The sequence below is a fragment of the Undibacterium sp. TJN25 genome (genome assembly GCF_049339885.1).
GTDB lineage: Bacteria > Pseudomonadota > Gammaproteobacteria > Burkholderiales > Burkholderiaceae_D > Undibacterium.
Genome location: NZ_JBMPPM010000012.1, coordinates 115,344 through 172,793, shown reverse-complemented (window position 1 = coordinate 172,793; position 57,450 = coordinate 115,344). Strand labels below are relative to the sequence as shown.

Sequence of the window (57,450 nt, the reverse complement as noted above, 5' to 3'; positions counted from 1 at the left end):
GCCTGCCGGCACGTAGGCAAGCATTTCTTGCCCGTCATTGGTCGTTTTGGCGTAGCTGCCCGAGCTATCGTAGGCTCCAGCCCTGAAGCCATGCAGCATGCCGTCATTGGAGCCGACATACACGATATGAGTACGTGTCAGTTTTCCGTTTGCAAAAGTGGAATAACTGGAACCATATTCGGGAATGGAAGTAGTAGCCAGTAAGTCGGTGCCGACGGCTCCATAGTTGGAAGAAGGCGGTCCCACCCAGACCGGGCTGGAATTAACAATATCACCCAGTACACCATCGCGCCCTCGGAAAGGCCCGGGAGTAGCGGCAGTAATTTCCTTGCTACGATCGCCGCGAAGAAAATCGGTTCGTGTTGATCCATCAGTAACACCACCGATGGCCAGCTGTTGCGTCGTCGCTAAACTCGCATAGCGGAAAGGCGTGCCTACGCTACCGCTCCAGCTGAGCATGCTGCGGGACGTGGGGCTTTGTGCTGTCGTGGAGGTATTACCTGTAGCCGAGCATGTACCACCGGTTAGCGCACAGTTAGCATCCCAGTTTGCAGTGCTGTTGATCGATATATTGCCTGAAGCGTCCGCAACCAAATCCGAGGCAGTAAGCTGGCCCCACGAATTTTTTGGATGGTAATACGCAAGATACACTTGCGAGCCGGCTTGCACACGTGCGGCCTGCTGCACGTTGGTGCCTGCGGAATCGGACGCTGCATTGATTTGCGCCGCCTTGAAGCAGGTAATTTCATGCACATTACTGCCACCGCCGGTACCAGACGTAAATCCGAACAGAAAACTGGAAGGCAGGGGACCATTATTCGCAGTGATGGACTGCTTGCTGATAACGTTATTGGCAGATCCACCGTTCACGCTGTAAGAAAGGCTAAGCAGCCCATCTTGCGTAATACTTAACCCATAAGTAAAAACATTCGCTTTGCTCCGCAACGGCGAAGCCACCGCTTCCTGATTATAGATCGTCACCGTTGGACTAGTGGCTGAAACGGCAGTGGGCTGAACGATGAGGTTATAGTCCGGAATTTTTGTCAGCGTAGGGACGCCGATCACGCCGCTACTCCAGTCTTGTATGAATCCGGTACTGCAAGTCGCCTTCACTGCTGCCAGCAAATTGGTTGCTGAGAGTGTTTTAGGATAATACTTGGAATAGTCCCTCTGCAATGCCGTCCCAGCAATACTGCCTGCACCGCGTACAACGATAGAGCCTGGCTTCTGGCCGGGGCCATCGGAGGTCGAATCGCCAGGATTGGAGAAATTGCCGAACTCGTCCATCGCGACGGCCAGATAACCGCCATCCACACCGTCCGAAGGAGATTTTGAATTCGCGCAGCTGTAGCCAAGGCTTCCCCCAAACGCACCCGGCTTGGGAGCCTTGCTGCCATCCATCAAAAAGAAAGCGATACCGTCGGCTCCGGATTTTTTTCCATCGCTATTCTGATATGCATTACCGCCGTAGGTCACTGTCGAAAAAGTAACCTGCACACCTTGGCTGGTTGGGAAGGGCGTGGTGGAAATAACAGAACCTGTCTGGTTATTCCCGTTCGACCCATTGGCAGTCGTATCGCCGTTCGTCAGACGCAGCGCGCCCTGGCCGGAAGGGTCCGGCAAGACGCCGCTGACACCGCCCACTTGCGTCTTTCCAGAATAATAGGCCAGCCCCTTGCATGCGGGTATGGTGCTGGTAGAACCATCTCCAGCGGTGAGGCAGGCTCCATTGGTCGTGGTCCAGCCATAACTTGAGGAAGGTCCCGTCAATGTATCGCTGACCACAAGCTGTGCGCAGGCAGGGAAGGCGGTCAGCAGTGCAAGCGGCAGCGCGCTGAGAGGTCCGATGCAAATTTTTGAAGAATTTTTCATATCCAGACCCTGTCAAGGATTATCCAGTGGCGTAACATTTGCTGTAACCGCAACGACGCTTTGAACCACAGCGACGGTGCCGCTGCTACCTCCGTACCCGGCTCCTGTTACCGAGTAGAGTGCTTGTTGGCCACTTGGAGAAAGGCCAAGATAAGATATATTGAGTTTGGGAGAACCAAAATACTTAATATCGGCATTGGAGTTGCCATCGGTTGCCGTACCTCCGGGAGTGCCGGAAGCCGCAATTTGCATAGCCGGGGGCGTATATACCAACGCACCAATCCAGTTGGCCGGGTCTGTCGGATTGCCTAGCACGGCTGCGCAAGTGCGCATATTGGCAACAGAGATTATGGTCACGTTGCCGGAGCATGCCCCGCCGATTCCAGGGGAGCCTTGTCCTAGCCACCATTCCCCATACTGCAGTGCACTTTGTGCCGCCTCGAATGCACGCGCCTTTTCCCTGACATTTCCTGCAATTTTTTGTTGAACCCCGTAGCCACGAAACATACTGATTGCCAACAGCGTCAGCATGACCAGAATTAACATGGCAGTTATCAATGCCACGCCCTCATTCCGGCGGTGCCCGCAACGATGCGTCGGCAAGAGAGGTATCGTGTCCGTTGTTAGCATGCGGCTGGGGTCATGGTTTATTCATCAGGTTAATGGTGTGCAAAAGCGGAGGCAGGCTGACCGTCTTGCCGGTTGTAGAATTAATCAAGTCAATGAAGCTAATCTTGATTTGTACGGAAATCACTGCAGGCCAATAATTTTTGGCAGTTATATCGCTAGAGCTAAGGTAAGTGTCGGAGCTACCGTCAGCATCGGTGTCGACTCCATACAAGACTTTGATAGCGGAAACGTTGTCCACCAGCACCGTCGCTGTGCCGGGAGCACCGCCATCTGTTGCGACCGTACAGGTAAGCTGCTTTGACGCATTGACGGCAAAGCTGTTGCTCCATACCGTTGTAGGTAAAGAAGTATTCGTATCGCCCAGGCAATTCATCAGTCCGTCACCATTTGCACTCTGAAAGCGCACATTGACTGTGTCGCTTTGCGCGCCGGTGGTAGCGCTGATGCCTTGCGCTGCTGCATAGGTTGTCCCATCCGGATTGGCATTGGAAGTTAGCGGTAATGCGCCTGCCGCCGTGACTGCTGTCGGATTTGCGTAGTAGCCGGTCACGCGTATCGTATTGTCAAGCACCGATAACGTAAATCTTTCGCTTTCCTGCATGCGGGTGAGACTATCTTGAGTACTAAAGCTGCCCTTCATGCTGACGACTATTCCCACCATTCCTAAAACGATAAACAGGGAAATCACGATAGCGATCATCAACTCAATCAGGCCAAAGCCTGCGGAGTTGGCTATCTTTCCCAGTGGCGGGTGAAATTGAAAACGTCTCATGGTTTGACAAATACGCTGAATGACTGAGTCTCGGTGGTTACGGCAGATGCTGTCTTGTTCATTGCCACATTGTTTTCTTTCCAGGTCACGTAAATTTCGCAACTAACAGGCTGATTGGTGTTGTCCGTACAGTCTATTTTTGCGGTATAAGTGGGGAACTGGTTATACATATCGTTCGCCCATGCCTGGACATCATTTGCAGCCATGGCGGCGGGTGTGCAAAGGGTGGCACACCCCCCTGAAATACTGGCATTCAGAATACCGCTGGAATCGGTGACCTTTGTTGTGGCTGCTGAAAATGTGGATGGCACGCTGTTTGAAGCCCAGAATTTTTTATTAGCATGCATTGCTGACGCAAGGCTTCCGACTTGTAAGGCGATCAGCGACCGGCTACCAGAAGTTTTAGTGCTGGCAATCGCCAAGGCCTGCATTTTTGCCAGACCCAGCAAACCTACAGCCGTCACAACCAGAGCGATCAGCACCTCTATCAAGGTAAAACCGCATCTTTTTTTCAGCGCAAAAAAAATTGAATTCATGCGCAGGCTCCAATTCCTGCCGATTGGACTTCCACGCGGCCTGTTTTTATAATCGCAACGCACTGCGTTGCCTTCGTATTTAAGGGGCTGGTATGAAGCGTGAAAGTAACTGTGCCGGCAGGCAGCCCAATGGTGAAACCCTCACGTCCGAACGTGATTGAGTTGGCCGAATTATCTGCTGTAAAAGTGTCGGTTCCAGACCAGTTTTTTCCAACACGGACAATAGCGCTGACAGTTTTATCGGCATTGGGATCTACAAAAACGATCCAGCCTTTATGCCATGCATTGGAGGCTGAAGAGCATGCTGTACCGTTTACCGATGCGCATATCGTCACAGGCAAACCTTGCTTGATTGCTTCAGTGCGCGCAAATTGCATATCCCGTACCATTTCGTTGGCTTCGCCTAAAATACGGAATTTTTGTGTTGTTGCGGTGAAAGATGGCGCGGCCAGCGCAACCAGAATGCCGCCAATCACCATCACGATCAGCACTTCAAGGAGTGTGACGCCTCTCTGCTGGCAATAGGTTACATGACGGAGCGCATGCTGCCCAATCGCCGGTCGCTGCGAGCCCACAAAAAATTGGTAGATAAGCTTATCCGATACCGTTTTCATCGCATCCTTGTTTCAGCCCTTCAGAACGCTAAAGTGCAACCGGTGCAAATAGGTGCGTGGAACCTCCATAAACGCAATTTTCTCCATTTAATCCAGCTGTGCTGACTTTACCGCTCTACAACACACGGCCAAAGCACGCATCCGATGATTGAATGCTGCATCTATCATCAGGGTGCTTAAGAAAATTGGTATCAGCTTTGCAAGCTTTTATCAATGTAGGGCTTGTAACAAAGCTTGTAAACCTGTCATTTACTGAAGGTAGCAATAATTTCCGAAAAAATTTTGGGCGTTGTATGAAGAAAAGAGGATCGATTTTGAGATACAAATCTCATATTATGGTGCTTCAAATAATTTAAATCTGCCACTAGCTCGTCTGTTTATTAGAGACGCATGGACATTTTTCTCGTTGCGAGTTACTCCGAAGAAATGACAATGTAAACATTGTCGGATTCGTATACTGATATCAGCAAAGTCACGCCCTGCTTGTTGTTTGATAACAATGCACAAGAAGTTGCCAGGTTTTACAGAGTAATTTGCCCGAATTCGGCAATAGGAAGATTTTCAGTTACAGTGAAGTAGTGCATGAGTTGCATGGTAGACCCACATTATGGTTGTAGCATTTCAACTGGATAAGAAATTGACCATCATTGGCACAAACTATCTGAAGCCTGGATGAAAGAGCCAAACAGTGCGGCAGGCTCAAGGATAAATACGGCGTTTCCTGGCAAATTGTCTTTATCCTCCTTGCAAAATGTTGAGCAATGAAGATTTGGATAAAGCGAACGATCCATGCAGGGACGTTGCGGGTGAGAAAGCTGAATATCCAGGAATTGAAGGGTGCCTGTACAGGTCAATTTTAGAGAAACGCGGAGAAGCCGGCAAAAGGCGTCTAGGCTTTGCCGATACCACAAGGTTTTTCTAAAACCCGCTGTCTATTGGTACAATATGCGGTTCAGATAACAACATCGCATATTGCTAACTCGCCATGATCGACATTCAACTCCTCCGCAAAGACATAGACACGGTCGCAGCACGTCTGGCCTCGCGCAAGTTTCAACTTGATGTCGCCGCTTTCAATGCATTGGAAGCAGAGCGCAAACAGATACAGACCCGTACTGAAGAACTGCAAGGCAAACGCAATAGCCTGTCCAAGCAGATCGGCATGCTCAAGGGCAAGGGTGAGGACGCATCCGCAGTGATGGCGGAAGTCGGCGGCATAGGCGATGAATTGAAAGCGTCCGAAATACGCCTGGGTGAACTACAGACGGAAATCAGCAACTTCATGCTGGCAATCCCCAATCTGCCGGATGAATCGGTTCCGGTAGGCGCAGATGAAGCTGGCAATGTAGAAGTGCGTAAAATCGGCACGCCGGCAGTATTTGATTTTGAAGTAAAAGACCATGTGGACGTCGGCGCCGCCCTGGGCCTGGAGTTTGATGTTGCCGTCAAGCTGACCGGGTCGCGTTTTGCCGTGCTGAAAGGCGGTATGGCGCGCCTGCACCGCGCATTGGCGCAATTCATGCTCGATACGCAGACACTGGAGCATGGCTATACCGAATGCTATACACCTTATATGGTCAACGCAGACTCCATGCGCGGCACCGGCCAGTTGCCTAAATTTGAGGCTGATCTGTTCGCTGTTAAAAAAGGCGGCCAGGAAGGCGAGGGCGAAACCCTGTACCTGATCCCCACGGCTGAAGTAACGCTAACGAATACCGTGCGCGACGAAATTCTGGCCGCGGAAGACCTGCCGCTGAAAATGACTGCACATACGCCTTGCTTCCGTTCTGAAGCCGGCAGCTATGGCCGCGATACGCGCGGCATGATACGCCAGCATCAGTTTGATAAAGTGGAACTGGTGCAGATCGTTCATCCGGAAAAATCTTTTGAAGCGCTGGAAGAAATGGTCGGCCATGCGGAAGCGATCCTGAAGAAACTAGGCTTGCCTTACCGCGTCGTCAGCCTGTGCACCGGGGACATGGGCTTTGGCGCCACTAAAACTTTTGACCTGGAAGTGTGGCTGCCGGCGCAAAACACCTATCGTGAAATTTCCTCGGTGTCGAATATGGGAGCCTTCCAGGCGCGCCGCATGCAAGCCCGCTTCCGCAATGCGCAAGGAAAACCTGAACTGGTGCACACGCTGAACGGCTCTGCCCTGGCGGTAGGCCGTACACTGGTCGCCGTGCTGGAAAACTACCAGCAGGCAGACGGTAGTGTGCTGATTCCTGAAGCCTTGCGTCCTTACATGGGCGGCATAGAAAAATTGCTGCCCGCTGCAAAATAGACACGGCCTCATAAAGCACAGCCTCAATAAATAAAAAGCCCCGGATGAATCTCTCGTCCGGGGCTTTTTACCTTTTACACTTTACCTACTAGGACCACCTCATCACGCCACGCGCGGCTCGTCGTCCATGCGCCTGTCCACGAACAGGCTGTTGCCATGTATTTTTTTTGCCTGCTTCTTGGCCTCGGATGCTGCAATCGATATCTGGTGATGCGAATAGTGCTGGCTCAGCCGTGAGCGCACCACGCCCAGCGACAGGCTGATCAACGGATAAAACACCTTCTTGCCTTGCCGGTCTTCGCTGATGTAGCCGCCGCGTTCACGGTCTTCGTTGCTGTAAAATTCCTGGATTGCGTTTGCAAAACCGTTCAGGATGCCGTGGCAGCGGGCTTCCCAGTCAGCGCTCTGAAACAGGATGATGAAATCATCCCCACCTATATGGCCGATGAAATCAAGCTGGGTGTCGCAGTGCTTTTTCAATACTTCACTGGTCATCTGGATGATGTCGTCCCCGCGGCGGTAGCCGTATACATCGTTGAAGGGCTTGAAATGGTCGAGGTCGCAATAGCACGCACAGAAGGTTTGTCTCTTTTGCAGCAACTGGTCTATGTGCTCGTTGATCGGCACATTGCCCGGCAGCTGTGTCAGCGGGTTGGCATAGCGGGCGGCATTGATCTGCATCTGCGTAATTTCACGCATCAGGTCTGGCCCCGTACCCAGGCCCAGATAACGCCCCTGGTCAGTAATGATGATGCCATTGATCAGGTGGTCCGGATTGGCTTCCACGATAATATGGCTGACATCCTGCATGCTGGTGTTCTTGTCCACGATGATGGGATAGGGATCCATGAATACCTTGCATGGCTTCCTGCCATACAACTCGCGCTGATAAGGGCGCGCAAAGCGGTCTATCATGTGGTAGCGGTGAATCAGGCCCACAGGTATGCCGTCATCCACCACCGGAATGATCTGCAGGCGGGGATCGCGCAGGAACAGGTCGTCCACCTGGTTGTTCAGCATGCTGGAATTGATCGTCGGCGGTGTTTTCAGAATCTTTTCTATCGTGGCCAGCTGCTCGAAGCTGCCAGCAGGACGCCGCTGGTAAATGCTGTTGGCGCTTAATATCTTGGCGACCTCCGCCGATACCGCGCGCGCGGGATTGGGATGGGGCTTGGCGATGTGGTAGCCCTGGCCGCACGCAACGCCCAGGTCTCTGATTGCGATCAGCTCGGCCTGTGTCTCTATGCCTTCCGCCACGACCTTGGTGCCGGATTTTTCTGCAATGCCCTGGATCGAACGCACAAACTGCATCTTGACCGGATCATTATCTATGCCCTGGATAAAATGCATGTCTATCTTGACGTATTCAGGCTTCAGCTCCGACCATAGCCGCAGGCTAGAGAATCCTTCGCCAAGATCGTCGATCGCAATTTCAAAACCCATCCGGCGATAATGGACCACCGCTTCGCACAGCAGCGCATAGTCATGCGTAGGCTGGTATTCCGTCAGCTCGATAATCACCCGCGCCGGATTGATGCCGATATCGTGGATGTAATCCAACGTCTCCCCATGCTTGACGTCCCGCTGCAGCAGGCTTTCGGGACTGACATTCAAGAACAGTTTGCCGGGCAGTTCCAGTGCAGCAAACTGCTCCAGCACGATACGACGGCATAAATGCTCCACCGTGACCGTCAGGTTATGCTCGGAAGCCGCCTTGAACAGGTTAACGGGGGAATGCAGCGGGCTATCGGAGGGCCCGCGTATCAGGCCCTCATAACCGAGTATCTCGCCGGTATGCATCTGGATGATAGGCTGAAAACGTGCCGTCAGCAGGCGATGACCGATGATCTTGTGCAGCTGCGCCAGCGTTTTGCTATCGTCTTCAGGCAATAAAGCAGAAACGACGGCTGCGGATGAAGGAAGGGCCGCTTCATAAGAAGTAAAATCTTCAGGAAAACCCGGCAAAGCAGCGCCCATACAATGTGAACCTTTTAAAAAACGCCCAGGCAAAGACGAAACTCGTCATTTGCAGCGTCATATTCGATGAGAATCCTGCGCCGCTCAGCTGCAATGGAGTCGGCGCGGCCTATGCAGACGGGATTCGTGCATATTGCCGAATAGTAATGTGACTTTATGACAGCCGTATGTCACCCTGAAGGGCAGGTAATTTATTATTGGCGATTATTTGTACTGAAAATTCCCTCGGGGCTATGAAAGGAAATATTTTTTTGCTATACTCTTTGGCTTCGCCGGGCATTGCAAAATGAAGGTCCGCGAAGCAGACCAGCAACAGGAGAGGTGGCAGAGTGGTCGAATGCACCGGACTCGAAATCCGGCATACGTGAATAACGTATCGTGGGTTCAAATCCCACCCTCTCCGCCATAAAAACAAGTAGTTGGCAATAAAATGAAGCCCCTTGATAAAAAGGGGCTTTTTTGTTTTTGTGTGCCTTGATACGGAGATGATCTCGACATTTCGCTTATTTGACGAACCCTAGGCACTCAGGGCATGCTCGCCCCTTATAGGATGAAGAGGGGTTCAGCGGGACGTGCCGGCATCTTCCGATTTCGACTGATGTCCCGCCAGGCGGCGGCCACCGATCCAGTGGATTACGGAAGCGACAAGCCCCAGCACTACGCCAAAGATCACAATGCCCGTCCAGCCGAAACGGGTCATCAGCCAGCCGCTGATCATCACGCCGACGGCGCCGCCGAAGAACGTGGCGGTCATGTAAAGGCTATTAATACGGCCCTGTGCTTTGGGATCAACCGCAAACGCACGGGTCTGGTTGGACACCAGGCCCGACTGCACGCCGATGTCGAGCACGATGACGCCGATGATCAGGCAAATAAGCGAAAACTCCGCACCGGCCAGGATCAGGTAAGCCAGCGTGGTGATGCCGATGCTGGCTCCGATGACACGCCGGGATCCCTGGCGGTCGGTGGCGCGTCCGCCGAGCGAGGCGGCAAGCGCACCGGCCGCGCCGATGATGCCGAAGCCTCCTGCCCACGCACTGCCAAGGTGCCATGGTCCGTGCGCCAGGAGCTCCGCCAGATTCACCCAAAAAGCGTTGAAGCAGGCCCACAGCAAGGCCTGCACCATCATCGATTCGCGAATTGGGCGATGGTCGCGCGCGAGTGGCCATAATGATGCGAGCAAGCGCCCGTAGGACAGGTTTGTGCTGGGCACACCGCTCGGGAGAAGCTGCGCAGCCGCGATCCAGACCGGGACCATGAACGCCGCTTCCAGACCGTAGACCGCGCGCCAGCCGTAGGCCGCACCAACCGCACCGCTGATCGTGCGGCCAAGCAGGATGCCGACCATGATGCCGCTGACAACCGTGCCGACGGAGCGTCCACGTTCGCTCGGCAGCGACATGACGGCCGCGAAAGGCACAAGTTGCTGCGGTACGCAGCTGACGATGCCAAGACCGAAAGAAGCCGCAATCAATGACCAGATGCCAGGGGCCAGCGCCGCCGCCGTGGCGAAGCCGAAGGCACACGCAATCTGGCCGAGTACCAGCTTGCGCCGGTCAAAACGGTCGCCGAGCGGCAGCAACAAGGCAAGCCCTGTTGCGAAGCCCAGCAGCGCAGCGCCGGCAACGAGATCGACCGTCGTCAAGTCAACCTGCAGGCCCGATGCTATCAAGGGCAGGATAGGCTGGGTACAATAAATGTTGGTGATCACCGCGCCGGCAATAATCGCCATCATGACGATCTTGCCTCGGGATGCTACCGCGGGCGCATTGGGATTATCGGGTGTAACGGGTATGCTGTTCACGGCAGCTCCTTTGTTTGAATGTCTCCTGATACCTGCAGCGGAATGCCACGGTGGAGAGCTTATTGTTCAAGTGTAGGCGCTTGCATTTATAAAGATAATCCCATAAGATCAGGAATCATTCTTCCATTACTTGATAGAATTCAATGGATCGACTTGAATCAATGTCCGTTCTCGTGGCTGTTGTTGAAGCGGGCAGCCTGTCGGGTGCCGCGCGTCGCCTCAACATGCCGTTGGCAACGGTCAGCCGCAAGCTTGGGGAACTGGAGTCGCACCTGAAGACGCGTTTGCTTCACCGCACGACGCGTCAGCTTTCGTTGACGGAAGCCGGGAGCTCATACGTTGCTGCTTGCAGGAAAATACTGGAAGAAATTGGGGAAGCCGAGCGCGCTGCGACAGGTGAATATGCCGCACCTAAAGGCGAGCTGGTGGTTACGGCCCCTGTTGTTTTCGGACGCCTGCATGTCGTGCCCGTAGTTGCAGAATTTCTTGCGCATTATCCTGAGATCAACATTAGCCTGGTGCTGACGGATCGCGTCGTGCATTTGATGGAAGAGCAGGCCGACATCGCGGTCCGGATAGGCGAATTGCCCGATAGCACACTCATGGCGACGGGAGTCGGCACGGTGCGCCGCGTCGTCTGCGGCAGTCCGGCATATCTGGCAGCGCATGGCGTGCCTGCCAGGCCCGGTGATCTCGACAGACTTGAGTGCATCAGCTTCGAAGTCCTTGAGTCAAAGCGCGCCTGGGTTTTCGGATCTGCCAGGGCTGAACTATCTGTGCCCGTACATTCAAGGCTTGCAGTCAATACGGCGGAAGCGGCTATCGCAGCCGCAATTCTTGGAGTAGGCCTGATACGCGTGCTGTCCTACCAGGTCGCGGACGCCATCCGTGACAATGCGCTTTGCGTCGTGCTGGACGCCTTTGAATCGGCGCCATTGCCCATCAGCCTTGTGCACAAAGGGCAGGCTCCTTTACCATTGAAGCTGCGTGCTTTCCTTGACTTCGTGACGCCACGCCTGCGCGCCCGTACATCGTGAGAATATTTTTATAGCAAGAGGGCATTTGAGTTTCTTATAGGCCTCACGCATTTTTTCTCCGTAAAGCCTCATCCAGCTCTCCAAACTTCGTCAAATTCCGCCTCTCGCGCCGCCAAAGCTTTCCTCCCGCTCACTCCAATTCACGTCCCGCGTTCCCTTTGTGCCGTACAGCAGCTGTCCCAAGAAGGCAATGAGCTCACGTATACAAACCCCCGCTTTTAACAATCCAGGCCGGCCTGCACCCCATGCATCAAAGGCTTTGCGATGATTTCCTGCCATGTTGGACTGCTTTACTGCCATTGTCGCATCCTTCATTTTTTGCCCGTTTTTAATGTCCCGAAATTGATACTGATTGGCCGCTCGGCAATGCAGGTAGGAATTTCTTTTAAACAGGTATTAAACGACACTCGGTCTACCAGAAATCAGGAGGAATGCATCATGAGTACGACCATCTTTCGCCTTGCCATGCTAGCTGGCGCCGTTGCACTGGTGGCCGGCTGCGCCAGCGACGGCGGGCTGAGACCACAAGCCCGGCTGCACGACGCAAATCAACTGCGAGCCGGCGTCACGCTGGCGCATGCAGAAGTTTCGCCCGTAGCCTGGCCTGCCCGCGACTGGTGGCATCGCTACGGCGACACGCAACTGAATCAGCTGGTCGACGAGGCACTGGCCACCAGCCCAAGCTTGCGCATGGCAGATGCGCGGGTACGCCAGGCGGCAGCTGTCGTTGGTTCGGCCGGTGCCGCGTTGTCGCCGCAAGTAACCGGTAATACCCACAGCGACCGCTTGGGATTTCCCAAGACCGGCGATACCCCGGATCCGCTGGCGGGCACCTGGCAATGGCACAACGAGGCGACGTTGAATTTTTCGTACGAACTGGATTTTTGGGGTAAAAACCAGTCCGCCGTCGATGCCGCAATGGGGCATCAAAGGGCTGCCGAAGTAGAAACCGAGGCTGTGCGTCTGATGCTGACCGTGGGCATGACGCAGACCTATCTGAAATTGTCGCAACTGTATGTACAGCGAGACCTGGGCGAGCAAGTCCTGGAACAGCGTCAGCAGGTGCTGAAACTAACGGAGCAGCGCGTGGCGGCGAAGATTGATTCACAATCCGACCTGAAACAGGCGCAGCTGACGGTACCGCTCGCGAAAGCGGATATTGCGTCCCTTGATGAATCCATTGCCCTGGTGCGCACACAGTTGGCGGCGCTGATGGGCGCCGGTCCGGACCGAGGCGGCAGCATCGCACGGCCACGACTGCAGTCTGTGCGCCCGGCTGCCGTGCCAAGTATCCTGCCCAGCGAGTTGCTGGCGCGGCGCCCGGACGTGGTCGCGCAACGCTGGCGCGTCGAGTCGCTACGCAAGGACATCGACGTGGCGAAAGCAGAATTTTATCCGAGCATTAATCTGAATGGCCTGATTGGCCTGCAGGCCTTCGGCTTGAGTAACTTCTTGCAGGGCAGTAGCCGGCTTGTCGATGGCGGCGCAGGGCTGAGCCTGCCGATTTTCGATGGTGGCAGGCTGCGTAGCAACCTGGCCCTGCGCGATGCAGATTATGACCTGGCCGTGGAAGCATACAACCAGACCCTGGTCGAGGCTTTGCACGATGTGGCGAGCCAGCTGGTGTCGATGGCATGGCTGGCCAGGCGCAATACGCTGCAGGCCGAAGCGCTGGACGCCGCACAGCAGGCATATGGCCTGGCGATGCAGCGCTACCGGTCCGGGGTAGGCAATTACCTGCAGGTGCTGGCCGCGCAAATCTCGGTGCTGGCGCAGCAGCGTACACAGATTGACCTCGATACACGGACTTTCGACCTCGACATGCAGCTGGCGCGCGCCCTTGGCGGTGGCTACCAGAATATCTCCAATCCAGGCCAGCAGGCCATTTCTTTACAGTGAAGATCATGACTCAGACGAATAGCAATGCCGTTGCTCCGCAAGCGAAAACGGCCGAAAAAAACCTCCTCAATGCGCAGAACGTCGTTATCGCCGCGCTGCTGATCGGTGCCGCCGGCGCGGCGTGGGCGATGCTCGCACCCACCGGCAAGCAGGTCACGGAAGACGCTTATGTCGAGGGCAACGTGGTGCAAGTGACGCCACAGCTATCCGGCAGTGTGACCCAGATCGGCGCCGACAACACGGACTATGTGAACGCTGGCCAGGTACTTGTGCAGTTGAATGAGGTGGATGCGCAGCTGGCGTTGTCGCGCGCCTCTGCGCAGTTGTCCAAAGCGGTGCGCCAGGTGCGCGTGGAATTTGCCAACGTCGGCCAGTACCGCGCCAATGTCACATTACGCGCAACCGACCTGTCGCGCGCCGAGGCCGATCTGGCCCGCCGCCACGACCTGGCCGGCAACGGCGCCATTTCGGGTGAAGATATGCACCACGCCGAAGATGCCGTGAAAACGGCGCGTGCGTCGCTCAGCGTGGCCGAACAACAACTGGCCAGCGCCAGCGCACTGGTGGACCAGACGGATATCAGTAGTCACCCCGAAGTGCAGGCCGCGATATCGCAGCTGCGAGATGCCTACATCGCGTCAGTGCGCACCACCTTGCGCGCGCCGGTGTCAGGGCTGGTCACCAAGCGCAATGTGCAACTGGGACAGCGTGTAAGCGCCGGGGCCGCGCTGATGTCCATCGTGCCGCCCGAACAGATGTGGGTGAACGCGAACTTCAAGGAGTCGCAACTGGGAGAAATCCGTATCGGCCAGCCGGTTACACTGTCCGCTGACGTGTATGGGAAAGCGGTGCGCTATAGCGGCCGCGTGATCGGGCAGGACGCAGGCACCGGCAATGCTTTCTCACTGCTGCCTGCGCAGAATGCCACCGGCAACTGGATCAAGGTGGTGCAGCGCGTACCTATCCGTATTGCGCTCGATCCGAAGGAGCTGGCAGCACATCCGCTGAAGCTCGGCCTTTCCATGCATGTGGCAGTCGACACGAACAATCGCAGCGGCCCGGTGGCGATGAATACCGTGGCCGGTCGCGCCGCCTATACCACCGACGTGTTCCAGCATGAACTGGAACAAGCCGATCAGCTGGTCGAGCGTATCGTTGCAGCCAACGGCGGCGGCTCCGCAAAGGCCCTGGCCAAGGCGAATTGACATGAGCCAGTCCAAACATCCACGCGAGGCGGCGCTGCTGGCCACCATCTTCCTGCTGAACGGAATTGAGTTTCTGCAAGGGGGGATGATTACGTTCGGTGCCGGACCTATCAGCGGAGAAATCGGAGCCTCACCCGAGGAATTTACCATCGTCACGGCGGTATATGCGGTAGTGGCGATTGCGGCAATTTCGAAGCAGCGTTGGTTGATCGAGCGGATAGGCTGGAGGCGGTTTGTACAGGCCTCGGCAGCGATATTCATTATTGGAGCAGCGATTTGCGGCACTAGTAGTTCCTTCCCGCAATTCCTGGCGGGGAGGGTAGTGATGGCGATGGCCGGCGGACCATTTTTGACCACCTCGCGCGTCATGGTCAACCTCATGCCGGCCAGTCCGCGGCGCTTTCGCGGCATCATGGCCTATGCCGGCGGGCTTGCCTTCTGCAATGGCATCGCACCCTGGCTGGCATCGATCGCCATCTCGCACGATAGATGGCCGGTCATCTTCGTGCTGCTTGCCGTAGTGGCCGCCATTGCTGCGGTATTGGGCACGATTGCCTTGCCCAACGAACTGACTCCGGTGGAACAGCGTAGCCAGTCGCATCCGCTCGCCGTGCTGGTGATGGCGGCCGGGGCTTTTCTCAGCCTGTACACCTTACAACGTGCGTCGTACGATTTTTACTCGGACGCGATGCCGCTATTGTTGGCCATCATTACGGGCATCGGCGCGCTGTGGTACTTCGGGCGCCACCAGTATCACCACGAGCGCCCACTGCTGGTGCTGAAACGTTTGATGACGCCACGTTATGTCGCTGGAATGGCCACATTTACCTTGGGCTACATGGTGCTGGGAGCAAACAATTACATGCTGCCGGTGCTGATGCAAGGCGGTCTGGGCTTTCCGTGGGGAGTGATAGGCCAGGTGCAGTCCGCCGGCCTGATCGTGGCGGTGCCGACCTTTGGCATCATGGCCATGATCCTGAAGAAAAATCAATCGGCAAAGAAATTCTACGTGACTGGGTTCGCCTTCCTGGCGCTGTCCGGCCTGCTGCTGGTGCGCCTGAACGGCGAGGCCGATTTATGGGCTGACGTGTGGCCGGGGATCGCACTCTTTGGAGCTTTCATTACTCCCGTGATGGTCACGACCGCTTTACACTCGTTCATGGATCTGCAAGGTGATGAAATAGCGTTTGCAAACGGGCAGCAGATCAAGAACATGCTGTCGCAATTCGGCGTTGCGCTGGGCGTGGCGGCAGCGGCGCTGGGCTTGCAGTGGCGCAATAGCGAACACCTGGCAGTCCTGCTCCAGCGCTTCAACGCCGAAGATATGACATTCAGTCGCCTGGCCGGGCAGCTTGGCGAGCAGTTCACGGCCAGCCATGGCGCCCAGGCGGCGCAAGTGGCGGTCGCCACACTGGCACAGCAGGTGAACCAGCAGGCGACACTGTTGTCCAGCCTCGATTATTTCGGTTTCCTGATTGTCCTTGGGGTGGCCGGCGCGCTGATGATGTCGGTGCAGCGGGTATTGAAATGAGTTGTGCTAATCCGCATGGCTGAGAGAAGCAAGGAGTGCGCGTCTTTCATCTTTGCAAGCCAGGATATCCGGTGGGCAAATACGCTGTTCGCAGGATTGCGGGCAGCCATGTTCAACTTCATGCTAGGATATTTCCATTCCCTTACAGACAAGCAGAGGTAGATCATGTCCGGACTGACAAGATTCGAGGATGAATATACGCGCAAAGTGAGCGGCGAGACTTTTCGCTATACGGCCGAGTTTACGTCTGGTGCTGATGTTACATGGAAGGCGCGGGTTTTTCACAACGGTGCGTTGAAGGGCGAGCCCGGCGGCACACTGGTTGACAACGCGGCAAGCGGCGATGCGCTTAAAATGTATGTGATGTCTTATATTGAGGCCATTATCGAAAAAGGCCTGGGTATTGACGAATAAGCCGGTGTTGCGCTGCAACGCCAATCGCGGCATCATCTGTTCAACAGCCCGTCCATACTGACCCAACCGAACTCCGGAGCGCGCATGAAAACAAGCAATGTCATCAGCCTGACCGATTACAGGAATCGGCAAACTGCCAATACGCTGGAACGGCAGCTGGAACAAATCAAGGCGCGCAAGCATACCGAACTCGCCTATTCAGCGGAACTGAAGAGTCTCTCCCTGCACAAGTTAATTTCCACCAGTGAAGAGCCTGCATCCGGCCTTGCCGCAGTAGGGAAATTACCGGGCAATCCGCAAGACGGCATCATCTGATTACCTCACGTTACTCTGCGATTTAAAACTTTTACAGATCCTTTCAATTTCCGCAAGAACTGTACATCTGCCTGCAGGTCATATCAGGAGAGCACACCAGGTGCTCATCCGTTTGTTTAACAGGAGGTTTTGATGAGTGCACAATTCGATGGCGGCAAATACCTGCCGGGCGCAGATTCGACAGGAAAAGAAAACCTGACGAAGCAAGAGCCTGAAATACGCAAGCATACTGACGACCCAAAATCCACAGATGCCATAGCCGAGCCGCCTTTCCAGTTTGGTGAGTGGATAGAAGGAAACGTCGGCTGAATTAATCCTGTCAGGCAGCTGGAGCACAAGCCTATGCCACTGGAGCCGCCTCCAGCGTCGCTGTTTTTGGCGCCACCTGGTAAGACAGGAAGGCAGGCCTGGAACGCAGTGTCAGTTCCTCGCCGTCCGCAAACCGGATCACGAACATTTCCTTCAGCGGCATGACTGCATTTACGTGGACCGGATTCACGTAGACGATACTGCCCTCGTAGTCAGGCTCGCTGGAGGTATTCGGCAGATTTTCCCGTGTCAGGCTGGGCAGCAGGCCCGGTATCTCCTGGAAGGGAGTATCTACGGCAATCAAGTCGGAAGTGCCTATCATATGGATCAGGCTCTTGCCTATTTGCCGCTTATGCGAGACCTCAACGTATTTGATGTTCTTTGTATTGATAAAGATGTCGTGCGTGGATTCCAGCGTCGTGACAGCCTTGAAATTGATGTAAGACATTGTTACCTCCAATGCGGATTGATCGCTGGTTACACTATGCTGTATCAGCTGGATGCAGCGGTTCGTGACGGCATCCCTGTACGCAGGTGCTAAGTTAAAAGCGGTTGCAAAATTAGGTCAGCCAGGCGCAACGACGAAGCAGGGAACGCCCAGTCTATGAGCAATACCGCGAAGAGGAGCCACAACATCAACATAATTTTTCAACAGCTTCTTAGTTATAACTGATGTTCATGCGTTCTTATGTGCGGTAATTCACATACTCCTTTTGCGCCGCAATATACATTCCGTCAGCATGAATAAAACCATCTCACCGCATCACAATGGCATGCGCTCCGGTCGTTACCGGACAGCACTGGAAAGCTCCATGAAAAAATACCATATGGCCTATCTCTTTGGCGGTCTGGCGTTCTGCTGCCTGGATTATCTGTGGCTGGCGCATATCGCAACAGATTTTTATAAAACCGAGATGGGTGAGCTGATGGGCACGCCTGACATGGCTGCCGTGGCTTTGTTTTATCTGGTCTACATTTTTGGCATCGTAGTCTTCTGCATACGGCCTGCGATGAAAACCGGCAATATGATGAAGGCACTGGTACTGGGAGCCTTGCTGGGAGTAGTTGCCTACGGCACTTATGATCTGAGCAACCTGGCCACTATCAAAGGCTGGTCGCGGCAATTGACGATTGTCGACATGCTGTGGGGAAGCTTTGCCACCTCCATCGCTGCAGTGGCCGGTTTCTTTGGCGCAAGCTGGTTTAAATAGATTGAACCATCGCCGCTAGCAAAAGTCGCGGCTGTTTGTTGCCAGATCGCCCAGCAGGTGCGACATATCGACCAGGCGCTTGGCAACCAGGTGCCGCACTTCCTTTTGGCATTGCCAGATGCCGTAGACGCCCAGCAGCGGTGCGTTCAATACTTCCCGGCGCTGTTTTTCCAGCAAAGACGGCCAGATGATCACGTTCACGGGGCCGGTTTCGTCTTCTATCGTAATGAAGATGACTCCCTTGGCAGTGCCCGGCCGCTGGCGCACCGTGACGATGCCGCAGCCGCGCGCAAACTGGCCATCCTGAAAAGTATTCAGCATATCCGCCGGCAGAAAACGCTTTGTCAATAGCGTGGGGCGCAATAGAGCTACAGGATGGCGGTTGAGCGTCAGCCCCATCGTACGGTAATCGCTGACAATTTCCTGTGCTTCCGAAGGTGCATTCAGATGCGGCATCTGTTCAGTTATTGTCGTGGGGCGCAGCAAATCCTTGTCAGGCACGGCGCCGACCGCATTCCACAAGGCTTCGCGCCGGTTGCCGGCCAATGAAACCAGGGCGTTGCCGGCCGCCAGCGCTTCCAGTTCCAGCCGGCTCAGTTGCGCCCGGCGAGCAAGGTCGGTGACGTCTGCAAACGGCTGTATTGTCCTGGTGTCCTCTATATTTTTCGCAGAGGCCGACGACATGCCGCGTAACAGTGACATTCCCAGGCGCACCGCCGGCTGCGCCGTTCCGGTAGCGGGGTTGATGGTGTCGTCAGGCTCCAGCGAAGAATCCCAGTTGCTGCACATGACATCCACCGGCAATACCTTGACATGATGCCTCCTGGCGTCCTGCACCAGCTGCGAGGGCGAATAAAAACCCATGGGCTGGGAATTGAGCAAGGAGCATAGAAAAATCGCCGGCTCATGACATTTGATCCAGCTGCTGATGTAGGCCAGCTTGGCAAAGCTGGCGGAATGGCTCTCGGGGAAACCGTAGTCACCGAAACCCAGCATTTGTTTGAAAATGTTTTCCGCAAATACCCTTTCGTACCCATTTTTTACCATTGGCAAGATGATTTTATCTTTATAGTGTTCCAGCCCACCCTTTTTCTTCCAGGCAGCCATAGACCGGCGTAACTCGTCCGCTTGGCCTGCTGTAAAATCTGCTGCCAGTATAGCTATCTGCATTACCTGCTCCTGGAAAATGGGAACGCCCAAGGTGCGGGCGAGAGCCGTTGCAATTTCTGGCTTTGGATAACTGATGGGCTCCAATCCCTGGCGCCGCCTCAGGTAAGGATGCACCATGCCGCCTTGTATGGGCCCCGGCCTGACAATGGCGACCTGAATCACAAGATCGTAAAATACCCTGGGCCGCAGGCGGGGCAGCATGCTCATCTGCGCCCTTGACTCAATCTGGAATACGCCTATCGTGTCGGCCTTGCAGATCATGTCGTAGGTAACAGAATCTTCGCGCGGAACGTCCTCCAGCCTGGTGGGCTTGCCGGGAAACTGCGCCATCAGATCCAGCGCGCGCCTCAGCGCTGACAGCATGCCCAGCGCCAGTACATCCACCTTCAGCAATCCCAGCGACTCCAGGTCGTCCTTATCCCACTCGATGACGTAGCGATTGATCATTGCTGCATTTTCTATCGGCACCAGCCGCGATAATCTATCGCGTGAGATGACGAAGCCGCCGCTATGCTGGGACAGATGGCGCGGGAAGCGCACCAGCTGCACCACGAGGCTGGCCCACAGGTGGGCAACGGGAGAATCCGCTTCCAGCCCGCTTTCGGCAAAGCGTTCCAGCAGATCGTTCTTGCTGTCGAACCAGCGCTGCGATTTGGCGACTGCATCGACAATTGCCAGGTCAACACCCAATGCCTTGCCGACTTCCCGTAAGGCGCCACGCGGCCGGTAGGTATGTACGGCAGCCGCCAGTGCAGCGCGGTCGCGGCCGTACTTTTTATAGATATAGGCAATGACTTCGTCCCGCCGCTGATGCTCAAAATCGACATCGATATCGGGCGGCTCACCGCGCTCTTTGGACAGGAAGCGTGCAAACAGCAAGGTGCTGCTGTTGGGATCCACCTCGGTGACGCCAAGACAGTAGCAGACGACGGAGTTGGCGGCGGAGCCGCGCCCCTGGCAGAGTATTCCCTCGGAGCGGGCAAACTTGACCAGATCATAAACCGTCAGGAAGAAGGCTTCATAAGCCAGATCGTTGATCAGCGTCAGTTCTTCTTCGATGCGCTTGGTAATCTTGTCGCCGGGCTTGTCTCCGAAGCGCCAGAGTATCCCTTTTTCCACTTCCTGCCGCAAATACCTGGCAGGGGTATACCCGGGCGGTATTACTTCATGCGGATACTCATACTTCAACGCATCCAGTGAAAACTTGCACTCCCCGGCAATTTTTATCGTCTCCGCCAAAGCTTGCGCCGGATAGATATTGGCCAGGCGCACGCGCGAACGCAAATGCTGTTCTGCATTCGGCGCCAGTTCATAGCCGCATTCACCTACCGGCTTGCCCAGCCTGATCGCTGTCAGCGTGTCCTGCAAGGGCTTGCGCGAGCGCTTGTGCATGCAGACGTGACCGGTTGCAACGACCGGCAGGTGGTAATGGCCGGCGACTGCCTGGATGCGCTCGCGGTGCAAGCCGTCCATGGCCTGGTACAGCAGGGTAAGGCTTATCCATGCGCGCGTGCCGAATGTGGCCTTGGTCCATGCTGCCTGGGCTGCCAGGGTATCCAGCGATACCGCGTAATCCGGCGCCAGGATCAGCAGGCAATCAGGCAAGCCGCGCAAATGTTCATAGCCTGCAAGAGGAGCGGCCAAATCGTCCAGGAACAGGGAATACTTGCCTTTGGCGACACGCGAGCGCGCCAGGGTAATCAGCTCCGACAGATTGCCGTAGCCTTCGCGGTTCTGTGCAATTGCAATCAGCGTCAGTGTAGGGCTGCCAGCTGCAGCATCGGGATCGGTAAGTTTGAAGTAGCTGCCTATCAGCAGTTTAAACGCCTTGTTATCCTTATCTTGGCCTGCGTCTGCTTCCTCCTCAACTGCTCCTGCCTTCATTGCATCGCCTGGCTTCGCAGCTTCCACCGCCAGCCGCTTTTTTTCCGCTATACATTTTTTTACCGCCATGTGTGCGCGCACCACACCGGCCAGTGAGCATTCGTCCGTCACAGCCAGCGCGGAATAGCCCAGCTCTATCGCGCGCTCCGCCAGCTCCTCTGCATGCGATGCACCATGCAGGAAGGTAAAATTCGATAGGCAGAATAATTCCGCGTAATCGGGCAGGGCAACCAACGGCAGGGAAGCAACGGCGCTCATCCGAACACTCCCTGTGCATACCAAACGGTGTGTGCATCTTCCTTGCCTATGCGCTCCTTGTAGATCCAGTAATGCACATGGTCTTCACCCTCGGCAATGTAGTAGTCGCGCGTAACCAGTTGCCCGTTCCACCAGCCTGCTTCTATTCTTTCGGCGGGTGATACCAGTTTGAGCTGGGAATTGTAATAGGGGCGGTGGTTACGCAGGATCAGGGCGACGGGCCTGGCAAACAGCCAGGCGGGGCGCACCAGCTTGTCCGGCAAGGCGGCGGGCTTGTTTTTTTGCAGCACGGGTACCCAGGCATTGGCCACTTCCGGCCTGTGGTCGGCCTGCGGCGACGCCTGCAGCACATTGTCCGCGCCCAGCCTGGCCACCAGCAATTCCACCAGCCGGTGGTGGTCTTCCGGAGAGCCTCCCGGTTCCGGAAACAACGAGTCGCTGGGTGCCTGCATCGCTTCCACCTGGCTGGCTTCCAGGCTGATCGCAATAACGGGGGCCGCCATATCGAGATGCGCCAGCCTCTCCTTCAGCAGGCGCAGCAGATGTTCTTCGCGCCATGTCGCTTCCGCCAGTGCGATCAGCAATACCGTGTGCGGGATGGCCTGGCGTCCACGTTCATGTTCCAGCTGCAGTGTAATTTTGGTGACCGCCAGTTGCCTGGCTGTCAGCCAGCCCGTCAGTTGCACCAGCAGGCTATGAGCAAACAGCAGGATGGCTTCCGCATGCTCCATGCGGTCCGGTAACTCTACCCGGGCGCGAAAACCCGGCGGCGCCACGATCCAGCTGAATAATTCTTGCGCCTCGCCGTAAGCGCTATCCATCGCTTCCAGCAGTTCCTTGCCGCAGCGGCGTTGCAGGCCTGGACGCGGCAAGCGGCGCAATTCACCCAGCCGGCGGCAGGCAACGCCATGCAGCCAGCCCAGCCATGGCGTAGCTGCCGGCAGTAAGGCCAGTGGCAAGCGGTCCAGCATCGGCGTCAGGCTTTTCATTGTCAGGCTGCGTCTGCGGCCCGGCTTGCCCAGCGCAGCACTGTGTGCCAGCAGCCATGCGCCACCGGCTGTGGTGGCGCAGCCCATGCAGGCAGACAGCCCCAGCGCCTGCATGGTCTGGCGGATACGCCGGCATAGTGCGCGGATGCCGCCGAACAGACGCAGGCTGGCACCGACATCCATCAGCATGCTGGCATCTTCCGCCCCGGTCACCTGAGGTGAATATTGCAGCAGGGCCATCGCTACCCGGTGCAGGGCTTCCTGCTCGCGCAGCGGCTCGCGCTGGTGGAAAACGGCATCCGGCAGCAGCATCTGCACGCCGCCGCGGCGCATATCCAGCTGCACACCTGCGCCGCGCGCGAGGGTAGACATCGCCGACACGCGATTCTGGTCCAGTACGACAGTGCCTGCATCACCCAGCCAATACGGGCGAAATACTTCCAGCTGAAGCAAAGGCAGGTATAAGGCTATCCACAAACGCATGATCGGAAAAACGGAGTAGGGGAGACAGGGAAAGGAGTAGCGGCACATCACGCGATGCGCCACGCCGTTTGGTAAAATCAATTTGCAGGCCCTGGTGTACTGGCTGCAGGCTGAGGCGCAGCGCCGCCGGTGAAGGCTGCCCTGCGCAAGCCAGCGGCCTGACCATGAAAAACAGCGCATCATTGCTTTGCGCTGCCAGATGCAGCCGGCGCAGCGATTCATTGCGGATATGCTTTTGCCATAGCAGCAATGCGCCGCAACTGCCGGTGCGCAATATCTGTTCGCTGGCCCATAAAGCATCGCCCGGCTTCTGGCTGCGTACCCACAGGAATTGCGAGGGCGAAAGACCAAAGCCGGATAAGGCCAGGCTTTGCGGCTGGTGTGGCGGTTGCACCAGCGCAATACGCCGTCCGGCCAGCTTGGTCAATGCAGGTCGTAGCAGGCTAAGTTCAGCCGCTCCACTTTGCTGTATCAGCAACTCTATCAGCACACCCGTAGGCCAGCCGTTGCCCGGCAATTCCCGGTCCAGCGATGCATGGCCGCTGCCCACGCACACCGTGGAACTGCGTGCAAGCTGCGACGCGCGCCATAGAGATGGGTGAATAGCCTCTGCAGAGGGGATGGAGTGTGCTTGCATGTCTGATGAAAATATACTGTATATATATTCAGTATATTCTCATATTCGCTTAATTTCCATACTTGTCATATTTGAATGCAGCAATGCCCTTCTAGCAGCTGCCAGCTGCTTTACAAAACTTTACCTGGCATACATGCTGCAGAAAACCGCGGCATCTACAGTGACACCATGCAAGCGAATTCTTCGCTGCACTCATCAAGGAGTATCGTATGAACGGGCAAAATACAGACAAACCATCGGCTGCACAATCACCGCGCACAGGCAGGCGCTGGATTGCCGCCGCGGCCGTTGCCAGCGTGGTGGCAGCACTGTCCATTACCGGCATCAGCTTTGCCGGCGACGCCATGGAAGGGCACTGGCACGGCCGGGGCGGGCATCATGAAATGACGCCGGAAGCGATGTCCAGACATGTGGATGCCATGGTCAACCGCATCCTGGCTGACGGCACACCGGAACAGAAAGCCAAGGTAAGCAGCATTGCCAACGCAGCTTTCAAGGATTTGTCCTCGCTGCGTCAGCAGCATCGCGCCGACCGTCAGCAAGCCATCACGCTGCTGACCCAGCCCACGGTGGACCGCGCCGCGCTGGAGCGGGTTCGTGCAAACGAAATGCGTCTGGCCGACCAGGTGTCGCGGCGCATCACGCAGGCCCTGGCCGATGCCGCCGAAGTGCTGACACCGGATCAGCGCCTGAAGCTGGCGGAGCACATGAAGAAAAGGATGGGCTGATTTGGCATTGCAGATGGGCAGTCTATTGTAGACTAGCCCATCTCTAATTCAGCCAATTCAGTAAAACTCAGAATGACTCAACACGTATTAATGATAGAAGACGACCAACGCCTGGCAGGCATGGTCGCCACTTACCTGGGGCAAAACGGCTTCGCTGTGCAGCATGCAGCAAGCGCCCGCGAAGGCCTGGACAAGCTGAAGGAGCATGCAAGCGGCGCTGCGTTTTCGCTGATCGTGCTGGACCTGATGCTGCCGGATGCCGACGGCCTGGACGTGTGCAAGCAGATCCGCGCGCAGCCTGGTGCGGTGGCCAATACGCCCATCATCATGTTGACTGCCAGGGGAGAGCCGATGGACAAGGTTGTGGGGCTGGAACTGGGGGCCGACGATTATCTCGCCAAGCCGTTTGAGCCACGGGAATTGCTGGCCCGGCTGCGCGCCTTGCTGCGCCGCCAGCAGGCAACGGCCATCGCCTCCAGCGCCGCCGCGCGCGTGCTGCATTTCGGCCGGCTGGAGCTGAACCTGGATGCCCGCACCGTAAAACTGGACGGACAGGAACGCATCCTCACCGCCTACCAGTTCAACCTGCTGGCAGCAATGGCCGAACGGGCAGGGCATGTGCTGTCGCGCGAGCAGTTGATGGATGCGCTCAAGGGCGAGGCGCTGGATGCCTTCGACCGTTCCATCGATGTGCATATAGGCCGCCTGCGTACAGTCATCGAGGATGATCCCAAGCAGCCTAAGCGTATTATTACCGTGCGCGGCGCAGGCTATGTATTTGCCAAGGCGCAGGATCTATGAAAAAACCATGGTCGCAGCGGCTGTATGTGCGCATCTACCTGGCCATGCTGGCCAGCCTTGCCATCACGGCCCTGCTGTTCGGCGTCGTGACGCACATACGTTCCGACCCCGAGCAATTCGCCTCCGGGCTGGAGACCTTCGGCGAGATCGCATCGGATGTGCTGCCGCCGGCAAATGCACCGCAAGAAATGCAGCAGGCCGCGCTGAATCGCTGGCGCGCCAAAGTGCGCGCCGACCTGGCCCTGTATTCGGCAGAAGGCGAAAAGATTGCATCAGTAGGGCGCCCGCTGCCGCCGTGGCAGGCAGGGCAAAGCGGCAGTGGCTGGCTGCCGGGCTATCCCACGGTTTTTGCGCTGAAGCTGCCCGACGAGCGCTGGCTGCTGGCCCGCCGTATCAAGCCGCCGCACCGTCCGCCTTTGAGCTTGATCGGCGTGCTGGCGCTGATCGCGCTGATCATGGCCATAGGCTCATATCCTATTGTTCGCCGCCTGACCCGCCGCCTGGAGAGGCTGCAAGGCAGTGTCGATGCCTGGGGCAACGGCCAGCTATCCACGCGTGTTGCCGTGGAAGGCAATGATGAAGTGGCCAGCCTGGCAGTCAGTTTCAACCAGTCTGCAGCCCGTATCGAGGCGCTGCTGCATGCGCAAAAATCCCTGCTGGCGAATGCTTCGCATGAACTGCGTTCGCCGCTGGCCCGCATCAAGCTGGCAGTGGAATTGATGCAAAGCCAGCCCAAAGAAGAAATGCAGCAGGAACTGGGTCGCAACATCGCCGAACTTGACCAGTTGATCGATGAGATCCTGTTGACCAGCCGGCTGGATGCAGTGAAAGGCGATCAGGACAGCCGTGAACAGGTGGACCTGACGGCAATGCTGGCCGAAGAATGTGCCAGGGTTAATGCCCATCTGGAAACTGAACTCGCTACTATCCACGCCGATGCCAGGTTGATCCGGCGCATGCTGCGCAACCTGCTGGAAAATGCCCGGCGCTACGGCAGCGATGCCGGAATAGATGTCGCTCTGCAAAAAATGCAGGATGGCATGCTGCAACTGGATGTGTGCGATCGCGGTCCCGGCGTGCCCGAAGCGGAAAGAGAGCACATCTTCGACCCTTTTTACCGGCTTCCCGGCGCTCGCGAGAGCGATGGCGGAGTAGGGCTGGGCTTGAGCCTGGTGCGGCAGATCGCCACCAGGCACGGGGGCAGCGTGCAATGCCTGCCAAGGGCGGGCGGGGGCAGCTGCTTCAGGCTGAGGCTGCCTGGATAATGCCAGTCCGATAAAGGAAAAAGAGCAGGCCCGATATCGGAATAAACGGGCAATACCTCAGCGCTTCGACTTCCGCCCTTTGTGGAATGCGTGAAGGACGGTAACAGTGGGGGAATCCAGCTCGACTCTGCTCGCCTTACTGATCATATTGGCCAGAAAATTCATACCTACGTGGAGAAAAATTTCCACGATGTCCGATTCGGTATAACCCGAGCTGCGTACTTCGACCAGTTCAAGAGCGCCAACATCGCCTTTCTTTTCCATCAAGCTAAGTGCGAATTTTACCGCTACAGCAGCATGTGCATTGTCGCTGCTGCCCATTCGGGCAGTTATTATCTCGCTGTCGGAAAGTCCTGCCTTTTTGCCGCTCTCTGTATGCGCCGAGATACAGTATTCGCTTTCATTTTTCTGCGCGAGCGCTAGCGCAATACGCTCTCGCGTCTCTGCATCTAACGACCCCTCTTTCCCGATGATACCTATCCCCAGGAAGGCACGCAAAGCGACGGGGGAGTTGGCAACAATTTTGAAGATGTTGGGCACGCCGCCAAATTCAGCAAGCATGTCATTGAACAGCACCTGCTGTTCGTCACCGGCGCTGGGTTGATCAATCATCGCAATACGGCTCACGACTTACTCCTGAATGAAAAAAGCTTACCGCCTCTGAAGGGTTTTCGAGGCAGCAAATATAGTTTCACTGATCTAATGCATAATTGGAATACTCTCTCAGGGCAATAAACTATTACGGGATCAGAAACAATATGGATAGACTTGATGCTATGGCGATTTTTGTCGCGGTCGCAGAAGAGGGCGGATTTGCCTCGGCAGCAAGAAAAATGAAAATCTCGCCGCCAGTAGTGACGCGTGCTGTCAGTGATTTAGAGACGCTGATGGGAGTACGGCTTTTAACACGGACCACCCGGACCGTGCGGATGACGGAAGTAGGAGCCCGCTATGCCGATGATTGTCGGCGCATCCTGGCGGATGTTGCCGAAACCGAAGAAGCCGCGGCAGGCTCGCATGGATCTGTGCGCGGCCATCTGGTCATTACGGCGCCGGCTTCGTTTGGACGAGTCCATGTGACCCCGATTGTCATGGATTACCTGCGGCGCTATCCAGAAACAGAGGTCGAATGCCGTTTTGTAGACCGCATCGTCAACTTGATGGAAGAAGGGGTAGATGCCGCCATCCGTATCGGACCTCTGCAAGATTCCAGCTACCAGGCAATCCCGGTAGGCAATATTCGGCGCGTGGTTTGTGCATCACCGGCATATCTTGAACAGTGGGGCACGCCATTGGCGCCCGCTGATCTTGATCGGCATGTCATGATTTCTGCCGCCGGCATTACGCCGTCTTCAGACTGGCGGTTTGTGTGCCCGGAACAGCAAATTACTGTTCGTGTCCGTCCGAGACTGACTGTTGCGACAAACGATGAAGCAATCGTCGCTGCGCTTGACGGCTTCGGTGTGACGCGCGTTGCATCCTATATGGTGGCGCAGCATCTCTCTACAGGGCGGCTGGTAGAGGTATTACGCGAGTACGATGCCACGGTGCTGCCCGTCCATGTCATGCAGCACGAGGGACGGCTTGCCTCGCGCAAAGTGCGTGCGTTTCTCGATATGGCGATCAAGGAGTTGCGCGGAGCCGATGCAGATTGATTTTTTTCCCGAGTGCTGCGCGCTGCAGTCCATATTCAGGAAACCAAAAAAACTATACCTGCTCTCTAATAGCTCAGCCAGCGTGTTTTGAATGCTCGTGTTGCTAATGCCGGCGGAAGTGAGAAGAAGCTTCGTCATTTCTTTCTTTGGGCATGATCACCCTGCTGCAAGCAGCTGATTCAGCTGTTAATCGTCATTAAGAATAATGTTCAGGCTGCGTCAATGAATGAGCACTATCTCACTCATTTATTCATTCTTCTGCGCACTTCACAGATCGATCATTGATTGCGGCTTAGGTCTGCAGCAATGCAGCGGAAATTTTTATCATAAGCATAGCTGTTTATTTTATTTTTAAAGGGCACTGCACCGGCATACACTTAATCGTGACCGATTTTACGTGGAAGCTACCATGGATACCCTGGATTGCATTACCGCTGCGCTGGCGGTTGTTGCGGCGATTGCCGCTTTGATTTACCCGATTAAGAAAGGGCGTGACGACAACGAATAACCCCGCACACACTCTAGCCCGAGAAATACTCCTTTAAAAACAATAACTTGGAAATAATGCCATCACCCTGAATGGTGCAAAAAGCGACACTACACAAAATACTGATTGCTTATACAGTATTTTATGATAAAGTACGATTCATGGACTGCTGAAGCAAAAACGATGCTTCAAATTAACTGGTCCGAACTACCGTACTTATCCGCTTTTAGTGTAATTCCACAACAGGGAGATTTACCATGGCACAACTCAACAGTTCTTTCGACTCAGGTTTCAGCCTGCAATGCGCACCGACTTCGTTCCTGATGCGTCTGGGCCGCCGCGAATTGTTCGTCTGCCGTGACTTCCGCCAACGCTATTATCAGGTCAATCCCCTGGTCGATTGCTCTACCGGCATACAGGCAGGGCATCTGGAGGTATTACTGTTCCGCAAATGGCTGGTTATCCTCTCCAAAGCGCGCTAAGCTTTACATCCAGTCTGTATTTGTTACTTGGTAGGGCGCCTGCAAGCAATATGCAGTATTTACAGTATCCGCAAACTTGTCATACACCTTGCTGAAGCAGAACAATGAATCTGCACTTTGCCAATTTTCCTGTATTGAAGACAGCGCGCCTGGTGTTAAGGCAGCTTGTAGCTGACGATGCCGCCGACATACACAGGCTGCGCGCTGATCCTGCAGTCAATGCCTTTATAGGCAGGCCCAATTCGGCAAGCATGGAAGACGCACGTAAACACATCCGCAGCGTCAACACTTCCGTTGACAACAGAGAATCCCTGTACTGGGCGATAGACTTGCAAGGTAACTCCGGCCTGGTTGGCACAATCTGCTACTGGAATTTTGACCTCGCCCACGAAACGGTAGAAATCGGCTATGAAATGCTACCGGAATTCCAGGGCAGGGGCCTGATGCAGGAGGCCGCGCAAAGAGTCATTGCATACGGTTTTGGCGACATGGACGTCAAAACGATTACCGCCTTCCCTTCCACCGACAATGTCCGCTCGGTAGCCTTGCTGGAAAAACTTCACTTCAAGGCAGATACCGGGTCATTTGCCCACACGCACGGCAATGTGGACAATCTGGCGACCTATGTCTTAACGCCTGCCTCTTGGTAAATACGGTCCGGGCCGTTTAGCCGTATGGCGTTTTACCTGTGACCGCGGTGGCCACGCCCGCCGGGATCCCTCATGGGATCGGGCCCATTTTCGAGTTTCTGCACGATGCCGGCCTTATCGAAATATACCGTCATGAAGGAATCCCAGACGCCGCTTTCCTTAAAGCCGTAGGACCAGGCTTCGAGCTGGACGCGTTCATAGTAGTCTTTTTCATGCGGCTTGCCGACGATACGCAATACCGCGTTCTTGTCTGCCACGCCGACCTGGATCTCTGCAAACTTTTGCAGCGTCAGCACCTGCTCGTAAGAAATCAGCTTTCCATCAGCACCTATGCGCGCCATGTGGGTAGCCTGCGACATGCGGCCTCGCATATACTCCAGCAGGTGCTGGTCGCCGTCCGGATAAACGCCGGTAGGTTCACCGAGTTCGGCGCGCACTTCGGATTCGGTCTCCCCGGGATGCACGCTTCCTATGCCCCAGTTCAACCCGGCGCAGGACGACAGGCAGGCGGCAAGTGCAATGCAGGATAGCGCCGATGCCGCAGTTTTAAAATAGGGTTTCATTGTCCCCTCCTGAAAGAAGGTAGTGAGGTAGCCGTCATTATCGTCCTTTTATCATTCACCTGCAGACGGGGAATCCTGGATAGCGAGCGATCCGGCATAAGTTGCAGGCAGATCCAGTGGAATGGCCCGGCACTGCGCCAGTTCACGGGCAAGTCCCGCACTCCATTCGGAGATGGCGAGGCTGCGGCATTTCAAGCGGGCTTCCTGTTCCGCCCACTTAAGAGCAAAGCAGCGGGCTTGGTCATGCACGGGGCGTCTGCCTATGGCGCCGGCAACTTCACTACCCAGATACAGTTCTGCAACCGCCTTCCAGTCTAGTGTTTCATCCACGCGCACAATGTCGATACCGGCCACTCCGCCGTCGCAGATTACTGCCACTGACAGGCCGGACTCATGGCTGATCGACAAACTGATTTGCCAGCCGGGAATCAGCACCTGCACAGGCTGTGCAGGTGTTGACAACAACCGTATTTGTGAAGGAGGGCAATGGCAGGCAACGGCCAGGGTTTCAACGAGTGCAGCACGTATCTGCCGCCGCGCGAGCTCGCGCGCGCTGCTGGTATCGTAAGTAATGCCTATGACGGCCAGTCCATTTTCGGCCAGGTCCGTAACAGCGGCCTGCTGCGCCGCAGGCCACGGGCGGACAAGCGGAATTACGGCGACCATGGTTAGCGTGTCGCAGCGGCGGGGCAACCCCTCCAGCTGGATCCTGCAGGGATGTATTCGCCCTTCATCACCAGCGTCAGCGGCCCCAGCCGCGCCCTGTCCGCCACTACGGCGCTATACAGCACTGAACTGCGCGGCCCCATGTACACCTGCTTGCCTATGCTGACATGGTCAATCTTCATCACACGGTCTTCAAACAAGTGCGTCTGCGGACAGGCCAGCGCATTGATTTCGCTATAGGCGCCGATGCTGACGCAGTCGAACTCGGTAATGTCCGTGGTATCCATGTACACGCCGCGTCCTATTTTGGCCCCAAGCAGATTGAAGGCGAGAGGCAGCCATGGCGTGCCGCGCAGGTAGCGCATGAAATTCGGCACGGCAATCCCTTCATACAGATTGGTGATGCCTTCTGATAGCCACACAAAGCGCGTCCACATCGGCACGCTGCTTTTTTTGTATCTGCCGATGAACAGCCATTTGAGCGCCATCACAAAACCGAAACTGCCTATGCCGTACAGCAGGCCCGCCACCACCAGATAATAAATTACCTCGCCCCAGCGATCCTCGCCGGCCAGCGGCATCAGGTTCAGCACGATGGTGTAGCCTACGGTGATCACCATCGCATGCGGCGCAACGATACGGAAAGCCTCAATCAGGCCACGTCCCAGTCGGCGAAATGGCGATGGGGAAAAAGTCAGGTGATCGGGGAAGCCGGTGACTTCCTCGCGTGCCGGCAGATGGATAGGGGGCGAGCCCAGCCAGGTATCTCCTTCGCGCATCTGCTGGTTGTCGGGCGCGCTGGAATGCACACCTATCAGCACGTTCTCAGGCACGATGGTGCCATCGGGAATATAGGCGCCGTTGCCGATGAAACTGCGCCTGGAAATAACGGTGGGCTGCATCGTCATCCAGCCGCCGTCTATCTGTTCATCGCCCAGCAAGACCGCATCGGCGATAAAAGTATCCTCGCCTAGGGTCAGCATGTCCGGCACCACGCCCAGCGCAGTCGAAATCTCAGCGCCGCGGCCCACCTTGGCGCCCAGCAACCGGTACCAGAAAGGCGCGTACACCGTCGCATATACGCCATGCAGTACGTTCAGGCTGGATTCCTGGATCTGGTTGACCAGCCATTTGCCGCAGTAAGTATTGCTATGCACCTTATAACTGCCGGCTTTCAGCTTGGGCAGGATGCTCCAGCGTATGCCGGCCGACAGCAGCGCAGTGCAGACAATCAATATCGCCGTTGCGGGGAAGGCCAGGATAAAATACTTGAACAGCTGAAAGGAAATATTATTCCCCTGCATCCACGGGAAACGGTCCACGTTGTCGAACCAGTCGATCAGGATAAAGCTGGGGAACACCGGCATGAAAAACAGGGCGGTAATCAGGAAAGCGCCGAACACAAAAAATGCCGCCTCCGTTGCATAGCGCAACCGGCTGACAGCAGGGCGCGGCGGATTGGAAGCAGGGTCAAAAGCGCCGACGTCGCGCGCGGGCGATCCGCGCCACATACGGCCCGCAGGCACGCTTTGCCCCTGGCTCAAGGCAGACTGGCCATCCAGATGGCCAGCATCGCCAATGGCAACATCTCCTTCCAGCACGGAGTAGGAGCCCACATAAGCGTCATTGCCCAGTGTGATTCTCCCCACGATCAATTCACCACGTTCCACGCGGGCATTTTCAAAATTGCTGGCATTGCCTATGCTGACGCCGTTGCCTATGGTCAGCAGGTCGGCGGCACGCAAGGTCATCGACCCCACGATGACATCGTTGCCGATTTTGGCGCCCAGCGCGCGCAGCCACCACGCATATAGCGAAGAGCCGCTCAGCATATACGTCGGCGCTGCCTCGATCAGCCTGTCCACAAACCACCAGCGGAAATAGGTCAATCCCCACAATGGATAACGTCCCGGTTTCAGCCTGCCCACGATCAGCCATTTGCAGGCCACCGCAATGCCGAACTCCAGCAGCGTCAGCACAATGAACACACCCACCGACAGGAAAGACGCGCGGACGATGGAATCGTCAGGATCACCGGTAAAAAAATGGTAGGCAAAGAAGGGCGCCAGCCATTGCACCATGCGCATCGCCACCAGCCAGGGAATGGCAAAGGCCTGCGCTGCGCCGCATAACCAGCGTTTCAGGCCGGGCGGCGGCGCCCAGTCCACGCTGACATCGGCAGACAGTACCTGGGTTTCCATCAGCACTTCGGCAATCCGGCCTATGCTGCGGTTCTGGTAGATATCGCTGATCTTGAAATAGGCAAAACGGGCATCCGTCCGCAACAAAGAGACCAGCCGCGCGGCGAACAGCGAATGTCCGCCCAGATCGGCAAAGAAATCGGCATCCCTGCGAATGGGCTGGCCGGGAAACAGCGTGGCGAGCGCGGCAAACAGCACTTCTTCCGCCGGCGTCTCCGGCAAGTCCGATTCAGCGGACCCGGCAGTTGGAGTAAGGATTTTTTCTTTCAGCTGCTTGCGGTCTATCTTGCCGGAAGTCAGCCGCGGCATTTCATCCAGGCTTTCATAACGGGCAGGCACCATGTAGGGCGGCAAGGCCGCGGCCAGCGCGGCGCGCAAGGCCGTACTGGAAATGCCTTCGGCGCTGTCCGGGACAATAAAGGCGATCAACTGGTCTATGCCTTGTTCCTGCCGCAAGATCACGGCCACGGTACCGACGCCAGGCTGTTTGGCCAGCACTGCCTCGATCTCTCCCAGTTCCACACGAAAGCCACGGATTTTCACCTGGTCATCGGCGCGCCCCAGGCACAGCACCTGTCCATCTTCGTCTATACGCGCCAGATCACCGGTGCGATACAGCCGCCTGTCTATTTCCTGAGTGCTCCATGGGTTGGAAAGGAATTTTTCCGCCGTCAGTTCTGGCCGCCCCAGATAGCCGGCCGCGATGCCGGGGCCGGTGATACACAGTTCGCCTATCTCGCCGCGCGGCAAAAGGCCCAGGCCGTTTTCCACTGCTGCGTCAATCACCAGCAAGCCGTAATTGGGCAAGGGCTTGCCTATCGTAACAGGTTCGTTCGCATGCAATTCCGCCAGGCTGGCCGATACCGTCGCCTCGGTGGGGCCGTAAGTATTGAATACCTGACGCCCGGGCCGGGCCCAGCGCGCTACCAATGCCTCGGGGCACATTTCGCCGCCCAGGTTGATGATGCGCAAGCTGGCAACGTCCTGATTGAACAAGGCCAGCAGCGTGGGTACTGCGTGCAATACACTGATACGCTGATCGGCTAGCGCGCGGGGCAGGGCGTCCGGGTCCACGGCAACTTCCTTCGGCGCTATCCACAAAGCGGCGCCGACCAGGTAGCTGATCCAGATTTCTTCGAAAGACATATCGAAGGCTACGGAAAAGCCCTGGTAAACCCGGTCGGTATTGCGCACGCCCAGCACCGCATTCTCGCTACGCAAAAAATGGCAGATGCTGCCCTGCGTGATCGCAATGCCCTTGGGCTTGCCGGTAGAACCGGAAGTGTAGATGACGTACGCAGGATGGCCGGGCAGGACATTTTCTCGCCGCCGCAGTATGTGCGCAGCCTCTTGCGGTTCAGCCATTGCTTCCGCGGTCCACACGCGCGTCGCCAGCACCGCCAGAGAAGGCGCAAACAGGGAGCAACTGAGTATGCCGTAAGCTTGCGCATCCTCCAGGCAGACTGCCACCCGGTCCACAGGCGTATCAGCATCGAAGGGCAGCCATGCTGCGCCGGTCTTGGCGATGCCGGCCTGCATGACCAGCAAGTCTATACCGCGCGGCAGCCACAGACCGACAATATGCCCGGGCCGGACACCCGCCTCGATAAGGCGGGAAGCAACCAGCGTCGCACGCTCGTCAAGCTGGCGGTAGCTGAGTTGTTCGCCGCCGAACATGAGCGCAGTCGCCTCAGGCAACCTGCTCGCGGTAGCTTCCAACAGATCCGCCAGGACTTCCTGGTGAATCAGGTCGGGCCGCTGAGGGCCATACAATATATCGGGATGAAAAGCGGGATGTATGCCAGCTTTGCCAGCGTCGTTATGGGTAGTGCTCTGATCTTCGGTGGACCAAGTATGGGGCATAAAACAGGGGGCTGCGAGAAATCACCAATGTTAGCACCCGTAGCTGGCGGCGGGCATGAATTCTTTGTTATTTTGTGTAATCACACAAATAACAAGGAACACAGGCGCCGCGGGCCTTCCTGTCCATGCTGCCCTATATAGGCAGCATATAAGCAGAAAATTTTAGAACACGCTTTCGGCAATATTTTGCTGCTCTATCACTGCGCGTAACGTATTGTGCACCGGGCGCTGCTCCGGCTTGCCTGCAAACATGCATTCGCTGCGGCCGCTCAGCATTTCGGCATCGCGTCCGCTGAACAACGGGCAACGTGGGAACAGCTCTGCAACCCAGTCAACAAAGGCGCGGACCTTGGGCGACAAATGACGGTTCGCCAGGTACACCACGGAGATAGGCATGGGGGCAGGGGTCCACTGCGGCAACACTTCGCGCAGCGCGCCCGACTCCAGATGCGGCATCAGCATGAAGCGCGGCGCCTGGATCAGGCCGAAACCCTTTACGGCGCAGGCGATATACGCCTCGGAGTCATTGACGGAGATCTTGCCGTTGACCTTCACATCGACAGTCTCGCCATCCACAATGAAGTCCCAGTCCAAGTTGCGGCCTGTACGGCTGGAAAAATAATGCACGGCCTGATGATGCTGCAAATCATCAATCGTCTGTGGCTCGCCGTGCTGGTCCAGATATTCCGGTGCCGCGCAGGTGATGCTCTGGAAGGTACCGATACGGCGCGCAACCATGCTCGAATCCTGCAGTTCTCCGACGCGGATTACGCAGTCCACGGCTTCCTGCACCATGTCCACCATGCGGTCACCCATGCCCATGACCAGTTCTATGTCAGGGAAACGCTCATAAAATTCGCAAATCTGCGGCAGTAATATCAGCCTGCCTATCGAGGCCGGCACGTCGATGCGCAAGCGGCCTTTGGGGCCGCGCGCAACGTTCTGAAAAGAGGATTCAGTCTCATCGATGTCCGCCAGGATGCGCACACAGCGTTCGTAATAGGCGGCGCCATCCGGCGTCAGGCTCAGGCGACGCGTAGTGCGGTTCAGCAGGCGCACCTGCAGCAGGCTTTCCAGGCTCTGGATGGTCGTCGTCACAGTCGTGCGCGGCAAGCCCAGGCTGTCCGCGGCACGGGTAAAGCTATTGGAATCCACTACACGGGTGAACACCTGCATTGCTTGAAAGCGATCCATCGCTGACTCCCTGAGGGCAAATATCGGAAACGAAAAACAAGGCTGTACGCACGCAGCGTATTTTTACTTGACCGAAGTATAAATGGAATTAGGCGCCGGATTAGTCGTCCTGGCCGAATAGTCTTGTTCAATTATAGATGTTTATCCGAAAACGTGTCGGACCTACTATTCGTCCCACTCTCAAATCAATGGAGCGGTTATCCGCGACGACATGATGGACGCATCAACAGTAATTGCAAAAAAAACAAAGAAAAAGACGGTAAGCGAGGCTGAACCGCCTTTGCAGATCGACAACTTCATCATTCCGGGGCCTGTAGGGTCGATTCCGGTGCGGCTCTATCGGCCGCAAGGCACTGCCGTTTTGCCGGTAGTGCTGTACTTCCATGGCGGCGGCTTCATCAGCGGTTCGCTGGACGATGCCGACATGCCTGCGCAGTTTATTGCAAGAAACAGCAACGTGCTGGTGCTGTCAGTCGGCTACGCACTGGCGCCTGCCAAGCCCTTTCCCGCCGCTCCTGAAGACGCTTATGCAGCGATGGCATGGGTAGGCAAAAACGCCGGCGCCATCAACGCCAATGCCAGCCGCCTCGCAGTTGCCGGCGACGATGCAGGTGGCAACCTGGCAACCTGCCTGACGCTGATTGCCCGCGACCGCAATGCCACGCCCATCCTTGCCCAGGCCCTGATCGGCCCGATGCTCGATCCCAGCATGACTCGTCTGGGCGATGCCAAACGCCTCGAATCCGACCTGACTCCGCAGGAATGCGCAGAATGCTACCGTCAGTACCTGCCCAGGTCGCTGCAGCGCCTGCATCCTTATGCGGCGCCGCTGGAATCACGCCGCCTTAGCGGCTTGCCACCCGCCTTCATCGCCACGGCGGAACACGACGTACTGCATATAGAGGCAGAAAAATATGCCGCGGCGCTGATCACTGTCGGCGTACCCACGCAGGTAGCCCGCTTTGCCGGCGTCAAGCACGCCTCTTTGCGTGAACACGCGCCAGCGCTGACTGAAGTAGCCGAGTTCCTGCGCCGCCGCCTCAATGCCAAGCCCCATTCGAGAAAAAAAGCTGCTGCTTCCGCAATCAAGGATGAAGACAGCGGCGAGGACAGCGATAAATAAGCTGCCTAAATAAGCACATTGCCAAATTCAAAAGCAAAAACCGAAGTTTATCGAAATTGGAGAGTAACTAGTATGCCCCTAACACAAAATCCGGAACAAATCGCTTTGAAATTTTTTGAAACTTTTTGAACACCCTTAAAACATTTACAAGGACCATCATGTCTAACTCTCCACTCACCCGCAGCCGCCTGTCCATCGCCGTCAGCGCCGCCATCGTTGTTGCCATCGCCGCCGCAGGCACGGTTGGGGCCATCCGCGTGCATGCCAGCAATACTGAAACCAAAGCCGCTCCGCCGGCGACCACAGTCGACGTGGCAGAAGTCGTCAGCCGCAAGATTGTCGACTGGCAAAGCTATTCGGGAAAACTGGAAGCAGTCGACCGCGTAGAAATCCGCCCCCTGGTAGGCGGCACGCTGACAGCTGTTCATTTCAAGGATGGCGCACTGGTTAAAAAAGGCGATCCGCTGTTTACCATCGATCCACGGCCTTACGCTGCTGAAGTAGCCAGGGTGCAAGCGCAGCTGGCTGCTGCCGAAGCGCGAGCAGCGTATACAGCATCCGACGTCGCCCGCGGCGAACGCCTGCTGACGGAAAACGCGATTGCGCGCCGCGACTATGAAGAGAAGCAAAACGCGTCGCGCGAAGCCGCTGCCAATGTGCTGGCTGCGCAAGCCGCGTTGAAAGCCGCCAAACTGAACCTGGAATATACGCAGATCACGGCTCCCGTAGCAGGGCGCATCTCGCGTGCGGAAATCACCGTAGGCAACGTCATCGCTGTAGGTACGAGCTCGCCTCCTTTGAGCACGCTGGTGTCGGTATCCCAGGTATATGCGTCGTTCGATGTCGATGAACAAAGTTTCCTCAAATACGTGAATCCGGCCCAAGCCAAAAACACGCAGGTGCCGGTATTCCTGGGCCTGGCTAACGAAGACGGCTATTCCCGCCAGGGCAAGGTGACATCGATCGATAACCGTATCGATACCTCCTCCGGCACCATCCGCGTGCGCGCCGTGTTCGACAATCAGGACGGCCTGTTGCTGCCCGGCCTGTATGCCCGTATCCGCCTCGGCGGCGGCGCTCCGCATGATGCGCTGCTGATCGATGAAAAGGCGATAGGCACAGACCAGAGCAAACGCTTCGTGCTGACCGTGGACAAGGAAAACCACACTGCCTATCGCGAAGTGCACATCGGCGCCAAACAGGATGACCTGCTGATCGTGGAAAACGGACTGAAAGCCGGTGAGCGCATCGTCGTCAACGGTTTGCAACGCACCCGTCCGGGCGACACGATCACTCCCAACGTCGTTCCCATGGCCAAACTTGCCGCCATCCCCAGTGCCGGACCCAGCACAAGCAAGACCGTTGCTGCCAATAAGTCTTAAGACACCTAGACAACGAGAATTAATATGAATATTTCAAAGTTCTTCATCGATCGCCCCATTTTTGCAGGGGTGCTATCGGTGCTTATTTTGCTGGCAGGTGGCTTGTCCATGTTCCAGTTGCCCATTTCGGAATATCCCGAAGTGGTTCCCCCTTCCGTCGTGGTGCGCGCACAGTATCCGGGCGCCAACCCCAAGGTGATTGCCGAAACGGTAGCATCCCCGCTGGAAGAATCTATCAACGGCGTGGAAAACATGCTGTACATGCAGTCGCAGGCCAATAGCGACGGCAACCTGACGGTGACTGTCAACTTCAAACTGGGCGTAGACCCCGATAAGGCACAGCAACTGGTGCAGAACCGCGTTTCGCAAGCGCTCCCGCGCCTGCCGCCCGACGTGCAGCGCCTGGGTGTGACGACGCTGAAGAGTTCTCCTGCGCTGACGATGGTGGTCCATCTGATCTCGCCGGACAACCGCTATGACATGACCTATCTGCGCAACTATGCGGTACTGAACGTGAAAGATCGCTTGGCCCGTATCAAGGGCGTGGGCGAGGTTGGTCTGTTCGGTTCCGGCGACTATGCGATGCGCGTATGGCTAGATCCGCAAAAGGTATCGCAGCGCGGCCTGACGGCGTCCGACGTGGTCGCCGCTATCCGCGAGCAGAACGTGCAGGTTGCTGCCGGTGTCATTGGCGCTTCGCCAAGCCTGCCCGATACGCCTTTGCAGTTCAACGTCAATGCGCAAGGCCGGCTTAAAAGCGAAGCCGAGTTCGGCGGCATCATCCTGAAGACCTCCACGGACGGCGCTGTCACCCATTTGTCCGATGTTGCCCGCATTGAGCTGGCTGCGTCTGAATACGGCCTGCGCTCGCTGCTGGACAACAAACCTGCTGTCGCCATCCCCATCTTCCAGGCTCCCGGCGCCAATGCGCTGGATGTTTCAGACCAGGTGCGCGCTGCGATGAAAGAACTGTCGGCGGATTTCCCCAGTTCGGTCGAATACCGGATTGTCTATGATCCTACGCAATTCGTCCGTTCCAGTATCCACGCAGTAGTGGAAACCCTGCTTGAAGCGATTGCACTGGTGGTACTGGTCGTGATCGTGTTCCTGCAAACCTGGCGTGCTTCGCTGATTCCTTTGCTGGCGGTGCCGGTTTCCATCGTGGGCACGTTCTCTCTGATGCTGGGCTTCGGTTATTCCATCAATGCCCTGTCCCTGTTCGGTATGGTGCTGGCGATCGGTATCGTCGTCGATGATGCGATCGTGGTGGTGGAAAACGTCGAGCGGAATATCGCCGCGGGGCTGACGCCGAAAGAAGCAACCTACCGCGCCATGCGAGAGGTCAGCGGTCCTATCGTCGCGATTGCACTGACACTGGTAGCCGTTTTCGTGCCATTGGCTTTCATGACCGGCCTGACTGGCCAGTTCTACAAGCAGTTTGCGATGACGATTGCGATTTCCACCGTGATTTCCGCGTTCAACTCGCTGACGCTGTCGCCAGCCCTGGCGGCGATCCTGCTGAAAAGCCATGATGCCAAGCCAGACTGGCTGACCAAGATCATGAACCGCCTGTTCGGCCGCTTCTTCAATGCCTTCAACCGCATGTTCAACCGCGGTTCGGAAAACTATTCCAGGGGCGTGACCGGCGTCATCTCACGCAAGGGCGCGATGATGGGCGTGTATGCGGTGTTGCTGCTGCTGGCTGTTGGTGTTTCCTATATTGTTCCAGGCGGCTTCGTTCCGGGGCAAGACAAGCAATACCTGATCAGTTTCACGCAACTGCCTAACGGTGCAACGCTGGACCGTACTGAATCGGTGATTCGCAGCATGTCCGACATTGCTCTGAAAGAACCTGGCGTCGAAAGCGCGGTTGCGTTCCCTGGCCTGTCGATTAACGGCTTCACCAACAGCTCCAGCGCCGGTATTGTATTTGTGACGCTGAAGCCTTTCGAAGAACGTCGCAGCAAGGAGTTGTCGGCCGATGCCATTGCCGGCAAACTGAACCAGAAATACTCCGGTATCAAGGATGCTTTCATCGCCGTATTTCCTCCGCCGCCAGTCATGGGCCTGGGCACGGTAGGGGGCTTCAAGATGCAGATCGAGGATAAGAGCGCGCTGGGTTACGCCGAACTGGATGCCGCAGCGCAGGCCTTCATTGCTGCCGCCAAGACAGCACCTGAACTGGGCCCGATGTTCTCCAGCTACCAGATCAATGTGCCGCAATTGGACGTGGATCTGGACCGTGTCAAAGCCAAGCAGCTGGGCGTGCCCGTGACCGATGTATTCGACACGATGCAGATCTATCTCGGCTCCCTGTATGTGAACGACTTTAACCGTTTCGGCCGCGTGTACCAGGTGCGTGCCCAGGCGGATGCACCGTTCCGTTCCAAGCCGGAAGACATCCTGCAGCTGAAAACCCGCAATACTGCCGGTGAAATGGTGCCGCTGTCCTCACTGGTCAAGGTAACGCCGAGCTTCGGCCCAGAAATGGTAGTGCGCTATAACGGCTATACCGCTGCCGATATCAACGGCGGCCCAGCTCCCGGCTACTCGTCGAACCAGGCCCAGGCTGCGGCAGAACGTATTGCTGCCAAGACCCTGCCTTCCGGCATCAAGTTTGAATGGACTGACCTGACGTATCAGCAGATCCTGGCGGGCAATGCCGGTATGTGGGTTTTCCCTATCAGCGTGCTGCTGGTGTTCCTCGTGCTGGCCGCACAGTATGAAAGCCTGACCTTGCCGTTGGCCGTCATCCTGATCGTACCGATGAGCCTGCTGGCTGCGTTGACCGGCGTATGGCTGACCGGCGGCGACAACAATATCTTTACCCAGATCGGCCTGATGGTGCTGGTGGGCTTGTCGGCAAAGAATGCGATCCTGATCGTGGAGTTTGCGCGGGAACTGGAATTGCAGGGCAGCACGCCCCTGCAGGCTGCGATCGATGCCAGCCGCCTGCGTCTGCGTCCTATCCTGATGACGTCTATCGCGTTCATCATGGGCGTGGTGCCGCTGGTGACTTCCAGTGGTCCAGGTTCGGAAATGCGCCATGCAATGGGTGTTGCGGTGTTCTTCGGCATGCTGGGCGTGACACTGTTCGGCCTGTTCCTGACGCCGGTGTTCTATGTGTTGCTGCGTTCCGCCAGCGGCGGCCGCAAGCTGCATTCGGCTGTAGTGCATGAAGCTCCTGCCGTCGCACATGGGCACGACGCCGACCATGCAGCACCGCTGCAATCCTGAGAAAGTGTGGAGCATAAAATGATGAATACAATTAAACCCTTTAGATCCGCTTCGTCGCTGCTGATGCTGTTGCTGGTGCTGGCGGGCTGTTCGGTGGCGCCGACGTATGAGCGTCCCGAAGTCAGCACGCCGGCCGCATTCAAGGAAACCGGGCCAGTTCAGGAGAATCAGGCAAACACTGCATGGAAAGAAGCCCAGCCTTCTGAAAACATGGCGCGCGGCAAATGGTGGAAGATTTTTGGCGATGCCAGCCTGAACGACCTGGAAACGCAGGCGCAAACAGCCAATCAGAGCCTGAAGGCGGCAGCCGCCAGGCTGAAGCAATCACGCGCACTGCGGCAGGATGCGCGCTCTGAGCTGTTCCCGCAGGTGAATGCGGGCCTCGGCGCCAGCCGGGGAAGGCCGTCCCCGGTGTCGCAAGGTGTGCCTGATAACACGCCCATGCCGACCGGCAATACCTTCAGCGGCACGCTGGGAGCGTCTTACGAGCTCGATCTGTTCGGTCGTGTTGCCTCTACTGTCAATGCCGCCAACGCGGATACGCAGCAAAGCGAAGCACTGTTCCAATCGGTGCAGCTGGCTTTGCAGGCGGACGTGGCGCAAGCCTACTTCCTGCTACGGGAGCTGGATGCCGAACAGGCTCTGTTCTCCGGCACGGTGGAATTGCGCCAGCAAACCTTGAAACTGGTGCAAACGCGTTTTGACGAAGGCGACATCAGTGAGCTGGACCTGGCGCGCGCCAAGGCAGAACTGGCTTCGGCGCAGGCTGATTCACTGGGTGTGGCACGCACCCGCGCCACGGCAGAACATGCGCTGGCTATCCTGCTGGGCAAGGCGCCGGCAGAATTCAACTTTGCGGCACGCCCGCTGTCGCGGATTGCCGTCAACGTGCCGCCTGGCCTGCCTTCGTCGCTGCTGGAGCGCCGTCCCGACATCGCTGCTGCAGAGCGCGGCATGGCAGCTGCCAATGCCCGTATCGGCGTGGCGCGCTCAGCATTTTTCCCTCGCCTGGACATTACCGGAGCCTTCGGCTTTGAGTCTGCCGGCCTGGGCGAACTGTTCAACTGGAGCAGCCGTACCTTCCTGCTGGGGCCTCTGCTGTCGATGCCGCTGTTTGACGGTGGTCGCCGCCAGGCAGGCGTCGACAAGGCACGCGCCGTGTATGAGGAAGACGTGGCCAACTACCGCCAGACCGTGCTGAATGCCTTCAAGGAAGTGGAAGACAACCTGGCCGACCTGCGTATCCTGGGCGACCAGACCCGTGCGCAGGACGACGCGGTACAAGCCGCGGAGCGGGCTGCCAAACTGTCACACATCCAGTACCGCGAAGGCTCAGTCAGCTACCTGAACGTGATTGACGCCGACCGCACCGTGCTGCAGCAGCAGCGCTCGGCCGCACAACTGGATGGCGCCAGGGCGAAATCCGCCGTCAACCTGATCCGTGCTATCGGCGGCGGCTGGAGTGCAACTCAGGCGCCAATCGCTGTTACCGCAAAGCCGGGCAGCGCGGCGAATGCCGTGGCAAAAGCGGACTAGTTACCGACGGCCCCTTGTTTCCCTTGTCCAGAGTATCTCTGGCTTTCATAACGCATTCCCTCGGGAATGCGTTTTTTTTCGTCACGGCCATGCGATTGGATACAGCCTGCCGCTGTTGCATCCACGCCCCAAAAAAACGCTAGTCAAACTTTGAAACGGAAAACGATGTATTGTTACATCTAACGAAGTTGCTTCTTTGATTTTCCAAAAAATTCTTTCGTTCCTTCAAGCAGCATTCTGGAAACGTCATACCGAAACCGCTTCCATTATCCAGTGCCTGATATCACGTCGGGCAAATGTCATCAGCAAGCCCGGATGTCGCCCGACTTGCTTTTTTCTGGAGGGTAAAAGTGTTTTTAGAGCATAAACTAGAACAATGGGTCAGCAGCGTCACCCAGAAAATGGTGCTGCCTTTACGGGTTGAATTGTGGAATGGAAAGCATTTCGATCTGAGCCAGGCCCCGCCTAAAGTAATCATCCGCATCCCGCAAGCCTCGGCATTGAGCTACCTGCTGACGCCATCGCTGTCCAATCTCGGCTCTGCCTATGTCGACGGCAAGATCGATATTGTCGGCAAACCCAGTGAAATTATTTCCATCGGCGGCGAGCTTGCGTCCAGCACGCTGAAGCAGGAAGGGAAATTTGCCAGGATCAGGCGTTCTTTCGGTCGCAGCAAAGCCAAGGATGCGGAAGCGATACGCTATCACTACGACGTATCGAATGATTTTTACCAGCTGTGGCTGGACGAAAACATGCTGTATTCCTGTGCCTATTTTGAAAACGGCGACGAGGATCTGGCAACTGCGCAATTGAAAAAAGTCGACCACATCCTGACCAAGATACGCGTGCGCCCAGGCGACAAACTGCTGGACATCGGCTGCGGCTGGGGAGGGCTGGTAATACGCGCTGCACAAAAATACGGGGCGCACTGTGTTGGCGTTACGCTGTCGGAAAACCAGGCCGAGCTGGCAAGGCAGCGGGTGGCGGAACTCGGCTTGAGCGACAAAATAGAAATCCGGCTGCAGGATTATCGCGACGTGACCGGCAGCTTTGACCGTATCACCAGCGTCGGCATGTTCGAGCATGTCGGCCTGCTGAATCTGCAATCCTACTTCAGCAAAATCCATAGCCTGCTGGCCGACGGCGGCATCGCGATGAACCACGGCATCACGTCCACCGATTCGGAAAGCGGCGAAACCCCGTACGGCGGCGGAGAATTCATTGAGCGTTATGTATTCCCTCACGGAGAGCTGCCGCACATAGGGCTGGTGCTGAAGACGATGCAGGAAGGGGGACTGGAGGCGCTGGACGTGGAAAACCTGAGGCGCCACTATGCAAAAACCTGTGCGATATGGGCTGAGAATTTTGAGCAGCATGCGGAGCAGATCCAGGACATTGCCGGCGACAGACGTTACCGTATCTGGCGGGTTTACCTGGCGGGCTGCGCTTATGCGTTTGAATCAGACTGGATTTCGCTGTACCAGGTAGTCTGTACCAAGGCTGGCCGCAACCAAGAGGAGTTGCCGTGGTCAAGAAAGTACATGTACGACAAAAAGGCATGAACCGGGATGAAAAAAGGCTGCATTTGCAGCCTTTTTTACGGTTACAGCAAGTTGGGATCGAAATCGGGCAAGCTCTGTTCCAGCTGGACGCTGGAGCCTGGCCCCTTAGCCCTCGCCTGAACCAGTGCCTCAGAAGCACGTTGCAACATGTCTTCGCCGGTGTCCCCATGGGCATTGGTCGTGAGGCCACTGCAAAAGCTGATCTCCAGTCCCGCCACCACGCCGGCCCAGTCTACCGCAGCTACCGCAGAGGTGAGGCGCGCAATTGCTTTCCCGCTCTGGTCTAGCCAGGTAGTAGGCAGGACAATTGCGAACTCGCTTTCCCCGACACGACCGAAAGAGTCCAGCGAGCGCAGCAATTGCAGGGCGGCTTGCGTCAGGTTCCGGAGTATCTGGTCGCCAGCGGCTTTGCCGTGCCGTTCCACCAGCACGGGGAATTGGTCAATGCCGATGACGGCAAAAGAAAACGGGTGGCCGGTGCGCTTGGCCCGATCCAGCTCTGCATCCAGCTTTTGCAACAGGCCGCGTCGGTTCAGCGCTCCCGTCAGGCTATCGTGTGTGGAAACGGCGCTCAAGGCTTCCAGTGCTGCCTGCAGATCCTGGATAATGGCGCCGGTGTCGGCGCCGGTTTTTATTTTTTCTACCAGATGCGTGAGATGTGTAGTCAGATCGTTGATATCCTGCTTGGGCTGATTGGGCACATCGGTCTCCAGGTAACAGTGGGCATTAAATGAACGTCTAGACGACGAAGCTGAAAGCAGCGCCAGATTATCGCAATTTGTTTAACTATTGCAACTAACTTCGCCGTTTTCACTGCTCTCGACATTGCTTTTCATGCGGCCGAGCAGGGCAATCAGCGTAGCCCGTTCGCCGGCGTCGAAACCCGCCATCATCGTCTCGGCGATCTGCTGCTTGTGCTTGTGCACGATAGCCTGCTGGGATTTGCCAGCAGGCGTCAGCGTCACCCGGTAGGAACGCTTGTCATCCTCATCCACTTCACGCACGATCAGGCCGCGCTCTTCCAGTTGCTTTAGCAGCCTCGTCACCTGTGCTTTATCGCGGCCGAAATAACGGATCAGGTCTCGCTGCGTGCCTTTTGGATGGGCGTCGAAAAACCCCAAAGCCTGCGCGCCTATGGGGCCCAGTTCAAACTTGTCCGAGCTTAAGGCCTGGTGCATATGCGATTTGAACTGATGCATCAAACCGAAAAATTGTTCCAGCACCGCGTCGTTTAAGTTTTTCATATTTTTAGTTGACATTGTCAACGACAATTCATAAACTAGTTGATAGTATCAACAAAAAGCCAAGGCTGTATATGGTCCGATATTCACCACGTGGCTATTATGACTATATTACGCGCCTCGCTTTCAATATTCTTGACAATCCTGCTTATTGTTAAGGTGGAGACTATTCATGAACATGCAACAGGAAATTGAAGCCGACATGATTACGAGAGACGAATATCAAGCTGCGGCGGCCCGGCTGGACCAGCTTTGGGGTAAGGCAACCACAGCCGCTGACAGGGCAGAAATAGAACATTTGCTGCATCTGATAGAAGCTTGCGATGCATGCACAATGACATACATGGGGAAGAAATAACTGCAAGGACGTTCGCCGGAACACCCATTTGCTGAGTCGGCGGACATCTTGCTATGTTACAACGATGCTACAATTTCTTTACAATTGCGTTACAATCCAGCCATACCAAGCCCGGTACCTGAGATGCAGTTGTAGAAACACCATTCTTACGCCTGCTGCCTGTCGCCCTGACGGTGCGATCCAGTCTCTCGTGATATTTCCGCTTTTTTGATGTTTGGCGACGCCGGCGTCTGACAGACACCAGCTTCAGAAACCAAGAATGCAGAATTCCGCAGCAACAAATACCGCCTTTCGCCTTGATTTTCTGGATGGATTAAGAGCCTTGGCGGCGTTATGGGTCATGTTCGGCCATATCCATTTGTTCACATACGGCTGGGAACACCATACTTCGCTGCTGACCTTGCCGCTCAATGTCCTGCCTTACCTGCACATGGGAGTAGATGTTTTCCTGGTGCTGTCCGGCTTTTGCCTGGCATTGCCGGTGGTCAGAAACGGCAACCGCATGCGGACTGGGCTATACGCTTATTTCAAAGCTCGCAGCCTGCGTATCCTGCCGCCTTATTTCGCCGTATTGCTGCTTATTTTACTGATCAATTTTGTTCTGCCTATCATTAGCTGGGCCCGGAGCCCGGTCGGTTTGACTTCAGAAATGCCTTATCAGGTTTTCTGGAGCAATATCCTGCTGTTGCAGGATTTTTTCCCTCAATTCAACAACATCAACGGCCCGTTCTGGAGCATTGCAACGGAATGGCACTTGTACTTTCTGTTTCCATTGGCGATCTGGCTGCTGAGAAAATTCGGCGCATGGACTTTGCTGATCGCCGGCGCCGTGCTGGCGGCCGGGCTTACCTGGCGGTCGCTGAATGCATCCATCATTGTGGGTTCTCTACAAATGACAGTGCCGCAACCGCCGTATTTTGTGCTGCTGTTTGTCATGGGCATAGTTTCAGCGTGGTTTGCATTCGGAGAAAACGGCACGCAACGAAGCGGCAGGTATCGCCGGACGGTGTGGGCTGCCGCAGCGCTGATGCTGCTGCCACTCGGCTGGCTGCTATGGCAATACAGGATCATTGACAGCGACAATGTGCACCTGTTCATGGAGCATACCCATCTGATTGATCCGGTAACGGGGGCCGTGACGGCACTGGTTCTGGCTGGCCTGAGCAGATTACCGCGGGAACACTTTGCCCGAAAATTTCTGGAGGCCAGAGCGCTGGTATGGATAGGAGGATTTTCCTACTCGCTCTATCTGGTGCATATCCCCATCCTGGCGACGCTGTCGCATGCACTGGACCTCCTGATGCCGCAAAAAACCCAGCATCAGGCATTTCTTATCCTCTCTTTTGCAGGCAGCGCGGCATGTCTGGGTTTTGCTTATTACTTCAGCAAGGTATTCGAGACAAAACGCTGGATGCGTCTTTTCGTCGCCCCCTCTGCGAAGGAAACAGCGCAAGCCATCAGACAACGCATGTCTGACCTGGAGAAAGAACATGGCAAATTGAAGCAGATGCTTGAAGACATGTCTGCGGCGCGCATACAGGAAGCGAAAGAGTAGGGCGTCAACTCGCCCTCCACACCAGATGCAGATGATCAATTCAAGGGGGGGGGAACGCGATAGGCGCCGCAGGCGCGTTGTGACCATCTGCGATCTTTCCGCTGGCGCTACTGTCGGCCGCTTTTTTCATTACGGAGATACGCGCCAGCTTGAAGCCTATGCCGCTTCTGCTGCTTGCTTGCTGCTGAGTGAAACTACACTAGCAGGGCTGCAGTCAGCGACTCGATTTCCTCTTCCGAATCAGCGAGTATGCTGTGCAGCGTGCCGCCATCCACTTCGAAGTTGATCGCCGCTGCAGTCTGCTTGATGGTCACGCCTTCTTTCTGGTGCAGCGGAGATACTACGCGCGCCAGATCATTGGCCAGCAGCAGCGTATCACCCAGCGTTTCCGGCGGGATCGCGCGCACGCCGTGCCATAAGGCTTCCACCGCGGTCATCACGCCATCGGGCACGCCAAGTTTTTTCAGCACGCCGCGTCCTATCAGTTTTTCGCCATATTCGACCCAGTCCTCAGGGTCGCCATCCAGCAAGCCAGGATATTCCTCGGCGCGGGAAATCAGGTAAAAGCCGCCAACCTCGTGCACGATGCCCGCGAACATCGCCGTATCGGCATCCACCTTGGTGACGCGCTTGGCGATGACTTGCGCCAGCGCGGCGACATGGGCCGAATGCTCCCACAGCTGGGCAGCCTTGGCTTTCAGCGCGGGATCGGTCAGCTTGCTGTTCAACTGGCGCACGATGACCGATGCGACCATGGATTTGAGCGTGCGGAAACCCAGTCGGCTGACAGCTGCCTTGACATTGGTAATTTCGTTGTTGGAACGGTTATAGGCTGCCGAGTTGGCAATTGCCACCGTGCGCGCAGAAAGCAAAGGCTCCGCCATTACCATTTTGGCCGCTGCATCGATATGGCAATCTGGATCTTCCAGCGCTTGCTGCAGCTTCAGCGAGGCATTCACGTTGGCAGGGAAGGTGAGTTCGCCCTTGCTGGCTTGGGTTGCAATTTCTCTGAAAATTTCAAGCCTGTCCATCATGTCTCCCATTATGGTTTTATGAATGCCCGCAATGGACTGGATTCCTTCAGTCTACTTGCATGGTATACCTGCCGCTCCGGCGAGCGAAGCAAAAATGTATCGCCAAAAAATTCCTTACGGCAATAAATTAATTATATACCCCTGAGATTAAATTGTTAGCCCCATTTGCCTGCTTGTGCACTTGCTTCTTTTTCAAGCAAGCTGATATTGAGCGGTAGCATACATCCCGGCGTGGCCTTGTCGCAAAAGATAAACCAGAACAACAATCGCGGCGTCGGACCAGCGCTAGTATTTGATTTTCCTCAATCGCCAAGGTTAGAATGATTGATATGAAAATTCTAATATCAATCTTTCTGCTAGGCATTTCCAGCCTGGCATCTGCCAATGTCATCAATAACTGTATTGACGCAGAAGGCAAAAAAATCACAGCAGATCAGGCATGCGAAAAATTGGGGCTGAAAGACGCAGGGGACGCCTCTTTAGCGCCATTGGCAGCGGCATCGCTCCCCACAACAACCGCGGCTTCCTCAGCAGCATCTTCGCCGGAGGCCAATCCAGCATCCTCCGCTGAATCTTTCCTGCCTCCGCCCCTGCCCAAAGTCACCGTGGAACGGAAGCTGCCGCCCCCGCCACCGCCTAACCCATGGATGGAACTGATCCATAATGACTATTCGCTGTTGCTGTTGATGGGCGCGTGCCCCTTCCTGTTTGCATTTTTCTGGTATGTCTTTGAGTACCGGATGCGCCGCAGCTAAAGCGACCTGCCGCAGCATTTATCTCTCACCTACAATATGCCCCGTTCCGGATAGGCTTCGTTCCGTTCTACGCGGCCGTAACCGAATTTGTCCAGGTCTATCGTCTGGTAGCGTCCGGTGGTAATGAGCTCCGCGATGCCCCGGCCCGCCGCCGGCGCGTGCATCATGCCATGGCCGGAAAAGCCCGCGACCACATAAAAATTCTCGAAACCGCTTTTCCAGTTGCCGATGATGGGATTGCCATCCAGTTCGCATAACTCGTATAGTCCCGACCAGGTACGGTGGCACCTGGCCCCTTCAAACGCCGTGGGGAAACGGTGCGCCAGCGCCGGCCAGACTACGCGCTCAAAATAGCCGTGGTCCACGTCGAAATGAAAGCCCCGGGCCTCATCCGAATTGACCAGCCCGCCGGAATAGCCGTTGCCCTCAGGCCGGAAGGCCAGCCGGTTCAAGTCTTTCACGTACGGCAGCGGTTCGATCCTGTTTTGCCCGGTGAAAAAATGCTCAAAGCGCCGCAGCGGGCTCACAGGTAAAGCCATGCCAAGCATGTTGCTGACGCCTGCAGACCAGGCGCCGGCGGCATTGACAAATACATCCGCCGCCAACTCACGGCCCGATTCCAGCGTTGCATGCGTGACGGCGGAGCCGACATGCCGCAGCGATGCCACCTTGTCCTGGATATAGTCCACTCCGAGGGAGCGCGCCTTCTTGCGCAGCCCCTGCAAAAAACTGGAAGGATCACACCAGCCGTCGCCAGGCGAATATGCGCCGCCGTCCAGATCATCCACATACATGGAGGGAAACAAGCTGCGCAAGCCTTCGCGATCCAGCAGCCGGATATCGGCGCCAAGGGAGCGTTGCGTCACGGCGTTTTCTTCCAGCACGCGCATGGCCTGCCCGTGCACGATAAACAGATAACCTTGCTGCACCCAGTCCACCGGTGCGGGTTCGCCGTTGACCGCCATGTCGGCAGGGAAGCGCTGGATGAAGTCAATACTGAAATTCGACATCGCAATATTTTCAGGGCAAGAGAACAGCCGCCGCGCACCACCGGAAGCGCGCACTGTGGACGCATATTCATAAGTAGGATCCGGCTCTATTACCGCTACCTCCATTGCGGGATCAGCTCGCTTGAGGAAGTAGGCAACGCTGCTGCCCATGATGCCTCCGCCGATGATGACGGCATCGTAGCGGTGTTTTGATGTGCTCATTATTGTCCTGTGATTGGGAGATGCGAATTTGCGTCGGAATATTGCCACTGCCATCAGACTGTGCTGGGGAAATTGTATACCAGGCAGTGCCGGCCAGCCCGCTCAATCTTTGCGGTCACGGATAGTATGCAAGGCGACAGCCCCGCGTATTTTATCCATATGGATAAAAATAAGTTGACGATAATTATCCACTCGGATAAATTATACGCACATCCACATAAGCTTCAACGCAAGAAGCGCTCACCGGAGACAATCATGAATGACCCGCACGGCTACGACCTGTCACGGCGCAAGGACCTGCTTGCCATCGCAAGCCGGATGGCCATCAAATTGGCGGGCGAGAGCGGAGTTATAGAAGAAAACCGCTTTCTTCCGCAACAAATAGCGACAGAAATGGCCGACGCCGGCCTATACCGGATGCTGACGCCGGCAATCTACGGCGGCTACGAGGTGGACGTTCATACGTTTATCGAAGTCATTGAACTGCTGTCGCGCTCCAATGCATCGGCAGGCTGGTGCGCATTTATTTCCTGTACCTCGGCGACCATCGGCGCGTATCTGCCTGCTGAAGAAGCACGGCAAGTCTTCGCCAACCCCGGTGTCAAATGCGCCGGCGTGTTTGCGCCGCGCGGCCGTGCCGTGCGGGTAACCCGTGACGGTATTGACGGCTTTCTAGTCAGTGGCCGCTGGCCATGGGGCTCCGGCAGCAGGAATGCAGATTACATCACGGGCGGATGCCTGGTCATGGATGCCGAAGGCAAGCCGGAGAATACCGGCAACGGCACCCCGAATGTCCGCTCCATGCTGTTTAGCGCAGACCAGGTCGATATCTTCGATACCTGGCATACGGTGGGACTGCGTGGCACCGGCAGCAATGACTACGGCGTCAAGGACCTGTTTGTTCCTGTCACCCGGTCTGCGGCGCTGCTGACCGACACGCCGCTTGCGACACCTCTCTACAAATTCCCGATTTTCGGATTGCTTGGCGTGGGCATCGCGTCAGTGGCGCTCGGCATTGCCAGGAGCGCAATGGACGAGGTGCTGGCACTGGCAAACCAGAAAACGCCTCAGGGCAGCGCGAAGCTGCTGGCAGAGCGCGCGTCCACGCAGGAACACGCTGCGCGTTCGGAAGCGAGATGGCAGGCGGCACGTGCCTTCCTGCTCAATGCCGTGGACGAGGCGTGGGATGCCGCAATGAAGTCTGAAATATCGCTGCAGCAGCGCTGGAATATACGATTGGCCACCACTTATGCGGTCGAAGAGGCTGCCGAAATCGTCAGCCGCATGCACAGAATCGCCGGCGGCAGTGCCATATTCGATACTTCGCCGCTCCAGCGCTGCCTGCGGGATGTGCACGTCGCCACGCAGCATATGATGGTCAGCGAATCGACTTATGAGCTGGTGGGCCGCCTGCTGCTTGGCATGCCCACCAATACTTCCATGCTTTAGAAGACGGCGAGAAATACGCTGGCGTTGTTGCGACTCCCGGCCGTACTGCCCGTACTGTCTTTTTCGTCGCGCCCGGCCAGCCTGACTTCGCAACAGATTCTTGCACCTCTTATAGGAGCCTTCATGCAACTTCCTTCAGATTGGGCCGGCAGGCTGAAACTGCCGCTTATCGTCGCCCCGATGTTTCTCGTTTCCAGCCCGGAACTGGTCATTGCCAGCTGTAAGGCCGGCGCCATAGGCAGCTTCCCGACCGGTAATGCACGCACTCTGGAAGAGCTCGAAATATGGCTCCAGAAGATTTCGGGCGCGCTGTCAGACACAGACGCACCGTGGGCTGTGAATCTAGTCGTACACCGTACCAATAACCGGCTGGCGCAAGACCTGGCGCTGGTGGAAAAATTCCGCCCGCCGCTGGTGATTACTGCACTTGGGAGCCCTGGCGTAATCGTGGACAGTATCCATGCGTATGGCGGCCTGATATTTGCCGATGTTAATTCGGTAAAGCAGGCGCGTCAGGCCTCCAAGTTAGGTGTAGACGGGCTGATACTCGTAACCGCGGGAGCCGGCGGCCACACAGGACAAATGGCAGCGTTTTCCATGATCCCTGCAATCCGCGAATTTTTTGACGGCATTGTGGTCTCCGGCGGCGGCATCACCAACGGGGCAGGGATACGGGCGACAGAATTGCTGGGGGCGGATATGGCATCGATGGGGACCCGCTTCATCGCCTGTTCAGAAACCTTGGCCAGCCAGGAATACCGTCAGATGCTGATTGAATCCTCGATAGAAGACCTGGTGCTGACCAAGGCCGTCACCGGGGTATCCGCCTATTGGCTCAGGCAAAGCCTGATTGCCGCGGGCCTGGATATAGATGCGCTTGAACGCGAGATTCCGGTTGATTTCACCGACCCTAAAAATGCGGCGCGGCGCTGGACACGCGTCTGGTCTGCGGGGCATGGTGTAGGGGCGACAAAGTCGGTGGAGGATACCCGTGATTTACTGGCTAGCCTCAGCCGTGAATACTGGAGAGCGGTCGATCTGCCGACCCGGGTAGCGCGGCTGGCATCTGCTCCGGCTGCGAGGGCAATGTAGACCTTGCCTTAGCCTGGCGCAAGGCATCGTGCGCGGCATCCTCTCCGAAAAACGAAGGAAGATTCAGCGAACACGGCCGAATTTGCTATCCCAAGCTACATGAATTCTGGTATTTTGCTGGCTACCAGTAAACTAGACAGTACCATGAGCAACCCGGACATTTCCGCCACCGCATTCACCCAGCGCGGCCATCAGCGCAGAGAGGCGCTCGTCGCTGCAACGCTGCAGATCATCGTGCGTGACGGTCCTGCGGCTGTGAGCCTGCGTGCTGTCGCCAAGGAAGCCGGCGCCAGCCACGGCCTGGTCGTCTATTATTTCGGCACCCGGTCGGCACTGATGACGGCAGCACTCGACAATGTCTGCAATTACCTGGCAACCGCATTTGAAAACTGCATTCCCGCACTGGAAGCCGCTGCAGGCAAACCGGAAGCATTTGCCGCCGTCTTCATTCGTTACAACATGGAGCACATTATCGAACACCCTGAAGTGGGGCTGGCGCTGCATGAGCTCAATATTGCTGGGATACGCGACGAAGCCTTACGGCCCATTCTGCATAAATGGGGCAAGGTATTTACAGACCTGTGCCGCAAGGCTTTCCGGGAACTGGGATCGCAGCAGCCAGAGATTGACTACGGTTTTTTACTGAATGCGATAGGCGGCATCATCATCGGGCAATTCGCCTTGCCCAGGAAAGACTTTGAAAAGAAGATATTCACACCCGCGGTAGAGAGACTGGTACGCAGCATTGCCGGCGGCTCCGCCAGCCAGGATATGTCCGCACGCAAGGAGCGGCTGCCCAAGCGCCAGGCTTAGGTGGGACAGCGCACGCATTTCCGCCGGAAAGACGATTAAGATAATAAAATCGGGCATTCGTGTCTCAACATGAATGCCGTTCCGTATTCAATATTGCACCACTGGAGGCTATATGGGTTATCGCATCGCAGTCATCGTCGGCAGTCTCAGGAAAGAATCCTACAACAAGAAACTGGCCCACGCCCTCGTGTCGCTCGCGCCCGAGGAACATTCATTCGGCTTCGTGGATATCCAGCTGCCGCTGCTCAATCAGGATCTGGAGCACTCGCTGCCCGCAGAGGTAGCGGCATTCAAGAAGAGCATACAGGATGCGCAAGGACTGCTCTTCGTCACGCCTGAATATAACAGGTCGATACCCGGCGTGCTGAAAAACGCCATCGACTGGGGTTCGCGCCCCAATGGAACCAGCGCATGGGCTGGCAAGCCGGCCGCGATTGCCGGCATTTCTCCGGGCTCGACAGGCACGGCGATGGCTCAGCAGCATTTACGCAACGTACTTTCCGCACTGGATGTACCGGTAATGCCGTCGCCCGAACTGTTTCTGCAGGCGAAAGAAGGATTTTTTGATGCAGATGGAGGAATCGCCAGTGAGAGCAGCAAACAATTTTTGCAAAAATATTTGGCCCGCTACATAGACTGGATACACAAATTTGCCAAATGAACCCAGGTGAGCCAGGTGAGCTATCTGGCGCACATTTTATTGCTCCAGCGGCATGCCGATTATGCGCCTGGTCAGCAGTGGCAATACAAGCTCTGCAGCCGCTTCGGATTTGAATTCCAGCAGATGATCAGCCCGGGTAATGCCGCGATTGATCGCCGCGATGGGCTTGCGCGCGGCGGCAGCCATACGGCAAAAACGAAAACCAGAGAACACCATCAGCGAGGAACCGATGACCAGCAGCGCGTCCGCTTTTGACAACGCCTGTTCCGCCGCCTCCGTGCGCTCGCGTGGCACGCCATCGCCGAAAAAAACGACGTCCGGCTGCAACATGCCGCCACAGATACGGCAAGCGGGAACATGGAACTCTTCCATCGCCTCCGGCTCAAACTGCGCATCGCCGTCCGGCAGGGCCATCGCCGCGGCACCGATCAATGCAGGGTTGGCCTGCTCCAGCATGGCCTGGACTTCTGAGCGCAGATAGGATGCGCGGCAATGCAGGCACACCACCTGGTGGATATTGCCATGCAGTTCAATGACGTCATTGCTGCCTGCCTGCTGATGCAGGCCGTCGACATTTTGTGTCAGCACCGACGATATCCTGCCCTCGGCCTGCAAAGCGGCAATAGCGCGGTGACCCGCATTCGGCAGGGTTTTCGCCAGAGTGGGCCAGCCTAGCATGCTGCGTGCCCAGTAGCGCCTGCGTACCGTTTCCTTATTGCGGAAATCCGGTCCCTGTATGGGGGCCTTGCCGCGCCTGACTCCATCCCTGTCGCGATAATCGGGAATACCCGATGCGGTGCTCATCCCGGCGCCTGTCAGCACCAGTACCTTAGGGTGGCGCTCCAGGAAAGCCGCCAATTCGGCCAAGCCGACTACACCGCCGACGCCGGTATCATTGCTGTCCATATATTATTTTCTGGCAAATTAACAAAGCAGGACACGCTTGCTTAACGCTTCGTGTCTCAAATCAGTGGCATTGTGCGCCAGAACACGGTGGCTTGCACAGAACGGTGCAGTCGCGCGTTTATGTTAGCTTGGCCTGCCTGCCTCAATCTTATGCAAGGCCTGGATGAAATAATCGATGTTGAAAGGCTTTACCAGGTGAAATTCAAACCCTGCCTCCTGAGCCTGTTTGCGGTCTTCAGACAAGCCATAACCGGTAAGTGCAATCAGCCTGATTGCGCTGGTGCGATTATCCGCCCTGAGCCGTCTCGCCACTTCGTAGCCGTCGATTCCCGGCAAACCGATATCGATGATGGCAATATCAGGCTGCTCGGCCAAGGCTTTTCCTATGCCGGCATCGCCCGTGGATGCCTCCACAGTTGCAAAACCATAGGCGTTCAGCAACTGCGCAATCATTTCGCGCCCGTCGTCGTTGTCTTCAATCAACAGCAGCTTTTGCTTCAGCAGCGAACCATGCAGGCCGGGCCGCGGTTCCGCAGCCTGCGCCGTGCCCGAGCGGGGCATCGCCAGCGTAAAGGTGCTCCCCTGATTGGTGCCCGCGCTACGGACCTCTATTGTGCCTGCATGCAGCTGCACCAGCTGGCGCACCAGCGCCAGGCCTATTCCCAACCCGCCCTTGGCGCGGTCGATTGAATGCTCCCCCTGGACAAAAACGTCGAAAATATGCGGCAGCAAATTGCCTTCTATGCCTATGCCCGAATCTTCAACGCTGAGCAGGATGGATTCGCCGTGCGAACTACTCTCGATGGCAATCGTTCCGCCCGCCGGCGTATATTTAATTGCATTGTCCAGCAGGTTGGTGACAATCTGCTCCAGCCGGGTAGGGTCCGCCTCCACCCAGGTGTCGCTATAAGCGATCTTCCATTGGTAACTGTCTACCGGACGGCTGGCCTTCAGGCTTTCCAGGCAGGCAGCGACGACATCGCTGAGGTTGACGGGTTTCTTGTGCAGGATGATCTTGCCGGACATGACACGGCCCAGGTCCAGCAGGTCGTCAACTATACGGGTCAGGTTCTGGGTTTGCCTGTTCAGTATGAGCTTGGCCCGTTCGATGCTGTCCTGGCTGGCGCCTGGATAACCGATGATGGAGGC

General features: G+C 56.5%; 51 protein-coding genes and 1 tRNA gene (2 of these 52 running past the window's edge). 30 read left to right on the top strand and 22 right to left on the bottom strand.

The window, feature by feature from the left end:
- The 5 genes in view from ACO0LO_RS24945 to ACO0LO_RS24925 are tightly spaced (at most 12 nt apart) and all read right to left on the bottom strand, a layout consistent with a single transcriptional unit that may run on beyond the window.
- Positions 1–1,872 carry the 5' portion of a pilus assembly protein gene (locus ACO0LO_RS24945; protein WP_422968509.1) on the bottom strand. The gene continues 1,476 nt to the left of window position 1, outside the view, so the window shows 1,872 of its 3,348 coding nt (coding positions 1–1,872); the start codon lies at positions 1,870–1,872; the stop codon falls past the left edge of the window.
- 12 nt (positions 1,873–1,884) lie between these two features.
- Positions 1,885–2,502 (bottom strand): pilus assembly PilX family protein, encoded by a 618-nt coding sequence (locus ACO0LO_RS24940; protein WP_422968507.1) that lies wholly within the window; start codon positions 2,500–2,502, stop codon positions 1,885–1,887.
- Between the two features lie 10 nt (positions 2,503–2,512).
- A complete protein-coding gene (locus ACO0LO_RS24935) occupies positions 2,513–3,274 on the bottom strand; it encodes a PilW family protein (RefSeq protein ID WP_422968506.1) in 762 nt (253 codons plus the stop codon).
- A complete protein-coding gene (gene pilV / locus ACO0LO_RS24930; protein WP_422968504.1) occupies positions 3,271–3,810 on the bottom strand; it encodes a type IV pilus modification protein PilV in 540 nt (179 codons plus the stop codon). The genes ACO0LO_RS24935 and pilV overlap by 4 nt, the downstream gene beginning before the upstream one ends.
- Positions 3,807–4,424, bottom strand: a complete 618-nt coding sequence (locus tag ACO0LO_RS24925) for a GspH/FimT family pseudopilin (protein ID WP_422968502.1) — start codon at positions 4,422–4,424, stop codon at positions 3,807–3,809. Before ACO0LO_RS24925 ends, pilV begins: the two co-directional genes overlap by 4 nt.
- A 441-nt stretch (positions 4,425–4,865) precedes the next feature.
- On the opposite strand from ACO0LO_RS24925, the gene ACO0LO_RS24920 reads away from it, so the two are divergent.
- The 3 genes from ACO0LO_RS24920 to serS all read left to right on the top strand — a co-directional run bounded on the left by ACO0LO_RS24920 (position 4,866) and on the right by serS (position 6,708).
- Positions 4,866–5,003, top strand: a complete 138-nt coding sequence (locus ACO0LO_RS24920; RefSeq protein WP_422968500.1) for a VOC family protein — start codon at positions 4,866–4,868, stop codon at positions 5,001–5,003.
- A gap of 89 nt (positions 5,004–5,092) precedes the next feature.
- Entirely contained in the window at positions 5,093–5,182 is a 90-nt protein-coding gene (locus ACO0LO_RS24915) for a VOC family protein (protein WP_422968525.1), read from the top strand.
- 227 nt (positions 5,183–5,409) lie between these two features.
- Positions 5,410–6,708, top strand: coding sequence for a serine--tRNA ligase (gene serS / locus ACO0LO_RS24910; protein WP_422968498.1), 1,299 nt, complete (start codon positions 5,410–5,412; stop codon positions 6,706–6,708).
- A 102-nt stretch (positions 6,709–6,810) separates the two neighbouring features.
- Here the strand turns inward: serS and ACO0LO_RS24905 are convergent, their stop codons facing one another.
- Positions 6,811–8,685, bottom strand: a complete 1,875-nt coding sequence (locus ACO0LO_RS24905; RefSeq protein ID WP_422968496.1) for a GGDEF domain-containing protein — start codon at positions 8,683–8,685, stop codon at positions 6,811–6,813.
- A gap of 315 nt (positions 8,686–9,000) precedes the next feature.
- On the opposite strand from ACO0LO_RS24905, the gene ACO0LO_RS24900 reads away from it, so the two are divergent.
- Positions 9,001–9,091 (top strand) — tRNA-Ser (locus ACO0LO_RS24900).
- A gap of 156 nt (positions 9,092–9,247) precedes the next feature.
- Here the strand turns inward: ACO0LO_RS24900 and ACO0LO_RS24895 are convergent.
- Positions 9,248–10,489, bottom strand: coding sequence for an MFS transporter (locus ACO0LO_RS24895; protein ID WP_422968494.1), 1,242 nt, complete (start codon positions 10,487–10,489; stop codon positions 9,248–9,250).
- A gap of 143 nt (positions 10,490–10,632) precedes the next feature.
- Here ACO0LO_RS24895 and ACO0LO_RS24890 point away from each other — a divergent pair, with 143 nt between their 5' ends.
- The 7 genes from ACO0LO_RS24890 to ACO0LO_RS24860 all read left to right on the top strand — a co-directional run bounded on the left by ACO0LO_RS24890 (position 10,633) and on the right by ACO0LO_RS24860 (position 17,199).
- Positions 10,633–11,526: a LysR family transcriptional regulator gene (locus ACO0LO_RS24890; protein ID WP_422968492.1), complete on the top strand. Its 894-nt coding sequence runs from the start codon at positions 10,633–10,635 to the stop codon at positions 11,524–11,526.
- 438 nt (positions 11,527–11,964) lie between these two features.
- The gene (locus tag ACO0LO_RS24885) at positions 11,965–13,425 is read left to right on the top strand and encodes an efflux transporter outer membrane subunit (protein WP_422968490.1); all 1,461 of its coding nucleotides are present in this window, start codon (positions 11,965–11,967) and stop codon (positions 13,423–13,425) included.
- A 5-nt stretch (positions 13,426–13,430) separates the two neighbouring features.
- A complete protein-coding gene (locus ACO0LO_RS24880; protein ID WP_422968488.1) occupies positions 13,431–14,630 on the top strand; it encodes an efflux RND transporter periplasmic adaptor subunit in 1,200 nt (399 codons plus the stop codon).
- A gap of 1 nt (position 14,631) precedes the next feature.
- Positions 14,632–16,161 carry an MFS transporter gene (locus ACO0LO_RS24875; RefSeq protein WP_422968486.1) on the top strand — a complete coding sequence of 510 codons (1,530 nt, stop codon included), beginning with the start codon at positions 14,632–14,634 and terminating at the stop codon, positions 16,159–16,161.
- Between the two features lie 165 nt (positions 16,162–16,326).
- On the top strand, positions 16,327–16,575 hold the full coding sequence (locus tag ACO0LO_RS24870) for a hypothetical protein (RefSeq protein ID WP_422968485.1): 249 nt from the start codon (positions 16,327–16,329) through the stop codon (positions 16,573–16,575).
- 84 nt (positions 16,576–16,659) lie between these two features.
- A complete protein-coding gene (locus ACO0LO_RS24865) occupies positions 16,660–16,890 on the top strand; it encodes a hypothetical protein (RefSeq protein ID WP_422968483.1) in 231 nt (76 codons plus the stop codon).
- A gap of 132 nt (positions 16,891–17,022) precedes the next feature.
- Entirely contained in the window at positions 17,023–17,199 is a 177-nt protein-coding gene (locus ACO0LO_RS24860; RefSeq protein WP_422968481.1) for a hypothetical protein, read from the top strand.
- 31 nt (positions 17,200–17,230) lie between these two features.
- On the opposite strand, the gene ACO0LO_RS24855 is transcribed toward ACO0LO_RS24860, so the two are convergent.
- Positions 17,231–17,647: a hypothetical protein gene (locus tag ACO0LO_RS24855; protein ID WP_422968479.1), complete on the bottom strand. Its 417-nt coding sequence runs from the start codon at positions 17,645–17,647 to the stop codon at positions 17,231–17,233.
- Between the two features lie 364 nt (positions 17,648–18,011).
- Between ACO0LO_RS24855 and ACO0LO_RS24850 the strand changes: the two genes are divergently transcribed.
- Entirely contained in the window at positions 18,012–18,410 is a 399-nt protein-coding gene (locus tag ACO0LO_RS24850) for a DUF2177 family protein (RefSeq protein WP_422968477.1), read from the top strand.
- A gap of 15 nt (positions 18,411–18,425) precedes the next feature.
- Here the strand turns inward: ACO0LO_RS24850 and ACO0LO_RS24845 are convergent, their stop codons facing one another.
- From ACO0LO_RS24845 to imuA, 3 genes are read right to left on the bottom strand one after another with little or no spacing between them, the layout of a single operon-like run.
- Positions 18,426–21,722 (bottom strand): error-prone DNA polymerase, encoded by a 3,297-nt coding sequence (locus ACO0LO_RS24845; RefSeq protein ID WP_422968475.1) that lies wholly within the window; start codon positions 21,720–21,722, stop codon positions 18,426–18,428.
- Positions 21,719–23,194, bottom strand: a complete 1,476-nt coding sequence (locus ACO0LO_RS24840; protein ID WP_422968473.1) for a Y-family DNA polymerase — start codon at positions 23,192–23,194, stop codon at positions 21,719–21,721. Before ACO0LO_RS24840 ends, ACO0LO_RS24845 begins: the two co-directional genes overlap by 4 nt.
- Positions 23,124–23,831, bottom strand: a complete 708-nt coding sequence (gene imuA / locus ACO0LO_RS24835; RefSeq protein ID WP_422968471.1) for a translesion DNA synthesis-associated protein ImuA — start codon at positions 23,829–23,831, stop codon at positions 23,124–23,126. The genes ACO0LO_RS24840 and imuA overlap by 71 nt, the downstream gene beginning before the upstream one ends.
- 209 nt (positions 23,832–24,040) lie before the next feature.
- Here imuA and ACO0LO_RS24830 point away from each other — a divergent pair, with 209 nt between their 5' ends.
- The 3 genes from ACO0LO_RS24830 to ACO0LO_RS24820 all read left to right on the top strand — a co-directional run bounded on the left by ACO0LO_RS24830 (position 24,041) and on the right by ACO0LO_RS24820 (position 26,625).
- A complete protein-coding gene (locus ACO0LO_RS24830) occupies positions 24,041–24,559 on the top strand; it encodes a Spy/CpxP family protein refolding chaperone (protein WP_422968469.1) in 519 nt (172 codons plus the stop codon).
- A 72-nt stretch (positions 24,560–24,631) separates the two neighbouring features.
- Positions 24,632–25,360: a response regulator gene (locus ACO0LO_RS24825; RefSeq protein ID WP_422968467.1), complete on the top strand. Its 729-nt coding sequence runs from the start codon at positions 24,632–24,634 to the stop codon at positions 25,358–25,360.
- Positions 25,357–26,625 (top strand): HAMP domain-containing sensor histidine kinase, encoded by a 1,269-nt coding sequence (locus tag ACO0LO_RS24820; protein ID WP_422968465.1) that lies wholly within the window; start codon positions 25,357–25,359, stop codon positions 26,623–26,625. The genes ACO0LO_RS24825 and ACO0LO_RS24820 overlap by 4 nt, the downstream gene beginning before the upstream one ends.
- Positions 26,626–26,682: 57 nt before the next feature.
- Here the strand turns inward: ACO0LO_RS24820 and ACO0LO_RS24815 are convergent, their stop codons facing one another.
- Entirely contained in the window at positions 26,683–27,252 is a 570-nt protein-coding gene (locus ACO0LO_RS24815) for a carboxymuconolactone decarboxylase family protein (protein ID WP_422968463.1), read from the bottom strand.
- A 131-nt stretch (positions 27,253–27,383) separates the two neighbouring features.
- Between ACO0LO_RS24815 and ACO0LO_RS24810 the strand changes: the two genes are divergently transcribed.
- From ACO0LO_RS24810 to ACO0LO_RS24800, 3 genes are all read left to right on the top strand, one after another.
- On the top strand, positions 27,384–28,280 hold the full coding sequence (locus ACO0LO_RS24810) for a LysR family transcriptional regulator (protein ID WP_422968461.1): 897 nt from the start codon (positions 27,384–27,386) through the stop codon (positions 28,278–28,280).
- 744 nt (positions 28,281–29,024) lie between these two features.
- Positions 29,025–29,249, top strand: a complete 225-nt coding sequence (locus ACO0LO_RS24805) for a hypothetical protein (protein ID WP_422968459.1) — start codon at positions 29,025–29,027, stop codon at positions 29,247–29,249.
- Between the two features lie 104 nt (positions 29,250–29,353).
- Positions 29,354–29,899 (top strand): GNAT family N-acetyltransferase, encoded by a 546-nt coding sequence (locus ACO0LO_RS24800; RefSeq protein ID WP_422968457.1) that lies wholly within the window; start codon positions 29,354–29,356, stop codon positions 29,897–29,899.
- Positions 29,900–29,931: 32 nt separating this feature from the next.
- Here ACO0LO_RS24800 and ACO0LO_RS24795 read toward each other — a convergent pair whose 3' ends face one another.
- The 4 genes from ACO0LO_RS24795 to ACO0LO_RS24780 all read right to left on the bottom strand — a co-directional run bounded on the left by ACO0LO_RS24795 (position 29,932) and on the right by ACO0LO_RS24780 (position 36,386).
- Positions 29,932–30,462, bottom strand: a complete 531-nt coding sequence (locus tag ACO0LO_RS24795) for a hypothetical protein (protein ID WP_422968455.1) — start codon at positions 30,460–30,462, stop codon at positions 29,932–29,934.
- A gap of 51 nt (positions 30,463–30,513) precedes the next feature.
- Positions 30,514–31,128 (bottom strand): hypothetical protein, encoded by a 615-nt coding sequence (locus tag ACO0LO_RS24790; RefSeq protein ID WP_422968453.1) that lies wholly within the window; start codon positions 31,126–31,128, stop codon positions 30,514–30,516.
- A 2-nt stretch (positions 31,129–31,130) separates the two neighbouring features.
- Entirely contained in the window at positions 31,131–35,192 is a 4,062-nt protein-coding gene (locus ACO0LO_RS24785; protein WP_422968451.1) for a Pls/PosA family non-ribosomal peptide synthetase, read from the bottom strand.
- Between the two features lie 162 nt (positions 35,193–35,354).
- The gene (locus tag ACO0LO_RS24780) at positions 35,355–36,386 is read right to left on the bottom strand and encodes a LysR family transcriptional regulator (RefSeq protein WP_422968449.1); all 1,032 of its coding nucleotides are present in this window, start codon (positions 36,384–36,386) and stop codon (positions 35,355–35,357) included.
- Between the two features lie 214 nt (positions 36,387–36,600).
- On the opposite strand from ACO0LO_RS24780, the gene ACO0LO_RS24775 reads away from it, so the two are divergent.
- The 5 genes from ACO0LO_RS24775 (at position 36,601) to ACO0LO_RS24755 (ending at position 45,226) form a co-directional block, all read left to right on the top strand.
- Complete coding sequence (locus tag ACO0LO_RS24775; protein WP_422968523.1) at positions 36,601–37,509, top strand: alpha/beta hydrolase; 909 nt, start codon at positions 36,601–36,603, stop codon at positions 37,507–37,509.
- A 158-nt stretch (positions 37,510–37,667) separates the two neighbouring features.
- The gene (locus ACO0LO_RS24770) at positions 37,668–38,891 is read left to right on the top strand and encodes an efflux RND transporter periplasmic adaptor subunit (protein WP_422968447.1); all 1,224 of its coding nucleotides are present in this window, start codon (positions 37,668–37,670) and stop codon (positions 38,889–38,891) included.
- 24 nt (positions 38,892–38,915) lie between these two features.
- Positions 38,916–42,128 carry an efflux RND transporter permease subunit gene (locus ACO0LO_RS24765; protein WP_422968444.1) on the top strand — a complete coding sequence of 1,071 codons (3,213 nt, stop codon included), beginning with the start codon at positions 38,916–38,918 and terminating at the stop codon, positions 42,126–42,128.
- An 18-nt stretch (positions 42,129–42,146) separates the two neighbouring features.
- Positions 42,147–43,664 (top strand): efflux transporter outer membrane subunit, encoded by a 1,518-nt coding sequence (locus ACO0LO_RS24760; protein WP_422968442.1) that lies wholly within the window; start codon positions 42,147–42,149, stop codon positions 43,662–43,664.
- A gap of 350 nt (positions 43,665–44,014) precedes the next feature.
- Complete coding sequence (locus ACO0LO_RS24755; RefSeq protein WP_422968440.1) at positions 44,015–45,226, top strand: class I SAM-dependent methyltransferase; 1,212 nt, start codon at positions 44,015–44,017, stop codon at positions 45,224–45,226.
- A gap of 41 nt (positions 45,227–45,267) precedes the next feature.
- Here ACO0LO_RS24755 and ACO0LO_RS24750 read toward each other — a convergent pair whose 3' ends face one another.
- Positions 45,268–45,927 (bottom strand): GGDEF domain-containing protein, encoded by a 660-nt coding sequence (locus ACO0LO_RS24750; protein WP_422968438.1) that lies wholly within the window; start codon positions 45,925–45,927, stop codon positions 45,268–45,270.
- 81 nt (positions 45,928–46,008) lie between these two features.
- A complete protein-coding gene (locus ACO0LO_RS24745; RefSeq protein WP_422968436.1) occupies positions 46,009–46,470 on the bottom strand; it encodes a MarR family winged helix-turn-helix transcriptional regulator in 462 nt (153 codons plus the stop codon).
- Between the two features lie 169 nt (positions 46,471–46,639).
- Between ACO0LO_RS24745 and ACO0LO_RS24740 the strand changes: the two genes are divergently transcribed.
- Positions 46,640–46,825, top strand: coding sequence for a hypothetical protein (locus tag ACO0LO_RS24740; RefSeq protein ID WP_422968434.1), 186 nt, complete (start codon positions 46,640–46,642; stop codon positions 46,823–46,825).
- A 259-nt stretch (positions 46,826–47,084) separates the two neighbouring features.
- The gene (locus tag ACO0LO_RS24735) at positions 47,085–48,380 is read left to right on the top strand and encodes an acyltransferase family protein (protein ID WP_422968432.1); all 1,296 of its coding nucleotides are present in this window, start codon (positions 47,085–47,087) and stop codon (positions 48,378–48,380) included.
- A gap of 194 nt (positions 48,381–48,574) precedes the next feature.
- Here the strand turns inward: ACO0LO_RS24735 and ACO0LO_RS24730 are convergent, their stop codons facing one another.
- Entirely contained in the window at positions 48,575–49,411 is an 837-nt protein-coding gene (locus ACO0LO_RS24730) for an HDOD domain-containing protein (protein ID WP_422968521.1), read from the bottom strand.
- Between the two features lie 323 nt (positions 49,412–49,734).
- On the opposite strand from ACO0LO_RS24730, the gene ACO0LO_RS24725 reads away from it, so the two are divergent.
- On the top strand, positions 49,735–50,169 hold the full coding sequence (locus tag ACO0LO_RS24725; RefSeq protein WP_422968430.1) for a hypothetical protein: 435 nt from the start codon (positions 49,735–49,737) through the stop codon (positions 50,167–50,169).
- Between the two features lie 29 nt (positions 50,170–50,198).
- Here the strand turns inward: ACO0LO_RS24725 and ACO0LO_RS24720 are convergent, their stop codons facing one another.
- Positions 50,199–51,380, bottom strand: coding sequence for an NAD(P)/FAD-dependent oxidoreductase (locus ACO0LO_RS24720; RefSeq protein WP_422968428.1), 1,182 nt, complete (start codon positions 51,378–51,380; stop codon positions 50,199–50,201).
- Positions 51,381–51,635: 255 nt separating this feature from the next.
- Between ACO0LO_RS24720 and ACO0LO_RS24715 the strand changes: the two genes are divergently transcribed.
- The 4 genes from ACO0LO_RS24715 (at position 51,636) to ACO0LO_RS24700 (ending at position 55,395) form a co-directional block, all read left to right on the top strand.
- Positions 51,636–52,829, top strand: coding sequence for an acyl-CoA dehydrogenase family protein (locus ACO0LO_RS24715; protein WP_422968426.1), 1,194 nt, complete (start codon positions 51,636–51,638; stop codon positions 52,827–52,829).
- Positions 52,830–52,952: 123 nt separating this feature from the next.
- The gene (locus ACO0LO_RS24710) at positions 52,953–53,921 is read left to right on the top strand and encodes an NAD(P)H-dependent flavin oxidoreductase (protein WP_422968424.1); all 969 of its coding nucleotides are present in this window, start codon (positions 52,953–52,955) and stop codon (positions 53,919–53,921) included.
- Between the two features lie 144 nt (positions 53,922–54,065).
- On the top strand, positions 54,066–54,734 hold the full coding sequence (locus ACO0LO_RS24705; RefSeq protein WP_422968422.1) for a TetR/AcrR family transcriptional regulator: 669 nt from the start codon (positions 54,066–54,068) through the stop codon (positions 54,732–54,734).
- Between the two features lie 112 nt (positions 54,735–54,846).
- Positions 54,847–55,395, top strand: coding sequence for an NADPH-dependent FMN reductase (locus ACO0LO_RS24700; RefSeq protein WP_422968420.1), 549 nt, complete (start codon positions 54,847–54,849; stop codon positions 55,393–55,395).
- Positions 55,396–55,431: 36 nt separating this feature from the next.
- Here the strand turns inward: ACO0LO_RS24700 and ACO0LO_RS24695 are convergent, their stop codons facing one another.
- Both ACO0LO_RS24695 and ACO0LO_RS24690 read right to left on the bottom strand, forming a co-directional pair.
- A complete protein-coding gene (locus ACO0LO_RS24695; RefSeq protein ID WP_422968418.1) occupies positions 55,432–56,301 on the bottom strand; it encodes an NAD-dependent protein deacetylase in 870 nt (289 codons plus the stop codon).
- A gap of 123 nt (positions 56,302–56,424) precedes the next feature.
- Positions 56,425–57,450 carry the 3' portion of a response regulator gene (locus ACO0LO_RS24690; protein ID WP_422968416.1) on the bottom strand. 591 nt of this gene lie beyond the right edge of the window, so only the last 1,026 of its 1,617 coding nucleotides appear in the window; its start codon lies beyond the right edge, outside the window — the gene reads right to left on this strand; the stop codon is at positions 56,425–56,427.

Excerpts from the sequence above, each read along its gene's own strand:
- ACO0LO_RS24845 (WP_422968475.1), bottom strand. The coding sequence starts at position 21,722 with ATGAGCGCCGTTGCTTCCCTGCCGTTGGTTGCCCTGCCCGATTACGCG.
- ACO0LO_RS24940 (WP_422968507.1), bottom strand. The coding sequence starts at position 2,502 with ATGCTAACAACGGACACGATACCTCTCTTGCCGACGCATCGTTGCGGG.
- ACO0LO_RS24700 (WP_422968420.1), top strand. The coding sequence starts at position 54,847 with ATGGGTTATCGCATCGCAGTCATCGTCGGCAGTCTCAGGAAAGAATCC.
- ACO0LO_RS24775 (WP_422968523.1), top strand. The coding sequence starts at position 36,601 with ATGGACGCATCAACAGTAATTGCAAAAAAAACAAAGAAAAAGACGGTA.
- ACO0LO_RS24820 (WP_422968465.1), top strand. The coding sequence starts at position 25,357 with ATGAAAAAACCATGGTCGCAGCGGCTGTATGTGCGCATCTACCTGGCC.
- ACO0LO_RS24885 (WP_422968490.1), top strand. The coding sequence starts at position 11,965 with ATGAGTACGACCATCTTTCGCCTTGCCATGCTAGCTGGCGCCGTTGCA.
- ACO0LO_RS24905 (WP_422968496.1), bottom strand. The coding sequence starts at position 8,685 with ATGGGCGCTGCTTTGCCGGGTTTTCCTGAAGATTTTACTTCTTATGAA.
- ACO0LO_RS24725 (WP_422968430.1), top strand. The coding sequence starts at position 49,735 with ATGATTGATATGAAAATTCTAATATCAATCTTTCTGCTAGGCATTTCC.
- imuA (WP_422968471.1), bottom strand. The coding sequence starts at position 23,831 with ATGCAAGCACACTCCATCCCCTCTGCAGAGGCTATTCACCCATCTCTA.
- ACO0LO_RS24730 (WP_422968521.1), bottom strand. The coding sequence starts at position 49,411 with ATGGACAGGCTTGAAATTTTCAGAGAAATTGCAACCCAAGCCAGCAAG.
- ACO0LO_RS24860 (WP_422968481.1), top strand. The coding sequence starts at position 17,023 with ATGAGTGCACAATTCGATGGCGGCAAATACCTGCCGGGCGCAGATTCG.
- ACO0LO_RS24925 (WP_422968502.1), bottom strand. The coding sequence starts at position 4,424 with ATGAAAACGGTATCGGATAAGCTTATCTACCAATTTTTTGTGGGCTCG.
- ACO0LO_RS24740 (WP_422968434.1), top strand. The coding sequence starts at position 46,640 with ATGAACATGCAACAGGAAATTGAAGCCGACATGATTACGAGAGACGAA.
- ACO0LO_RS24855 (WP_422968479.1), bottom strand. The coding sequence starts at position 17,647 with ATGTCTTACATCAATTTCAAGGCTGTCACGACGCTGGAATCCACGCAC.
- pilV (WP_422968504.1), bottom strand. The coding sequence starts at position 3,810 with ATGAATTCAATTTTTTTTGCGCTGAAAAAAAGATGCGGTTTTACCTTG.
- ACO0LO_RS24840 (WP_422968473.1), bottom strand. The coding sequence starts at position 23,194 with ATGCGTTTGTGGATAGCCTTATACCTGCCTTTGCTTCAGCTGGAAGTA.
- ACO0LO_RS24780 (WP_422968449.1), bottom strand. The coding sequence starts at position 36,386 with ATGGATCGCTTTCAAGCAATGCAGGTGTTCACCCGTGTAGTGGATTCC.
- ACO0LO_RS24890 (WP_422968492.1), top strand. The coding sequence starts at position 10,633 with ATGGATCGACTTGAATCAATGTCCGTTCTCGTGGCTGTTGTTGAAGCG.
- ACO0LO_RS24935 (WP_422968506.1), bottom strand. The coding sequence starts at position 3,274 with ATGAGACGTTTTCAATTTCACCCGCCACTGGGAAAGATAGCCAACTCC.
- ACO0LO_RS24865 (WP_422968483.1), top strand. The coding sequence starts at position 16,660 with ATGAAAACAAGCAATGTCATCAGCCTGACCGATTACAGGAATCGGCAA.
- ACO0LO_RS24850 (WP_422968477.1), top strand. The coding sequence starts at position 18,012 with ATGAAAAAATACCATATGGCCTATCTCTTTGGCGGTCTGGCGTTCTGC.
- ACO0LO_RS24695 (WP_422968418.1), bottom strand. The coding sequence starts at position 56,301 with ATGGACAGCAATGATACCGGCGTCGGCGGTGTAGTCGGCTTGGCCGAA.
- ACO0LO_RS24705 (WP_422968422.1), top strand. The coding sequence starts at position 54,066 with ATGAGCAACCCGGACATTTCCGCCACCGCATTCACCCAGCGCGGCCAT.
- ACO0LO_RS24795 (WP_422968455.1), bottom strand. The coding sequence starts at position 30,462 with ATGAAACCCTATTTTAAAACTGCGGCATCGGCGCTATCCTGCATTGCA.
- ACO0LO_RS24880 (WP_422968488.1), top strand. The coding sequence starts at position 13,431 with ATGACTCAGACGAATAGCAATGCCGTTGCTCCGCAAGCGAAAACGGCC.
- ACO0LO_RS24800 (WP_422968457.1), top strand. The coding sequence starts at position 29,354 with ATGAATCTGCACTTTGCCAATTTTCCTGTATTGAAGACAGCGCGCCTG.
- serS (WP_422968498.1), top strand. The coding sequence starts at position 5,410 with ATGATCGACATTCAACTCCTCCGCAAAGACATAGACACGGTCGCAGCA.
- ACO0LO_RS24760 (WP_422968442.1), top strand. The coding sequence starts at position 42,147 with ATGATGAATACAATTAAACCCTTTAGATCCGCTTCGTCGCTGCTGATG.
- ACO0LO_RS24810 (WP_422968461.1), top strand. The coding sequence starts at position 27,384 with ATGGATAGACTTGATGCTATGGCGATTTTTGTCGCGGTCGCAGAAGAG.
- ACO0LO_RS24830 (WP_422968469.1), top strand. The coding sequence starts at position 24,041 with ATGAACGGGCAAAATACAGACAAACCATCGGCTGCACAATCACCGCGC.
- ACO0LO_RS24745 (WP_422968436.1), bottom strand. The coding sequence starts at position 46,470 with ATGAAAAACTTAAACGACGCGGTGCTGGAACAATTTTTCGGTTTGATG.
- ACO0LO_RS24825 (WP_422968467.1), top strand. The coding sequence starts at position 24,632 with ATGACTCAACACGTATTAATGATAGAAGACGACCAACGCCTGGCAGGC.
- ACO0LO_RS24785 (WP_422968451.1), bottom strand. The coding sequence starts at position 35,192 with ATGCCCCATACTTGGTCCACCGAAGATCAGAGCACTACCCATAACGAC.
- ACO0LO_RS24805 (WP_422968459.1), top strand. The coding sequence starts at position 29,025 with ATGGCACAACTCAACAGTTCTTTCGACTCAGGTTTCAGCCTGCAATGC.
- ACO0LO_RS24790 (WP_422968453.1), bottom strand. The coding sequence starts at position 31,128 with ATGGTCGCCGTAATTCCGCTTGTCCGCCCGTGGCCTGCGGCGCAGCAG.
- ACO0LO_RS24715 (WP_422968426.1), top strand. The coding sequence starts at position 51,636 with ATGAATGACCCGCACGGCTACGACCTGTCACGGCGCAAGGACCTGCTT.
- ACO0LO_RS24735 (WP_422968432.1), top strand. The coding sequence starts at position 47,085 with ATGCAGAATTCCGCAGCAACAAATACCGCCTTTCGCCTTGATTTTCTG.
- ACO0LO_RS24875 (WP_422968486.1), top strand. The coding sequence starts at position 14,632 with ATGAGCCAGTCCAAACATCCACGCGAGGCGGCGCTGCTGGCCACCATC.
- ACO0LO_RS24710 (WP_422968424.1), top strand. The coding sequence starts at position 52,953 with ATGCAACTTCCTTCAGATTGGGCCGGCAGGCTGAAACTGCCGCTTATC.
- ACO0LO_RS24720 (WP_422968428.1), bottom strand. The coding sequence starts at position 51,380 with ATGAGCACATCAAAACACCGCTACGATGCCGTCATCATCGGCGGAGGC.
- ACO0LO_RS24765 (WP_422968444.1), top strand. The coding sequence starts at position 38,916 with ATGAATATTTCAAAGTTCTTCATCGATCGCCCCATTTTTGCAGGGGTG.
- ACO0LO_RS24770 (WP_422968447.1), top strand. The coding sequence starts at position 37,668 with ATGTCTAACTCTCCACTCACCCGCAGCCGCCTGTCCATCGCCGTCAGC.
- ACO0LO_RS24870 (WP_422968485.1), top strand. The coding sequence starts at position 16,327 with ATGTCCGGACTGACAAGATTCGAGGATGAATATACGCGCAAAGTGAGC.